The sequence below is a fragment of the Methylophaga frappieri genome (assembly GCF_000260965.1).
Lineage (GTDB): Bacteria > Pseudomonadota > Gammaproteobacteria > Nitrosococcales > Methylophagaceae > Methylophaga > Methylophaga frappieri.
This window is the reverse complement of sequence record NC_017856.1, coordinates 2244023-2301693: the sequence shown is the minus strand read 5'-3', so window position 1 is coordinate 2301693 and position 57671 is coordinate 2244023. Positions and strand designations below refer to the sequence as shown.

Below are 57671 nucleotides of genomic sequence, written 5' to 3'. Positions count from 1 at the left end.
CGATACTTTACCGAAAGTATCACTGATCACCAGCGTATTGGCACTCTCATCATTTGAGTCCAGAACCAGCAAGTCATTCGTACCGGTACCCATATCGATTTCACTGTAGTTCCGCGTACTTGGCCCACCAGCGATATCAGTAGAACCACCAGTAATTGGATTCTGATAATCGTAAACACCACGTTCATTAGTACCCAGCATAACAGCGCCTGAACCCGTACCATCGGCAACAATTGAACCCGCATCACCATTAAAGGCAGCACGGATATCGCCAGCAGAATCTAGATTAGTTGAATCTACTTGTTGTTCAGTATCAATCAGACCTTGAGCAATCGCATTCAACACGCTGTCGCTTGTTACAACAACTTCACCTGTCGCTGGGCCAGGACCCGCGACTAAGGCCGGTTGATACAGGCTGATTGCCAAGTGATTTTCACCTCTCACCAATGAATTCACATCGATACCTTGTGCACCTTCATCCATGTCAATACCCAGCAGACGCGCTAACTCTGGATTGTTGCTAATCGCATCAGCAATCGCATTGTTGATATCGATTTGCGTGGCAACATAGTTGTTGGCCGCAGTGGTTTCAACAGTAACGGTGCTTTCAAAGCCGGCAAACATGGCCGTCAGTTGCGCTTGATACAAGACACGACCGCCACCTTGCAGACCGAAGGCATCACCGAAGGTTTGTGGGCCAGTGATATCACCAAATTCCCACGTGCCTGTGCTGCCACCTGTTACACCGCTTACACCCGCAGTATCGATTTCAACGAAATCACTGCCGCTGCCCGCCATCACATCAACGTTGGCAATACCACCGACGAAGACATAATCATCACCACTGCCGGTGCTGATATCCAGATTATCCAGCAGATACATGGTGGATTGGGATACGCCGCTATCCAGTGTGACTTCGATTGAATCACCGTTCGCACCGGTAGAGACCATAAAGCCTTCACCAATGGTATCGACTGAGTCACCGTCAATGTCATAGATGATGGTATCGCTACCCGCACCAGTCACGGTTGAAGTGTATACGCCGTTATCATCTTTCTCTGCGTTGTAGAACACATCGCCGCCACCCGTTGCGCTGAACGTATCAATGTTCTGTGCCGCAAAAACGGTACCGATGTACAAATCACCAAAGAAGGTGTTGGCATTCAGGTTCGTCAGTGTACCGCCAAATGGTGCAGACGCACTTTGACCTTGCAGTTCATTTGACAATAAACCACGCACAGTCAGCGCCGCGTAAGAATCATCTGTACGGGTTTCTGAATCAATGTTAACGGTACGCAGCGCACCATTGGTTGATGTGATGTAACCCAGGTTCGATGGACGATCTTCGTTACCCAATACTTCGATATTGAATACTTCAATACCGTCGTTTTGGTCAACATCATCATCAATAGAGTCTTGATCTTTACCACCAATGATTAGGTTACCACCGTCACCGTCCTGACCGACTTTGTGCAGCTCAACATCAACCGAAATCGGTGTGATTTCAGTGGTTGGATCAAATGTCGAGAACGAGTTGTTCAAGTCAGTGTCGCTGGCATCTTCTGCTGTATCAATCGATACGCCAGTCAATGGCTCTGGACCGTCATTTGAAATGATGATCGGGAAGTAAGGGACCTGCAGGGTCGCCTGCTTGGAAGCCAGCAACCGGGATTGAGAATACCGCATTTTCAACCGGCGCCAAGGCAGCAGATACGTCAGAGAAACCGTCGGCATCCAGCTGGGCATTAATCGCATCAACGATCGCTTGGTAAACAGTGGTGTAATCCAGTGTGTCATCAGCAGCAATCGCTGAGATATCAACGGTTACCACTGTTTCACCAACGGCAAACTCGATGTTGTTGAATTTTTCAACTGAGTTACGGCCGGCTTCGTTTTCTACCGCGTTAACCAAACGTACCAATAACTGCGCACCTGAGGTTTGCTGACCTGTTACCAGATAATCTTCATCAAAGAAAACTGTCAGGTCTGATGCATCTTCATCAGAGTTAAAGTTGTCAGTGTGATCCATGGTGATGGTCATTTCTGACGTGTTGCGGATGGTCGAACCATCGTTAGCCAGTGTCGTCAGGTTTTCGATAACCAAGTCACCGTCTGAGTAGGCAGAACCGATTTTTTGAACGCCCAGCATTTTAGACGCATCAACAACAACGGTATTTTCACCTTCGCCAGACATATCCAACGCTTCAAATTCAGCGATTTCAATGCTGGTTGTACGTGGTTGAACATCGGTGATAGTGCTGGTGTCGGTACCAACAAATTCAGAAACCAACTCAGCATACAACGTGTCGGTACCCGCACCACCGTCTAAACGGTCAGCCGTTGACAGTGAGTTAGATACACCACCCGCAAATGGGTTTTGCATGATTGGCGCATCAAAGAAGTCGTTATTGGCTGTACCAGTAAAACGATCGGTACCTGACGTCAGCAGGAATTCATCACCCGGCACACCTGGATCAACAGGCTCTTCATCAGCCAGATCATCAATTGAATCTTGTGCCGCAGTTACGGTGGCATCGTCGTCTGATACCATCAGCTCGTCATCAAAACGCAGTGAGCCCAGATCAGCAGGTGCTTCATCCAGATTTTGTGCTGCGTAGTTAGACACAGCAACCCGGTTTAAAAACTGGTCTTGTGCAGGACCGGCATTTTCAGGTTGCTTAGCCGCGAAAATAATCGCTTCGACAACCGCACCACGGTCGCCGCCATTATCCGCTAATTCTTGAACCCAGAAAGCGATACCGTCTGGATCGTCAGCAATGGTTTTATTGAATGTGTTTTGGTAAATCCACTCAACAAAATCCTGGTCATTATCTAATGCACTGCCAAAGTAGTCTTGCGCAGCGGTGGTGCCCAGCATGATGTTGGCAACTTCTGACACATCATCTGTGGCAGAAAAGGTCTGCCAAAAGGCATTACCTTCGCCTTCCGATGCACGATTAAAAATCGCGACGTAAAGCTCAGATACTTGCGTTTGTGATAAAGCCATTCTGTACTCCTGTTAGATAGGGTGAGCTGACACTTAACTGCGCGTCATTTCTGTGCAGCAGTCAAGTCGACGGCCTTGTAAAACCGATTGTTTTAAACCCTATCATAGGATGTGCGTGATTGGCGAATATCACCAAAATACAAGCATAAAAAAACCCGCCCTGTTGCCAGAGCGGGTTTTTTGGTTCATTCAGCCATGACAAGTCACGACTGTCAGATGACCATTTACACCATCTTATGGAGCAACCGAAGTCAATCCAAAGACATCGTTAAAGTGGGCATCTGAATCCACCGAACCGGTCAGGTTGATGTTACTCAACGTGTCACCATTGGTCACGATAGTACCATCAGTTTCATCAACATCCGTTGGTGTTTCACCACGGCTGATGCTGTAACCGAAGTCCAGCGTACCCAGCAGTGTTGCACTGGTGAAGCCATCTGTACCAGCGTTATCCACATCGGATTGAACGCTGAATACTTTGTACTCACCTGCATTACGGTTGTTTTCAACCATGACGATAGTTTGGTTGATATCCTGAACTTGATCTGTTTTCGCACCTTCTGAAGCCGCACCACCAGCAGCATTCATCTCTGCCAGTAATTGTGATGCAGTCAGGGTCGCGAATGACAAGTTCGTTGTCGCACCATTCCAACCGTCAACCAAGTTGAAGTCAACAACGGCGACTTCGTTCGCGCCCAGATCGGTCACGTCGGTTTCCAGCGCCGTGGCAATACGCATTTCAGACAAGTCATTCGGTGTATTGTCAGACTCATCCATGGTATTGGTCAGGTATGCGGTGAAGTCCAGACGGTGAATACCGACATCCGCCAACTGAGTACCAACCGTATCGTCTTCTTCATAAGTGAATGTATCTTCACCACTATCGAAGAAGTTAACGACAGACACTTTACCGAAGATGTCGGTGATCTGAATGGTGTTGGCACTCAAATCAGCTGAGCTTAATACCAGCAGGTCATTGGCACCCGTACCCATGTCAATTTCAGAGTAGTTGATGTCGCCACCATTACCGCTGCCACCGCCATTTGGCGCTTCATACTCATACAGACCGCGACCAATCTCGCCACCATCATAAGCAATGGTACCCAGACCAGCGATACCACCGGTACCGACTGAACCGTCTTGCAGCAGTGAACCGGCATCTTCGTTAAATTGAGTACGGATACCATCGGCATCGCTCATCAACGAAGAGTTTGGTTCTTGCTGCGTTGCAATCAGACCTTCAGCCAGATCATTCAAGACAGTAGTGTTAGTCACCGTCAATTCACCTGGACCTGCTGTACCGTTAGCACCAGAACCTGCACCGGCATCGACCAATGTTGGCTGATACAAGCTGATGGCAAAGTCATTCAGACCTTCTACCAGCGAAGCAACATTGATAGTTTGCAGACCGGTGCCCAGCGTTTCTTCAAGCAAACGCGCCAGTTCCGGGTTACTGTCAATCGCATCAGCAATCGCATTGTTGATATCGATTTGCGTGGCAACATAGTTGTTGGCCGCAGTGGTTTCAACAGTAACGGTGCTTTCAAAGCCGGCAAACATGGCCGTCAGTTGCGCTTGATACAAGACACGACCGCCACCTTGCAGACCGAAGGCATCACCGAAGGTTTGTGGGCCAGTGATATCACCAAATTCCCACGTGCCTGTGCTGCCACCTGTTACACCGCTTACACCCGCAGTATCGATTTCAACGAAATCACTGCCGCTGCCCGCCATCACATCAACGTTGGCAATACCACCGACGAAGACATAATCATCACCACTGCCGGTGCTGATATCCAGATTATCCAGCAGATACATGGTGGATTGGGATACGCCGCTATCCAGTGTGACTTCGATTGAATCACCGTTCGCACCGGTAGAGACCATAAAGCCTTCACCAATGGTATCGACTGAGTCACCGTCAATGTCATAGATGATGGTATCGCTACCCGCACCAGTCACGGTTGAAGTGTATACGCCGTTATCATCTTTCTCTGCGTTGTAGAACACATCGCCGCCACCCGTTGCGCTGAACGTATCAATGTTCTGTGCCGCAAAAACGGTACCGATGTACAAATCACCAAAGAAGGTGTTGGCATTCAGGTTCGTCAGTGTACCGCCAAATGGTGCAGACGCACTTTGACCTTGCAGTTCATTTGACAATAAACCACGCACAGTCAGCGCCGCGTAAGAATCATCTGTACGGGTTTCTGAATCAATGTTAACGGTACGCAGCGCACCATTGGTTGATGTGATGTAACCCAGGTTCGATGGACGATCTTCGTTACCCAATACTTCGATATTGAATACTTCAATACCGTCGTTTTGGTCAACATCATCATCAATAGAGTCTTGATCTTTACCACCAATGATTAGGTTACCACCGTCACCGTCCTGACCGACTTTGTGCAGCTCAACATCAACCGAAATCGGTGTGATCTCAGTGGTTGGATCAAATGTCGAGAACGAGTTGTTCAAGTCAGTGTCGCTGGCATCTTCTGCTGTATCAATCGATACGCCAGTCAATGGCTCTGGACCGTCATTTGAAATGATGATCGGGAAGTAAGGACCTGCAGGGTCGCCTGCTTGGAAGCCAGCAACCGGGATTGAGAATACCGCATTTTCAACCGGCGCCAAGGCAGCAGATACGTCAGAGAAACCGTCGGCATCCAGCTGGGCATTAATCGCATCAACGATCGCTTGGTAAACAGTGGTGTAATCCAGTGTGTCATCAGCAGCAATCGCTGAGATATCAACGGTTACCACTGTTTCACCAACGGCAAACTCGATGTTGTTGAATTTTTCAACTGAGTTACGGCCGGCTTCGTTTTCTACCGCGTTAACCAAACGTACCAATAACTGCGCACCTGAGGTTTGCTGACCTGTTACCAGATAATCTTCATCAAAGAAAACTGTCAGGTCTGATGCATCTTCATCAGAGTTAAAGTTGTCAGTGTGATCCATGGTGATGGTCATTTCTGACGTGTTGCGGATGGTCGAACCATCGTTAGCCAGTGTCGTCAGGTTTTCGATAACCAAGTCACCGTCTGAGTAGGCAGAACCGATTTTTTGAACGCCCAGCATTTTAGACGCATCAACAACAACGGTATTTTCACCTTCGCCAGACATATCCAACGCTTCAAATTCAGCGATTTCAATGCTGGTTGTACGTGGTTGAACATCGGTGATAGTGCTGGTGTCGGTACCAACAAATTCAGAAACCAACTCAGCATACAACGTGTCGGTACCCGCACCACCGTCTAAACGGTCAGCCGTTGACAGTGAGTTAGATACACCACCCGCAAATGGGTTTTGCATGATTGGCGCATCAAAGAAGTCGTTATTGGCTGTACCAGTAAAACGATCGGTACCTGACGTCAGCAGGAATTCATCACCCGGCACACCTGGATCAACAGGCTCTTCATCAGCCAGATCATCAATTGAATCTTGTGCCGCAGTTACGGTGGCATCGTCGTCTGATACCATCAGCTCGTCATCAAAACGCAGTGAGCCCAGATCAGCAGGTGCTTCATCCAGATTTTGTGCTGCGTAGTTAGACACAGCAACCCGGTTTAAAAACTGGTCTTGTGCAGGACCGGCATTTTCAGGTTGCTTAGCCGCGAAAATAATCGCTTCGACAACCGCACCACGGTCGCCGCCATTATCCGCTAATTCTTGAACCCAGAAAGCGATACCGTCTGGATCGTCAGCAATGGTTTTATTGAATGTGTTTTGGTAAATCCACTCAACAAAATCCTGGTCATTATCTAATGCACTGCCAAAGTAGTCTTGCGCAGCGGTGGTGCCCAGCATGATGTTGGCAACTTCTGACACATCATCTGTGGCAGAAAAGGTCTGCCAAAAGGCATTACCTTCGCCTTCCGATGCACGATTAAAAATCGCGACGTAAAGCTCAGATACTTGAGTTTGAGTTAAGGCCATTTCAATCTCCTGATTAAAAAGTTTCTTGTTGACTCCACCATAGGAGTCGGGTGCGTGAATATATCAGCGAGTGATAACATGCACGAGGTATGTATCTGATGTCAACACCTTCGTGAAAGCGTCCAACAACTGCGTTACTACCATGGCGCATCGCATTTGGTGACCGCCTCGGCGAGTCACTGCTCCTGATCATAGCAAATAAATGTGTCGAATAACATGACAAGACACATTTTTTTCACTTTTTTTTCAATTTTGCTAATTAAGTCAAACTCTTGATACAGCGACCTTTGACCGTGATGCCCGGAAAAGGCTATGGCGATCCGGCCTAACCGGATGACAGCTGGTCAGACAGCAGTCCCGGATGCCATTATTGGATTGTTAATAACCGTGAATTCAGTCACAAATCGGTTTAAAAAAAAGCGCTAACACCCTGCTGTAAAAGCGTAATTTTGTCTTTTTTGCGGATTCACTTGCGCAAACACAGTGGGCCTGGGCAATCACGCATGCTATGAAACCTTCATATAATAGGTTGAATGGCGTTAGCGGTTTCGAATTTGTTGCCAGTATTGCCGGCATTGTCGCTTTAACCAGCGTAATGGCTTACACAATGTCCAACAGGGGCTGTCAAAGATCATCTGCAGATGCTTTCGGATGTCCTGACATTCATCATGCAGCGCCTGGTTAAGTTCTTGAAGTTGCGCGTTGCGTTGCATCAGTTGGTCATGCTGTGTTTGGATTGCGGTCACTATCGTCTGCTGGGCTTGAAGTTGTTGCTCAAGCACCTGATATCGCGTCTGCTGGTTGGTGTCGTAGTGGGTTAACACATCATTCAGGCTTCGCCCGGCTTCGGATTGATACGACTCCGTGTCGGCTTTGCCCGGATCGGGTTGATAGCCAATGACGGCGTAATCGGGACTGACACCACTAAAAACCCGACTTAAGCTATCAATTTCAGCGAGGGGATAGTGTTGTGGTTCTTGCAGCCCCAGCGTATGGGTTTGTTTCAAACCGTAAAACGCCACCATAAATTGCAGTCGTGCTGATGGGATCGGCGTCAGGTGAGTTGGGTCAAGATAAAAGTAATGGGTACCAACCTGGATATTATCCGGGTTCGGCGTTTCCAGTATCAGCATGCCACCCGGTTTTAAGACCCGTTGGCTCTGTTGTAACAAGTCGGTAAGCTGTGCCGTGGTCAAATGTTCCACAACATGAAAGGCACTGAGGATATCAATCGAGGCATCCGTTGTTTCTGCGAGGTGGGCAAACAGATCTCGACACGTCACGTCGTAGCCTTGCTCTGTCAGACCCGCAAGCATATCGGCATCCTGATCACAGCCCCGTGGCTCGATACCTAACTCACGCAGCAGCGATAACCACTCACCCCGACCACAGCCCAAATCCAACCCGACTGCCGCTGGCGAGCGATTGGCATACGTTTCCAGATACGGGAGATAGACTTGCAGGCGTTGCTTAATCAGCGAGGCACTGCCGCGAAAGGCATCTTCAAAAGCGCGATAAAAAGCGGTGGTCAACGTTGCTCCCTGCCCTGTTTTTCGTTATCAGGGCAGTGTAGCTGATTCTTGACGCGGTTCCTATTTTTCCTATTAAGCCCCTTCAGACAGCGAGCATCCAGGCAAGCGTTTCGGTGATGGGCAGCGGCTCCGGCAGCAGTGGCAATGCTGCGCGGAGTTGTATTTGGCTGCCGCATTGTCTGGGTAACTCATCGCGACGCATTAACGCCGGATCCTGTTCAATCTTAATTTGATGGCCGGTCAGTTGCTCAAGCATTGTCAGCATCTCGCGAATACTGATCGCTTCACCACGGCACAGGTTTAATGGCCCCTGTGGCGACGCTGTCAGTAAGCCAAGATAAGCCTGAACCACCCAACGCACATCGGAAATATCACGCCAGACATCAATATTACCAAGTTGGATGGTGGTAGCACGGCGGGCAAAGTGACTGACCAGTTTGGGTATTAAAAACTGCGCTGCCTGACCGCGGCCAGTGTAGTTAAACGGCCGCACGATTTGAATCGGTAGGCTGGGCTGGTAATTGGCGGCCAGATATTCCATCGCCAGTTTGCTGCAACCATAATGACTGACCGGTGCCGGTGCGACGGCTTCATCAATGACCGGCAACGACTGACGCCCATAGATATGCGAGGTACTGGGCAAAATGATTTTTTTAGGCGGCGCAATAGTGGCTGCTTTCAGCACATTTTCCGTGCCGAGTGTATTAACGGCATAAATTTCGGCATCCTGCCCGGCCGGGACAAATGAAATCGCCGCCAGATGAATAATATAGTCCGGTCGCTCGCGCTTAATAAAGGTGTCACAAGCCGCAGCATCGGTAATATCAATCGCTGTCTGATTAACCTGATAGCCCGCTTGTTTTAATGCAGGCGATAAATGGCCTGCGGTGAAGCTGTTGCCACCCGTAATCCAGACGGTTTCCGTCAAAACGACACCCCATTGGCAATTTTCTGCCGATCACTGTCAACCATCATTTTGCATAACTGCGCAACGTCGGTCTGCGGCGACCAGCCCAGCGCCTCTTTTGCCTTGCGATAGTCGCCTATCAGCAGTTCGACTTCCGCAGGACGGTAAAATGCCGGGTCTACTTCAACCAGTAATTGACCCGTTTGACTGTCTCGGCCTTGTTCGGTGTCACCACTGCCCTGCCAGTCAATGTGTTTGTCAACAGCGGCAAATGCCCAGCTGACAAAGTCACGCACGGAGTGGGTTTCATTAGTCGCCAGTACGAAGGTGTCAGCACGCTCGTGTTGCAGCATGCGCCACATGCCGTCAACGTATTCTTTGGCATAGCCCCAGTCTCGTTTGGCGTCCATGTTGCCCAGCCGTAACGGTGCCGGGTCGCCATCGGCCAGGCGGGCAACCCGGTCGGTGATTTTGCGGGTGACGAATTCTTTGCCGCGTAATGGGGATTCGTGGTTGAACAGGATGCCACTGCTGGCAAACAGGTCGTAGGATTCGCGGTAGTTGACAACGCTCCAGTGACCGAACAGTTTGGCAACAGCATAGGGGCTGCGCGGGTAAAAAGGGGTGTCTTCGGTTTGGGGGATTTGTTGGACTTTGCCGTACAGTTCGGAGGTGCTGGCTTGATAAAAGCGGATCCCTTTGTCAACGATGCGAATGGCTTCCAGCAGGTTTAAGACACCAATACCGCTGATGTCGGCAGTGGTCAACGGTTGTTCAAAGGAGACGCCAACAAAGCTTTGTGCTGCCAGGTTGTAGACTTCGTCTGGTTGGCTGTCTGATAACAGCCGAATGCAGTTGCTGAGGTCGGTCAGGTCAAATTCGCGAAGTTGCAGATCCGGGTGGTGGCGAACGCCAAGCATATCGAGACGCCAGAAGTTGACGGAGCTGCTGCGACGGTAGGTGCCTATCACGCGGTAACCTTTGCCAAGTAGCAGCTCTGCAAGGTAGGCGCCGTCCTGGCCCGTTATCCCGGTAATTATCGCCGTTTTCAATGTCGGTTCCTTTGTTGTTGTCTGGGCAGGCCGCTGTGACATCGGTCAGACAGCCGCCATGATGCTGCGGTAAAGGCCATCATAAGCCATACCCATGCGGCTTGCTGTGAGATGATGCGCAGAAACGTGGATTGATCTGTTTGCCTGCTATGTTGCGGCGTATTTTGTCATGTCCTGCTGATAATAAACAGGTTCAGTTATGCGCAAATCGCCACCGGTTGATGCGTTTTTCAAGGAGAAGTACACCGGGAAGCGCCAATAAAACGGTCAATGCCGTGACCACTAAAGCATATTGCCAGCTATTAAAGTGATGACCCTGCCAGTGCGCCAGCCCCCAAATCACTAGAAAATGCAGCACAAATACCCCATAGGACAGCTGTCCGGCAAAACCATTGCCGGGCAGTCTAGGCCGCCAGTGATTCAGTACCGCGATCAAAGGTAAGCCAATGATGACGCCTAATAAGGTCTCACGGGTATAGGCTTCTGGAAATTGCTGTGTCCAGGCAAAACCAACGTAGGTCAGCACCATCGCCAGCCAAAAAAACGCTAAAAAGCCATACCAGCGAGGTTGCTGCTGCGCCCGCTGCAAGATAGAACCTAATAGGAAAATAAATAACACCCCGGGTAATAACCGATAACCAAAATAGTCCGGCTGAATCAGGCTCAGATTCGCCAGCATATAGACTATCAGGCTGGCGACGAAGGCCAGCCCTGCCCACGCCGGGCGCAACAGTAAAAATGGCAATAACAGATACACCTGCACCTCAACAGCCAAAGACCATGCCGGTGGCACCAGATTCCAGGCCGGATTAGTCATAACGGTGCTATCGATCACCATGTAATAGTTCAGTGGAATCATAATCAGGTTATTGAACAAGGCCAGTGGCTGGTATTGTGGCTGACCGAACCCCGTATAAAGCAAAAACAGCAAAGTCAGTAACATGGCATAGGCATACATGGGATAAATGCGTAAAAACCGATCCTGATAAAAGCGGCGCAATTTACCGGGGCCGGGCGTCATCACATCATGCCAAAGGTGCGTCACCACAGAGCCGGCCAGCAGATAAAAAATGACCACAGCAAATACGCCGGGATTCAGACCATCCACCCGCCAGTTGATATGTGACAATAACACCAGCCAGGCCAGAAACAGGCGCAAATAGCCCATCAGTCTGTCACCGGTTCAAAGCGAAACTGTCGGCAGGTTAACGCCGGTCCATCATGGCCAATCAGTAATTGCACCATAGCGGTTGAGTCAACTTGAAAGCGACATGATTGTTCGCTGGTTTCCTTATCCCATGGCAAATTTTCTTCAAGCAACACCAAATCATCGCTAATTAAGCGCACACTCAAATTTTGTTGCGTAGTGGCATCGGCCCAAATCGTCAGTTGATACCCGCCGGGGGCAAGGCGATAAGCCCGACTGCGACAAAGCGGATTGGCAGGTTGTTCACTGATAATCGTTGAACCCGCCTGATAACCTGCCAAGCAAGTCATGTCGTAACCCGCGTAGCCAGTATGACTGATAGCAGGTTGCGCCAATATGGCTTGAATCGACGTTGCAATTTCGGTGATTGCCGCCGACCAGGGTTGTGGCCGATACGCGGCACGCAGTTGGTCGCGCCAGTCCTGCAAAGCAGCAGGATTACGCGACCAATGTAAAATCGCATTCGCCCAAGCCTGTGGCGTCATCGGGTCACAATATTGCACCCAATCACCGCCGACTTCGGGCAGTGAGCCACGATCGGAACTGATTACTGGTGTGCCATGCGCCAATGACTCTGCGACCGGCAATCCCCAGCCCTCGTAATAAGACGGGAATACCGTCAATGTCGCCTGCTGATAAAGTGCCGCCAAAGCGGCATCACTGACATGATGACATAACGTGATTTTGCCTTTCAGCAGCGGATCCAAACGCACATCTTCCAGTAACTCTGACGTGCCCCAGCCGGGCATCCCCACCCAGACCATTTGTGGTATGTCATTAATATGACCGGCTTTCGCCAGCAAATGATAAGCCAGATACAACACTTGATGATTTTTGCGTCGTTCGATGGTAGAGACAAACAGGATATAGGGCGCTGCCATGATGGTCGCTATCTCGTCATCAAGCGGCTTGTCGACGGTTTCGGCAACACTGTCATCACCGAGTCGAAACACCTCTGCCGGCGGCAACGGTGCGCCGGCATCCAGCAAGTGACTGCGCAAATCCTGCCGAGTCTGCTCGGAAATACACATGATTAAATCCGACAGCCGCGCCATATCCAGAAAATATTCGCTGAAGACAGAAGCGACATCACCGACACAGTATTGCGGATAATAGACTGGTATCAGGTCATAACAACAACTGACGATACGCAGGCCTTGTTGTGCTTTCAGTTTGCGCAGTTCCGGGCGATACGGGTAATTCCAGTCCAGTCCGACGGTAATCAGCACCTCTCCTGGCGCAAAGATCGTAGAGGTCGGCTTTGGGTCTGTCTTGGCTTTAGCCGGTCGCGTTGGGGCCGGTTTGGCTTTCATGGCACGCCACTGCTGCCAACGTTGTATTACCCGGTGTCGCAACTGATTCATCCGAATTAAGCTTCGACGAACAAAGGGTTGCCAACGTCCCGGTAGCAGCGCGAGAAAACCAGCGGCAATATGCTTTAGAGCATCGCGTTTACTAAGCGGACTTCGATACGCTTGTGGTGCCGCTGTTGGTGTGACCGGTTTTGCCTGTTTTTGCGGATGTTTGCGCTGGGTAACTTCGACAAAACGATCATTGTCCCAAATGCAATATTTCACTTTCGCATCCGAAAACACAGACGGTAAGTGACTAGCCAATTCTGATTCAACGCGCACAATACCAACCGCGGCACGTTGCCAGTGATAGCTGGTGGTAATGTTGACCCAGATAACGGGTTGACTCATGAAATCAGATCTCCCAAGGGTTGCAAACAGTGTGACCAGCGTAATGACTGACGTGATTGACGTGCTGTTGCATCAAGCTGCAAGGGTGGTTGTGCCATCATGTGGCGAAGTTGTCGCTTGAATTGACCGGCGGATTCCGCAATGACCACACCGGCATCGTTTTCAAAAGGCTCAAATCCGCGCATGGCTTTTGGCGATGCCAACACATGTTGTCCACTGTAAAGGGCTTCGGCTGTTTTTAAATTAGTGCCGCCACCGGCGCTAATTGGCAGAATCATGGCATGTGCGCCAGCAATTAATCCTGCTAACGTGCTGTCATCAACCAATCCGGCCTGAATAAAGACTGCTGGTAACCCCGGCGATTGATGAAAACGGTCATCATCCTGAATGGCTTGCCCGGCAGAGCCTGCGACGATAATACGCTGGTCGTGATCTAACGCACCGTTACTGCCACCTAACCAGTCAAAAAAACCGTGAATATTCGGTGGATGCGCACTGGCACAATACAACGCATATTGCCGACCCTGGCTCATCTTGGCCGCAGCGGCAAAGGCAGCTTTATCGGCATGGCATTCTGTGACCCCATTGGGTGCAACCACAACCGGTTTTGACGTGCGTTGCCGCGTGTACAGCGCATCTTCTTCCGAAACACAGCTCACCGAATCCGCCATTTCAATGGCCGCATTTTCCATCGCCCTGACTTGCTGTGCCTGATTTTCCGCGATCTGCTGACCATAGTAGGTTTTGACAATGGCCGCCTTCAATGGCGCTTCAATATTTTGCGAACCGTAAATCAACGGAGCACTAGCGTGCGTTTGTTGAATAAACCGCTGAGCAAAGCCCATTAGCCACGGTTGTTCGACATGAATAACATCAGGAACGGGTTGAATGACACGACTGAGGGCGGCAAAGGCATCATCATTTTTCAAAAAGTGTTCACCGATGGCGACATCTTCCATCAGAAACAGCGGATCCGCCCATTGATTCAATTGTTTTTCATCCGGGAAAGGCACAAAGCCGGGTGCCGATGCATAGGTTGCCGAACCAAGCACACCCGCGACTTGCACTGAATGCCCTTGCTGACGATAAAAGCGGGCAATTTCTGCTGCCCGAATCTGCCCGCCATGTCGAGGCACTGCGACCGGATAAGTAGTCAGTAACAAAATATGCATGGTGGTAAACCCAACCCTTTTACTGATCGTTCATCACGTTGCAAGACATGATTTACGCTGATTTATCGGTAGTGGTCGTCACCGTCGGTGGTAGCCAGTTATAACCAAAAAAAGTCAGTTTTTGCAGGCTAATGACAGAAAAAACCAGCGCCATATCACGCCACTCATAATTATCATTGAGATGATTTTCACTGCTATGCAAGGCGACAGTGACGGCATAACTACCAGCGCCCATATTGGCCTCAAACGTAAATCGAATAATCGGTGTGTCGCCCGGCTTCAAATCATGCAACGTCGCTTTGAGATAGTGGGTATTCGTACCAAAGACCTGCTGACCCAGTCGGTCTTTGATCATGTAGCCCACCACCAGCTCATCAACCGCTTGTTCGACATAAGTCGCGACTTCCAACGTGACCTGTTCGCCAATGGGCACATTGCTGATATCAGCGCCATCCTCTCCACAGAGTCGGACTTTTTCGATCCGGACTTCTCCCGTCCCGGAAATGATCTGCTGCCGGCCATCGGCAACTTGTGTCACCTGTAATTTGCTGCGTTCTTTTTTAGCGATAATGGCATTGTAATAATCCATAATCATTTCCGGCTCACCATCGCGCAGCAGCTTGCCGTTATCCAATAAAATTGCGCGATTACATAAGGATAAAACAGCGTTAATGTCATGCGAAACAATTAACAGAGAAGTGCCACGCCGGGTAAAGTCTTTGATGCGATCGAAGCTTTTATGCTGAAAATAGCTATCACCCACTGATAAAGCTTCATCAATTATCAGCAAATCTGGCCGCACTGCCGTGGCTACCGCAAACGCCACCCGCATTTGCATACCAGTAGAATACGTCCGCACCGGAGCATCAAATTTGTCACCAATTTCAGCGAAGTCTTCGATGTCGGGCAGCATGGTCTCAATTTCATTGGGATGAAACCCCATCAAACCTGCCGCATGACGTACGTTTTGCCTGCCAGTCAAATCCGGATTAAAGCCCATGCCCAATTCCAGAATCGCAGAGATACGCCCATACTGGTTGATATCACCCGATGTTTTTTGCAAAGTGCCAACAATCAGCTTGAGCAAAGTGGATTTACCGGCACCATTCTGACCAATAATGCCTACCGATTCCCCTTGGCTGATATCAAAACTGATGTCCTGCAATACCGGTATCGTGGTTACCGGCGCATTGCGCCAACCGAACCAACTGGCGATACGATGCAACTCAGATCGATATTGCACATAGGTTTTACTCAGATTTTTGACCGATAATAAGGTCATAACACGTCAACCATTTGCGGGCCGGATCGCCGCACCAAGGTCATTGCAAGCGCTAATAAGCCCAAGCTGATGAGCAGCATCACGCCCAGTGATTGCCAATCGGGATACGCCTGATACACCATGATTTGATGATAGCTGTCCATCAGATGAAATAACGGATTAAATTGCACCAAATACTGCACTGACTCGGGCAAGATATTAATCGGATAAATAATCGGTGTTAACCAGAAGCCTAATTGCAGCAGTATCGGGAAGATCTGACTGATATCGCGGATAAACACATTTAACACCCCTAAAATCAGCCCCACGCCCATGGCAAACAGCATCATCACCAGCGTGACCGGGATGAGCGCCCAATAATGTATATCTGGATAATGCCCCATGATCATGTAAATAACGACTACAGCCATGAATAAAAATAGACTATTCATCAGGCTGCCGCCGAGGATAATGATGGGCAGCGCACTCTTTGGAAAGCGGATTTTTTTAATCAGATTGGCATTATCGAGATAGACCGTCAGACACCGGCTCATGATTTCCGAGAAAAAACTCCAGGCAAAAATGCCGGTAATCAGATAAATAGCATAGGCATGCGTATTTTCGACGCCTTGCAATTTGGCAGACAACACGCTGGATAAGACGATGGCATAAATAGCGATCTGCGCCAAGGGACTGATAATAATCCATAGCCCGCCCAGTTTACTGCGCACAAAACGGAGTCTGAACTCGTGTCGAATCGAGGAAAAAATGAACCCGCGATAATGCCAGATTGAACGCAGCATAAGCCTGATTTCCTCGCCTTAAGGTGTCACCTGATCTACCAACAGGTCTGCTTGTCTCACCGATCTGATCGTCAAAACGACACCCCATTGGCAATCTTCTGCCGATCACTGTCAACCATCATCTTGCATAACTGCGCAACGTCGGTCTGCGGCGACCAGCCCAGTGCCTCTTTTGCCTTGCGATAGTCGCCTATCAGCAGTTCGACTTCCGCAGGACGGTAAAATGCCGGGTCTACTTCAACCAGTAATTGACCCGTTTGACTGTCTCGGCCTTGTTCGGTGTCACCACTGCCCTGCCAGTCAATGTGTTTGTCAACAGCGGCAAATGCCCAGCTGACAAAGTCACGCACGGAGTGGGTTTCATTAGTCGCCAGTACGAAGGTGTCAGCACGCTCGTGTTGCAGCATGCGCCACATGCCGTCAACGTATTCTTTGGCATAGCCCCAGTCTCGTTTGGCGTCCATGTTGCCAAGCCGTAACGGTGCCGGGTCGCCATCGGCCAGGCGGGCAACCCGGTCGGTGATTTTGCGGGTGACGAATTCTTTGCCGCGTAATGGGGATTCGTGGTTGAACAGGATGCCACTGCTGGCAAACAGGTCGTAGGATTCGCGGTAGTTGACAACGCTCCAGTGACCGAACAGTTTGGCAACAGCATAGGGGCTGCGCGGGTAAAAAGGGGTGTCTTCGGTTTGGGGGATTTGTTGGACTTTGCCGTACAGTTCGGAGGTGCTGGCTTGATAAAAGCGGATCCCTTTGTCAACGATGCGAATGGCTTCCAGCAGGTTTAAGACACCAATACCGCTGATGTCGGCAGTGGTCAACGGTTGTTCAAAGGAGACGCCAACAAAGCTTTGTGCTGCCAGGTTGTAGACTTCGTCTGGTTGGCTGTCTGATAACAGCCGAATGCAGTTGCTGAGGTCGGTCAGGTCAAATTCGCGAAGTTGCAGATCCGGGTGGTGGCGAACGCCCAGCATGTCCAGACGCCAGAAGTTGACGGAGCTGCTGCGACGGTAGGTGCCTATCACGCGGTAACCTTTGCCAAGTAGCAGGTCTGCAAGGTAAGCGCCGTCCTGGCCCGTTATCCCGGTAATTATCGCCGTTTTCAATGTCGGTTCCTTTGTTGTTGTCTGGGCAGGCCGCTGTGACATCGGTCAGACAGCCGCCATGATGCTGCGGTAAAGGCCATCATAAGCCACGCCCATGCGGCTTGCTGTGAGGTGATCAGCAAATCGTTGTCGACTGGCTTGGCCCATTTCTGTGGCCTGCTCGGGATGCTCACTCAACCAGGTCATGGCTGACGCCAATTTCTCAGCATCACCGGGTGGCAAGACTAGCCCTGTCTTATCGGCCTGATTAATAAAGGTTGTCCCCGTGCCTAGCTCAGTCGAAATTAACGGTTTCCCCATTCTGGCCGCTTCAACCAATACCATCCCATACGCTTCCGAAGCGTAACCTGAAGGCAAAACCAGCGCGGTACATAAACTGAGCAAGGCATTTTTTTCGCCTTCTTCAACAAAGCCCAATAATGTTACGTTATCCAGTTGTTGCGCTTCAATTTGCGATTCGAAAGTCTGACGCAACGGTCCATCACCACAAATCACAATATGTACTGCTGTTTTGGCGGCTGCCTCAATCAAGGTATCAATGCCCTTGTAATAGCGAAAAGCGCCAATAAACAGGATAAATTTATCCGGTAACTGAGCCGAAAAACGCGCTACCAAGGCCGTATCCAATGCGGGTATTTCGTCCCCAATGCCATTAGGAATGACAACGGGGGTTTTGGTTAACTGGCTTAATACCGGACTATTTTTAAGCAGGTTAGGCGAACTGGCCGTCACGGCTGCCGCGCGGGATAAAAAACGTTTCATCAATGGCCGGTACAGCTTCAACCAGCCACGCTGACGAACAATATCGGATTGATAGGTGACAACATAAGGCCGATTCGTCAGCATTGCCAATACATCGGCAAACGGCCAGGGAAACTGAAAATGCAAAATATCATGTTGTTGCGCCAGTTGGCGAAATGCCTTCAGCAACGAAAGGGAAAATCCACAGGAAGCAATTTCGACATTTTGTGGAAATACGATTAATTGTCCGTAGGGCAAATCCATCGTTTGTTTGTCGGCAACCTTATCGGACAGACAAACAATGGTATTGCGGTGACCGAATTTGATGGTCTGCTGACACAGCTCTTCGATCACATGCTCAATGCCACCGGTACTGAGTGGCAAGGCACATTTATAAACATGAAGTATGTTCAAGGATCAGTCTAACCAGCTGTTAATTTCAGCCATCACCTGCTCATCCATTCCACCAGAGAGAAAAGCCAGTCTGGCTCTAGTAATGACATAATCATATCGTGCTTGCTGGTGACTGCGTTTGGCGCTCAATAACTCTTTTTGCGCATCTAAAACATCAGAAATTGTGCTCATTCCGAGTTCAAAGCCGCGATTCATGGCTTCCAGGGATTTACTGGCCGAGGTAATCGCTTTATCAGTCGCTTCAATCTGTCTCAGGGTCGAGCGCATGCCGAAAAACATATCTTTGAGTTCTTTGATAATCTCTCTACGTGTCTGATCTAATGTGGCCTGACTGACAACTAGCTGTCTTGCAGACTCTTCAACACGCGCTGAAGTGACACCACCAGAATAAATCGGCACATTAATACTCAATGAAATAACTTCGCTGTCGCTTTTCGGTGTCTGCGTGTTATCAAAACCAATGTCGGTTTCCTGTTTGCTCAGTTCCAGATTGACCGTTGGCAAATGCTGCGCACGTTTACTTTGAATATTCTTTTTAGCGGCATCAATTTCCGACCCTAATGCATTGAGCGCCGGGTTGTGCAGCATGGCCCGATCCAGTAATTCATCAACGCTCATTTCCGGTCTGGCAAAGTTCGTCTCTTCCCGCAACTGGGCCACATAACTGACTGGCTGGCCAGTAATTTCAATTAAACTTTCGCGCGCCATTTCCAGCGTTTGTTCTGCGCTAATTTCCTGTGCTTCCAGTAAATCCAACGACGACTGGACTTCCAGTAACTCGGTTATGCGGACCAGATTTTTATCAAACAATGCCTGCGTTTGTTCGAGTCTCAGTTTGGTATCAGCCTTGTCTTCAGTGATCAGGTTTAATTCATCTTTGGCTTTTAGATATTGAAAATAACGTTCAATTGTATCCAGCCTTACCTTAGCTACCGTATCGTCACGTTTATAACCAAACTGTTCGGTAACGGATTTGGCCCGTTGCCATGAACGAAACCGCTCCATATTGAATAACGGTTGACGCACGGAGATGGCATAACGTTCACCACCAAATTGCTCGAACGAGTCGAGGTCATCCACCTCCCGCTCTGTACTGGTCAGACTGCTGCTAAAGTTGGCCTGTGGCAATAACTCACCTAAGGCTTGCCGCTGTCGGGCTTCGCCGATCTGGTAATTTTGATGGCCGATCAACAAACGAGGATCAGACAGTTCAACCTGTTGATAGATGGCGACCAGATCCTGCGCCAATATCTGCTTTGAAAAACTGACTGTAAGAAGTATGACTAGAAAAAAAGACGGTCTTCGCAACATAGTCTAGGCTCGCTATTCTTCTAAAAAAGCACGGGAGAAGGCATCGGTCACCGGTTTGGACAGATATTCAAAGAGAGTGCGCTCACCGGATGAAATCAACACCTCGGCCGGCATACCCGGTAAAACGACCAAATTATTCATCTCCAGCAAACTCTCGGTTGTCACTTCCAGACGGGCTTCGTAATAAACCTCCTTACTGTCTCTATCTTGAATCCGATCTGGCGATACTTTAACCACTTCTGCAAACATGCGTGGTGTCGTACCAAAGTGGAAAGCGCTGAACCGGACTTCGGCTGACTGACCAACCGACACACGGTCAATATCTATCGGATTCACTCTAGCAATAATGGCTAACTCTTCGTCTTCAGGCACAATTTCCATGATTCGTTCTCTCGGCCCGATAACCCCACCAATTGTATGGACAGCCAAGCCCAGCACTTTGCCTGTGACCGGTGCTAGAATCTGGGTTTTTCTCAATACATCTTCCTGAGCAGTCAGTTTTTCACGGACATCAAAGAGACTGTTTTGAACTTCTGCCAACCGGGTGGCAACTTCTTCACTGCGTTCTTTACGCAATTGCAGAATTTCCAGTCGGGTTTCACCAATCTGAACATCAAGGGCCGCAATCTCGGCAGTCAATTCGCCAATAGATCCTTCCGCCTCATTAAACTGACGCTCGCGCTCGCGCAGACGTTGTTTTTCAGCGAATCCTTCTTTGAGCAGATCACGCAACTCATCGATTTCCTCGGTCAGGGACTTGGTCAGCCTTTCATTACTGTCACGTTGCGCTTCCAGACCCACGCGCCGATTACGTAATTGTTGAATACGTTGTTCCAGCACTTTGACTTCACCAGTCATGGATTCTCGACGTGCCTTGAAAATTTCATTTTCAACCATCATGGCTTCGGCCGCCCGCGGATCATCAGCGACTTGCAACAACTCGGGATAATCAACTTTTTCCTGCCAGGTTTGCTCTGCAATGAGACGCGACTCCAAAGCACTCAAAGACAATAGTTGTCCCATCGTAATATCGCGCTGAGCTCGAATTTGTGTATCATCCAATACAATCAGCACGTCTCCCGCTTCGACCAGATCACCTTCACGGACGTTCAGCTCTGTCACGATGCCACCATCCAAATGCTGTACTGATTTACTATTGTATTTAACACTGACAAAGCCCGGCGCTAGTGACGCATTGTCTATTTTGGCGGTATAAGCCCAACCGCCAAAAATCCCAAATGTCAGCAACAACACCAAGACACCGAACCAACGGTAAGGCCGGTCTGAAACAGAAAGTGACGATTGGGACTGCTCCGCTTTAGCCCGCGTCGCGTCGCTGTTAAATTCAGTTATATCTTTCATGATTGGGCCGTTGTTGCAGTATTTTTGATTGCTTGCGTACTTTGCTGGATATGCTTCATCACATCTTCTTTCGAACCATAAGCCACTTGATAACCATCACGCATCATCAACAGGTTATCCAGCTGACCCAAAATGCCTTTTTTATGAGAAATAATGATTAAGGTCGTACCATGGGCTTTGACTTTTTCTATCGCTCCAGCCAAAGCCAATTCTCCTTTGTCATCCAGATTGGCATTGGGTTCATCCAGCAAGACTAAACGCGGGTTACCGTAAATCGCTCTGGCAAGGCCAATCCGTTGCCGTTGCCCGCCGGATAATACGCCGCCGGTACCTGATATTTTGGTGTCATAACCTTGTTCAAGGGCAAGAATCATATCGTGTACATCGGCTTTTTTGGCTGCATCAACAACAGCCGCCGGATCAACTTCGCCAAAACGGGCAATATTCTCGCTGATCGTGCCATCAAATAATTCAACATCCTGAGGTAAATAACCGATGTACGGACCCAATTCCTCACGCTTCCAGTCATAGACATCAGCGCCGTCTAACCTAACCTTGCCGTTGGCAACAGGCCAGATACCCAATAAGGCGCGGGCCAACGTCGATTTACCTGCCGCACTCGGCCCGATGATACCCAGCGACTGGCCGGCTTTGAGCTCAAAATTGACACCTTGTATGACCGGGACTCTCCCCCCTGGCGGTACAACAATAATACTTTCAGCCTGTAAATTTCCCTCTGGGGCTGGCAGGGGCATCCGCTCTTCTTCATTCGGAATTTTAGTCAACAACTCATTCAATCGACCATACTGACCACGGGCAGCGATGAATCCTTTCCAAGCATTAATCATGAGATCAATTGGTGCCAGCGCCCGGCCAAGCAAAATAGAACCGGCAATCATCAAACCAGGCGTAATTTGCTGCTCCAGCACTAGATAGGCACCCAAACCTAGAATCAAGGACTGGGACATGAGACGAATATTTTTGGACAGTGTTGAGATACTGCCCCCCTTTTTACTAGCACTTTCTTGTAATTCTAGAATTTTTTCCGAAGAGCTATTCCAACGTTGGCGCAGACCATTCAGCATCCCCATCGACTGGACTACTTCCGCATTGCGCAGATTTTTGTTCAGTTGTTCGCGCTGCTCGATAGAAATGACATTGGCTTCTTGAAGTGGCTTATTGGTCCGCTTTTCATTTATTAATGCCAAGGTCAATAAAATAATGACCGTAATAACCGCAACCGTGCCATACCAAGGATGGAATAAGTACATCACCGCTATGTAAATCGGTACCCACGGAGAATCAAAAAAGGCAAACATGCCGTTACCACTTAAAAATTGACGCAATCCCCGTAAATCATCTAATGGTTGCGAGCTGCCCTTTCCCGTCATTAATGAACTTTTAAACGTCGCATCGAAAAGCCGCGCATTTAATAATAGATCGAGTCGCGTCCCGACTTTAATTAAAATTCGCGACCGTACCCACTCTAACAAGCCCAACGTAATAAACAGCACGACAACAATAATTGTCAGCATCAATAAGGTGGATTCGCTACCGCTGGTAATGACTCTGTCGTAAAGCTGCAACATGTAAATCGCAGGCACCAGCATGAGTGCATTAATGAAAAGACTGAAAAATCCAGCGGTCAGAAACGATTGTCGACATAACCCCAAAGCTTTATGGAGGTCTGTTTTTTGTTTTTTTTGTGCCATACGGCCAGCTTATATCCAAGATCGCAAAAAAGTTAACGGGGTATTGTACCGCACCCGTTACACAACTGTTTGACTAGCTGGGGACTAAGTGATTTTTTTCAAGAGTTAAGCAGGTAAATTCCTGACTCTACCGTAAACATCCTCATAACGCTTAATGTCATCTTCCCCAACATAATCACCCGTCTGTACTTCAATAATGACTAGCTTTTCAGTGTATGGATTACTTAGGCGATGTTTATGTCCTGCATGGATGTAGGTCGATTCATTCTGGGCAATCGTCAATTGTTTATCGTCGTTAATCACCAGTGCCGTGCCTTCAATCACGACCCAATGTTCTGAGCGGTATTGATGCGATTGCAAACTGAGGCTGGCGCCCGGGTTCACTTCAATTCGTTTTATTTTGTAATGGTCGGCAACCTCTAATACCGTATAACTGCCCCATGGGCGATAAACCTTGTTGTGAAACCGATGTGTCGGATGATCCTGCTGTTTCAGCGCCTTGTAGATCTGCCTCACATCCTGACTGGCCGCTTTATCTGCTACCAAAATCGCATCAGGTGTATCAACAATAATCAAATTCTCTACCCCAACCGCGCCAATCAACCTGTCGTCACTGTAAAAGAACGAATTTTTTGCCTGATGCAGACACACCTCAGCACGAATTGCATTGCCATCGTTGTCATGCTCATAAATTTCACTCAATGCCTGCCAAGAGCCAACATCATGCCAGCCAATATCACAGGCGACCGCCGCCGCATGACGGGTTTTTTCCATGACCGCATAATCGATGGAAATGTCTTCAATATCCTGAAAGTGCTCGGCCGCCAACCGTAATACCAGCGCATCATTAAGCCGAATCTGACCAGACAAGGCGACGGCCTTTTGCGTAGCTTGCAAAATGGCGGGACAGTACTCGGCTAATTCCTGACGCATAACACTGGCTTTAAAACAGAACATACCAGCGTTCCAGTAATAATCACCTGATGCCACCAGTTTTTCAGCTTCTTCACGCTGGGGCTTTTCTATAAACTTGCTGACTTTGTCATCGGTGATCTGCAAATAGCCAAAGCCGGTTTCCGGACGATCCGGCTTGATCCCGAAAGACACCAGATAGTCTTGCGCCGATAAGGTCACGGCTTCATTCACGGCATTGGCAAAAGCCAGTTCGTCTTCGATTAGATGATCTGCAGATAACACCATTAATGTGGCATCTTCGCCATGCACGGCAATAATCCGATGAACGGCCGCAGCAATAGCCGCTGTGGTGTTTTTGGCAACCGGCTCCAAGAGATAAGTTAATTTCTGGTCCGGCGCAATCACCGGGGCAATTTCATCGTGAAGATTAAATAACAGTGCTTCATTGGAAACCACCAACAGCTCGACCGCGCCCGGCAATGCGGCAGCGCGCAAGGCTGCTTTTTTGATCAGACTTTGCCGATCCGGCATTTCAATAAACGGTTTCGGGTGTTCGGCACGAGACAAAGGCCACAGCCGAGAGCCGGCACCACCACACATAATGACTGAAATAAGCTTGGTTGGCTTATTCATAGCGGGTTGTCCTGATTGATTAATTGGATTGTTGACAAGGAACGTTATCGCTCACCTGTCAACAGGGTTATATCACGCGGCCAAACTACCTGCTGCAAACCGGTTCAACATTTCGGCAACAAGCCGTCTTGGTAGCCAGGCTTCACCACTATGGAGCGCACGGATGGCCTTGCCTAGCAAGGCATGTTGATCTGAGGTGAGATAGCCCCGTACTGAAAATCCGGTACGGGCCAACATGGCAAAATCCGGACGCGTATCGGTCAAAATCAAGCTCTGCGACGCCGGATACTGCCTGGCCAGCAATGAACAGATGACTTCCGCATGCAACTCATCATGATGCTGATCCAGCAGCACGATATTCGCCTGAGCTTGCGTTACTTGGGCAATAATGTGATTCAGTTCAGTCGCGGTGACGATGGTTACCTGAAAATCCGCATCCTGACTTAAGTCAATGCCCCGTAATGTCGCTTCGCCTACCACCACTACATTGATCATTGATAATCCTTTAATGTCATGGCAATCAGTGGCCATTGTTTTTCCCAGCCCTGCAATGGCGATTGCCGATAACCACTTCGTACATATTGTTGCATGTGACCTTCAACAATACATAACAACAAATTGGCCGTCTCATTAACAGGTCGTCCGCCGGCCTGCGTCAAGGTCAGCTCACGCTCTCGCAAAATCTGCCTGAACTGGGTTTCCAAACGGTCAAACAACTGACTGACCCGAATGCGTAAACGTTCCGTTTCTCCGGTTAAGGCCACCCCGACCAGCACACTGGTAATGCCCGGATTACGTGCACTGAACCCTAGCATCAAACCAATTACTTTTTCACAACGGCTCAGTGCGTTCTTTTCCTCTTCCAAGATCCGTGCGATCAGCGCAAAAATCGTCTCTTCTGCAAAGGCAATCAACCCCTCAAACATCCGTGCCTTGCTAGGAAAATGCCGATATAGAGCGGCTTCAGAGACACCTAAGCTCGCGGCGAGGCGCGCTGTAGTAATACGTTCACCCGGGTTTTGTTCCAGCTCATTGGCCAGCGCTTCAAGAATCGCCTGGCGACGGGACTGTTTTACCTCAGCGCGAGCGGACTTGACTTCCACGGTCATCAGCGTCCGCCTCCTCGAATCAAGGTGCCGACGCCTTCATCGGTAAACATTTCCAGTAACACCGCATGTTGAACACGACCATCAATAATGTGCGCGCTGGTAACGCCCGCTTGCACGGCATCCAGCGCACAACCGATTTTTGGCAACATACCGCCATAAATCACGCCTTGTTCAATCAAATCATTCACTTGTCTGGCATTTAATCCGGTCAATAATGTGCCATCAGCATCCAGCAGACCTGGCGTATTTGTCAATAAAATCAGCTTTTCCGCCTGCAACACTTCGGCGATTTTGCCAGCAACCAGATCGGCATTAATATTATAGGACTCGCCATCTTTGCCAACGCCGACCGGAGCAATAACCGGGATAAAGTCACTGTTTATCAACATATCGATAACGCCAGTATCGATACTGCTGACTTTGCCAACATGCCCTAAATCAATGACTTCTGAAGCATTCAATGTTGGATCGCCGGCAGAAAACTGCATTTTTTCTGCAAAAATCAGGCTGCCATCTTTGCCTGTCAGCCCCACCGCACGACCACCGTGGCTATTAATCAGGTTAACAATGCTTTTATTGACCTGTCCGCCTAACACCATTTCTACAATATCCATGGTCTCGCGGTCAGTCACACGCATGCCATTGATAAACTCGGATTGCTTGCCAATTTTTTCCAACAGGGCGCCAATTTGCGGGCCGCCGCCATGGACAATGACCGGATTAATGCCAACCGCTTTCAGTAAGACGACGTCGCGGGCAAAACTGTTTTTCAGGGCATCATCAGTCATCGCATTACCACCATATTTGATGACCAGTGTTTTTCCGGAAAACCGTTGAATATAAGGGAGGGCTTCCGTTAAAACCTGAGCAATCTGCGTTGCCCGCTGTTGATTTATACTCATGCACTAAACTCTGGTTAATGTTGCCGTTAAAAAGGCAAATCCAAATCGGGTTTAATCTGCCGCATCTGGGTGGCAAATAACTGTTGTATTCGCGTGAGTCCTGATTGCGTTGCCGCTTCAAAACGCACGGTCAGCCCCGGCACCGTATTGGACGCCCTGACCAGCCCCCAACCATCATGAAAATCTGCTCTGATGCCATCAATATCACTGATATTTGCCTCAGCGAAGACGGCCTTTTCGCTAAACCGACGCATGAATTGGCGCGTCGCCGGATCCGGCATGGGAATATGTATTTCCGGGGTGTTTCTGCGCCGAGGCTGTGCCGCGAAGATTTGATCTGGCGTACGCTGCCGTCCCGCCGGATCAGCCGCCAGTAATTCTAGCAGGCGACAGGCCGCGTATAAAGCATCATCAAAGCCATACCAGCGATCCGCAAAAAACAAATGGCCACTCATCTCCCCGGCCAGTCTGGCACCACTTTCTTGCAGCGCTTTGCGTATCAGGGAGTGGCCAGATGCCACCATCACTGGATTGCCGCCGGCGCGTGTGATGAGCTCTCTTAGCAGACTGGTACTTTTCACATCATATAGAATGGTTTCGCCGGGATATTCAGCCAATACATTCTGAGCAAACAGCAGTAACAGCCTATCCGGCCAGATAATGTCGCCGCTGGCAGTGACCACCCCCAGTCGATCGCCATCGCCATCAAAAGCCAGCCCAAGATCAGCGCCAACCTCACTGACTTTCGCAATTAATGCCTGAAGATTTTCTGGATCACCGGGATTGGGATGATGATTCGGAAAATCGCCATCGACATCACAGTAAAGTGGCGTGACCTTGCAGCCAATTCGCTCCAATAAAACTGGCGCGATGGGCCCAGCAATCCCGTTGCCACAGTCGACGACTATCTGCAATTTCCGGGATAAGCTAATCTGTTCAGCCACTTTGGCAATATAGGCATCATGGACCGCTTGTTGAAGATAATTACCAGAACCGCTACGGATTTCATCAAAGGCCAGCCGCTGCCGTAACATTTTTATCGACTCACCGGCCAATGTTTCACCAGCTAAAACAATTTTGATGCCATTGTAATCAGACGGATTATGACTGCCGGTGATCATCACGCCGGAATTGGTTTCTAAGTGATGTGTTGCAAAATACAAAACCGGGGTCGGCATGGCACCAATATCAATGACGTCACAGCCTGTTGCATTCAAGCCTTTCGCCACGGCAGTAGCATAGGCAGTACTGCTATGTCGCCCATCACGTGACAGAACAATCTGTTTTTGCCCTCGGCTCAACGCCTCACTGCCAATCACTTGACCCAAACGATACATAATGTCTTCGTTCAATTGGCTGCCAACAATGCCGCGTATGTCGTATGTTTTGAAAATAGCCGGGTCAATTTCCGTTTTCGCTGCCCGATCTGGCGTCATATCATCATCAACGCGTTTATCATTTTGCATGGCTACATCGAGAGCAGGCATTAAAGAAATATCGGTTGGCTGGGGCAATTCGGATTCTGGCTCAGCAGGCTTCTCGTGATTTGACGTCATGGCGTCAGAGGGTGGTGGTTCCTCGTCAAGCACGGGCGCCTCATCATTTGAGTCGCCATCCTGCCAATCAAAATCCAATACATCTGGTGTTGTCTGCGCCGGTCGACTGTCTTCTTCTGGCGGCGGACTATCAAAGGCATCATAATGCTGGTATTCGATTGTATCGCTATTCGCTTCTGACACCGCCTCTGTTGATATGTCAGTCTCTGCAGCATCATTATTCTCATTATCAACGGTGACCTGCATCGACTCTGGATCAGTATCTTCAGTGGCTGAATAACGTTCACGATCATAACCCGTCAAAATTCGCGGCTCATAAGAAGCAATCACTTCGGGAGCGGGTTTACTAATATCGCGCTTAGGTCGCTTCTTGGGCGGTGGAGGCAATAAAATCACGAGAAACCACCAGCTCACTATCGCTAGGATTAATCCAGCGATATACCACAACAAAGGCGACATTAATGGCGGTGATGGCATTTCTCCAGCCCAGAAACGTAACTGCCAATAACTGCCCGGAATATCTGCCGTTTGGTCGGGCGTCTGCGTCATCCATTGGCGATCACCACTGACTGCCAGTGGCTTCGCATTACTGCTTCCTTGATACAGTGCCCAATACCCGTTGTCTGCCCAGGTTTGTGACATCGCTTTTAGTAAATCTGGCTGCAGCGCCACGATAAGATATTGATCGCCTGCTTTGCGAACCAACTCTATATAAGTGCCTTTTGACTCGGACTGGATCATCACTACCGGTGCAGTACCAGCCTGATCAGCCTGCCTTAACGCTGCGAGGGTAATAAAACTGACCGGCAGACATAAATCATCATCAGGTTGAAGCGGAATCTCGTCTAACAAACAGTATTGTTTGACCGCTGTCCAAGACGATAACTCTGCGACTTTTCCCGCTTGTTGATGCCAGGACTGAATCGTATTTGCCGCCCGTTTTGTTTTTTCCGTAATCAGCTGATCAGACAGGTAACGTGATTGCTGATAGCGCGATTGCTGGGCATCTAAGTCAAATTGCCTAATCGCCCAGACAACCACCAACAGCAGCAAAACACCAAACAAAATACCGGTCGAATGAAATCGTCGGGAGAATGCTTTTTTTAGCTGCGGCGTGGCGCTCATTATTGTCTTCCGGTATGTCCGAAGCCTCCGGTTCCACGCTCACTCGCCGAAAATTCATCTACTTGTTCAAAAGCAACCTGGGCGACTGGGACAAACACCATTTGCGCAATACGTTCACCAATTTCAATATCAAACGGATGCTGCCCCCGATTCCAGCAGGACACAAAAATTTGCCCCTGATAATCACTGTCAATCAACCCAACCAGATTACCCAGCACAATGCCGTGTTTATGCCCCAGACCAGAGCGCGGCAACAACACTGCCGCCAGTGTCGGATCATCAATGTGAATTGCCAGCCCGGTGGGGATCAATGTGGTTTCTCCAGGCTGCAAACAGACTGATTGTTCAAGGCAGGCGCGTAAATCCAGGCCGGCAGAACCGGTTGTCGCATAATTTGGTAAGGCAATCGTATCGCCTAGACGCGGGTCCAATAACTTAAGTTGTATCTTTTGCATGGTAGTGCTCAGTGATTAAATCCATCAAATCTTGGGCCAAGCGAGTTTTAGGTGCCAAAGGCAGCTGTCTTTCACCATCCGGCCAGTATACCTGCAAGGCATTTTGATCGCTGCCAAAGACCTTGCCTTGTGCAACCAGATTAGCAGCAATCATATCCAGTTTTTTGGTTTTTAACTTGGTTTTAGCATACGTTGCCAGATTTTCTGTCTCAGCGGCAAAACCAATGACCATTGCCGGACGGTGTTCGGCTGATGCGACAGCCGCAATAATATCCGGGTTTTCGATTAGACTCAGGCTCAGCGGCTGACTGTTTTTTTTATGTTTCTGGCTAGCAGGTTGTGCCACCCGATAATCCGCTACCGCCGCACAACCAATAAAAATATGACACGCTTCGATACATTGCATTGCCTGCGAGTACATTTGCGTGGCGGTCGTTACGTCAATTCGCGTCACCCCTTTGGGGGTCGACAAATTCACCGGCCCGCTGATTAAAGTCACTGTCGCCCCGGCATCCACCGCCGCAGCGGCCAAGGCAAAGCCCATCTTGCCGCTGCTGTGATTACCTAGAAAACGTACGGGATCAATAGGCTCAAAGGTTGGGCCAGCCGTAATCACAATCTGCTTACCTGCCAGTCTGGGCGGACGCAAGTATGCGGCAAACTGCTGCAGAATATCGGCAGGCTCCAACAATCGGCCTTCTCCAGTTTCGCCACAGGCCTGCTCACCACTGGCTGGCCCCAGAATACAGACGTGTCTTTGTTGCAAGGTGGTCAAATTGGCTTTGGTTGCAGGGTGAGACCACATTTTATTATTCATCGCTGGCGCCACGGCCAAAGACGCTTCACTCGCCAATACGGTGGCTGTCAGCACATCATCTGCCCGGCCATGTACCAACCTGGCCAACGTGTCAGCAGTCGCTGGCGCAATCAGTATCCAGTCAGCCCATCGTGCCAGAGAAATGTGGCCCATGGTTGATTCTTCATCGGCATCAAGCAGATTCAAAGCAACAGGAAAACCGCTCAAGGTCTGCATCGTGAGCGGCGTGATAAATTGACAAGCAGCCTCAGTCATCATTACCCGGACCTCAGCGCCCGCATCCTGAAGTCGCCGCACCAGATCTGCTGATTTATAAGCCGCAATACTGCCCGTCACCCCGAGTAAAATCCGCCGGCCGACAAGCCCGGAAAAATCAGTCATCTGATTTGCCTATCGCCAATTCACGCAAGGTGACGTCAGCCGTCACTTGCTGCTGTGCCGACAATAACGCTGCCAATAATTTATCAACGGACGGTTCACTGCGATGCCGAAGTGGCACCAAATCGCGCTCTTCGGCACTGCGCAGACAATCCAGAACCTGTTTTGCGGTGATGCTCGCCACATCACAGGCTGGCGCATAACGAATACCCTCACCGGCAAGTTCGGTGAGCAAGCTGCCTTGCTCCAGAATGGAGAGCAATTCCAGCAAGCTGGCGCTGCTCAGCGCCGTTTTTTGCTCCAGTTCCTGCAGGGTAAATGGCGGTTCTCCCTGACAAAACCGTCTGGCAATGGCGGTCATCAACCACAAGCCTTCTTTCTCTCTCAGCCGGGGACTTAACTGCTGCGCTTTACCGCCCAACTGAACCAGCTTTGGATGTTGCAAATAAAACGCTACCTGTGAGCCTATCAATAAAATAAACCAAGCCAAATAAACCCATATCATGAAGAAAAACAAAATGGCGAAACTGGAATAAATTGCCGTGTAATTCGTCGACGATGCGACGAATTTGGCAAATAGCGTACCTAATGTGACCCACAGTATGCCGGCCACCGCAGCACCGGTAAAAGCAGCTCCCAGTTTGACCCGGGTATTGGGAATAAACGTGTATAAAAAGGTAAATGCCAGAATAATCATGAAATAAGGCAGTAATTTACTGAGCAGCAGTAGCAATGTGCCAAAGGGTTCGATAGATTGCATGCGGACCACAAAATCATTATCCAGTGCCGCGCCAGTGATCCCCAGCGCTGAAAAAACCAGCACCGGCCCAATCATCAACACACTGAGATAGTCGGTAAAACGACGAGCCAGCGTCCTGGGCCGTTCAACCCGCCAAACATAATTAAAGGCACTTTCCACTTTCTGAATCAGGCCGATAATGGTGTAAAACAACATAACCAAACCTAAAGAACCCAAGACACCAACTTTGATATTTTCAACAAAGCCGATGATGTTAGCGGTCAACTCTGCGCCTTTGGTACCAAGCGGCTCAAGCATACCCAGTAAAAATGGCTCGATCTGATTATGGACACCGAACGCTTTCAATACTGAAAAAGACACTGCAATGAGAGGTACCAACGATAATAAAGTGGTAAATACCAGACTCATGGCACGCAGACTTAATTGCCCAGTACCCAGCTCTCGTCCCATCACATAGGTAACCCGTAACAGGCGTACGCCCAACTGCTTAATTTGGCTGCCCTGTTCAATGGCCTCCTGCCAGAGCGTCACCCGAAAAAAGTGTTGTACCTTATCTATCCAATCCTGCATGTGTGTCAGCATTGTCAGTTCCCTATTAGACTGGATTATCAATATCAATGAATTGCACTGTGACCGGCAAGGCTTTGGCAATCGCTTCACCCAATGCCTTCACACCATAGCGCTCCGTAGCATGATGCCCGGCTGCCAGATAGTGAATACCGGCTTCACGGGCAAGGTGGACCGTTGGCTCCGATATTTCGCCACTCACAAACGCATCCAATCCCATCTCAATTGCTTGCGCCAAATAGCCTTGCGCCGCACCGGTACACCAGCCAATTGTTTTTACAGGACGATCATGTCCCTTGATAACAAGTGGTGTACGCTGCAAACGGGCTGAAAGCGTATCGGTCAATTCCGCCAATGAACAGGGCTTTGTTACACTGCCATGCCAGGCAATAGCGGGTTGGCCTGTCCCCTTAATCTGCCCTGCTCCCGACCAATCCATCAAGGTCGCGAGTTGCGCATTATTGCCAAGTTGCGGGTGCGCGTCCAAAGGCAGGTGATATGCCATCAGGTTGATATCATGGGCCAACAGTTTTTTCAGCCTTCGCTGCTTGATCCCGGTAATTTCTGCTGGCTCACCTCGCCAAAAATAACCATGATGCACCAAAATCGCCTGCGCCTTGGCAGCAATCGCCGCATCGATTAACGCTTCACTTGCCGTTACCCCGGTCACGATATGCGCAATGTCTTCCTGACCGGCAACTTGCAGTCCATTCGGGCAATAGTCTTGAAACTGCTGCGGCAGTAATAAGTTATCGCAATAGTCGACAAGATCGTTTCGGCGTATCATCAGACAAGGTTCATTGTGATTGAGTGTGATCACTATAACAAACGGGAGGCGCGATTGGACGTTGTCAGTCTGCTGATACTCAGTTTGGCGGTGGCCTGGGCCAGCGGCATTAACCTGTATGCAACGCTGCTGTTACTCGGTTTACTGCAAACCTACGACATCATTGTTTTACCAGCGGGTCTACAGATTTTAAGCGATCCGGTGGTCATTGGCGTTGTCATGACGCTGTATTTTGTGGAGTTTTTTGCCGATAAAATTCCCGGTGTTGATACGGCCTGGGATGTATTGCAAACCTTTGTCCGGATTCCGGCAGGTGCATTGCTGGCAGCGGGTATCGTTGGCGATTTGTCTGCGCCAACAGAGTTGGCGATGTTGCTGACTGGCGGTGCGCTTGCCACCAGTAGTCATCTCAGTAAGGCAGGAAGTCGATTGATGATTAACACGTCCCCAGAGCCTTTTAGTAACAGTCTGGCATCCATTACCGAAGATCTGCTGGTGATAGCCGGTTTGTGGCTGGCGCTGACCCAGCCCTGGATATTTATTGTTCTGTTGGTTGGTTTTGTGTTGCTGACTATCTGGCTTTTGCCACGTCTTTTTCGTGCCATTAAGACGTTTATTGCTACACTGCGAGGCGTCTTTCAACCGGCATCGACAACCGTGGCTTCTCCCAGATTATTAACCCGTGACGAGTCGATCAGCGACGCTGATAAATAACCCCTTCTGGAAACCGGCGTAACTCAAAGGCATCGCTGTAACCACTTATCGTTTCTGAAGCGCCAAGAAACAAAAGTCCCCCGGGATTCATGGCCTGTGCCATTCTATCCAGAATATCGGCTTTACGTTGCGCCGAAAAATAAATCAGTACATTACGGCAAAACACCACATCAAACCGGCCCAGCCCCGTAAAGCTTTCCAGCAGATTTTGCTCACGAAACTGAACCCGCCGCCGTACCGTATCTATCAATTGCCATTGTTCACCTGATGGCTTGAAAAACTGCTGCCGCCGGGTTGCTGAAATACCCCGCGCCAGCATCGCTTCTTCATAGCAGGCTTCGCGGGCCAATGTCAGCATATTTTGTGAAATATCCGTGCCAATAATTTGCACATTGTTTAGTGCGCTGTCCGGGTTTTTTCGTAAATACTCATTAATCAATATGCTTATCGTATATGGCTCTTGACCGGATGAGCAGGCCGCAGACCAGATACGCCCCTGCCCCGTGAGCCGCTTGTCTATTTCAGTTAACAAGTACTTTTCGAACACAGTAAACGGGCCACCATCTCTGAACCAAGAGGTTTCATTCGTGGTCATGGCATCAATAACTGCACCGCGCAAATGTCGAGGCGAGTTGCACTCAAGTGCCGTTAACAGCATGGCGACCGAAGCAATCTTTTCTTCTCGCAATAAACGGGCGAGACGATTAATGATGAGATATTGCTTGCCATCCCCTAACAGGATCCCGCAAGCCTGTTCCAAAAACCCTCTGAACGCATCATAATCTTGCTGACTGATTTCACTGACTTGCAGCATCTTACTCTCTGGCCTCACACCTCGATTGCCTGACCCGATTTATCGACCTGGTCAGTGATTTATTTACACTTTTCTACGCAAAGTTTTGTGCAGCATATGAAAAAAATGGCGAAACCGAAACATATTTTAATCACTGGATGCGCCACCGGAATCGGTCGGGATGCTTTGTTCTCGCTACATGCCCGAGGCCACCGTGTCGTCGGCACAGTGAGAAAATCGGCTGATCTGCGTTCACTACAGGATGCCGGGCTCACCGTCGTATTGCTCGATCTGGATGATGATAAAGTTATCGCAGCTGGACTCAAAACCGCATTAACCCATCTGGATGGTCGAATAGATGTGTTATTTAACAACGCGGCATACGGACAACCCGGTGCGGTTGAAGACTTAAGCCGCGCTGCGCTAATGGCCCAATTTAACACCAATGTCATCGGTACTCAGCAATTAACCAATCAGGTTATTCAAATTATGCGACGTCAAGCGGCTGGGCGTATTGTCTATAACAGCTCGGTATTAGGATTAGTGGCTCTCCCCTATCGGGGTGCTTATAACGCCAGTAAATTTGCATTAGAAGGCTTGGTCGATACCTTACGGCTAGAGCTGCATGGCACCAATATTGCCATCAGTTTGATTGAACCTGGCCCGATTACCAGCGCCTTTCGGGCAAATGCCATGTTGCAGTACAAAAAGCATATTTTCCCTGAGCAAAGTGCCCATCACTCTATTTATGCAGCAATGGAAAAAAGATTAACCCAATCAGGCCCAACCGCGCCATTTACTCTGCCTGCGGCGGCGGTCACAGCTAAAGTCATTCATGTTGTTGAGTCGCGTCGGCCAAAATTACGGTATTTTGTTACTTTTCCCACATATTTACTGGCAACGCTGAAATGGTTATTGCCGACGCGTTGCTTTGATTGGGTTTTGAGGCGAATCAGCCGAAGTGAACAACGAGTCTAGACCAACAAATTGGGCCACAATAGAGCAGACTGCGACGTTAGTTAAGAGGCGATAGGGGATCAGAGGATCATGACAGGCAGACGGCAATTTCAATTTCACTGGCAATCAGCACGCAACTGTTTTTTTGCCATTGCCCTGTCTGGCACGTTATCACTGGGTATCGTTTATTACTTAATCAGTCGGCAATTGACGCAAACCAGTCACGTCGACTTAGGACTCTATTTCAGTCTAGCGTTTGCTGTGCTTGTCCTGTTGGCACTGTTGCTCTCCGGCGTGCATTATTTTCGCCGTGTACAACGATACGAACAACTCATCACCATTGGCGACACCTTACCGCTACTGTCGGCACAAAAATATGAGCAGGCAAAACAACAGTTTGCTGAATTACCGGCTCAGATTCACGAACCAGAAATTGCCAAATTACGCCAGGCCAGCTTGCAGTTGACCAATAAACTGGAGCAGCTTGCTCAGGGTCGGTTTCAACGGGCACAGCTCATCCAACGCAAATCAGATGCGCTACGAAATGAACGCGACTTCATCAAGAGCCTACTGGATACCGCACAATTGGTGATCATGACCATTGATGATCAATTACAGGTCACCTTGATTAATGCGTTTGCTCAACAACTCACTGGCTATGCCGAAAAAGACATACTGGAAACCGACGTTGCACGACTATTTCCAGCGGGTAACTGGCTGGAAGCAAGAGCACGTTTTCAGGAGCTTTTAGAGGGTCGATTATCTCTGGCCAGCCAAGAAGCCGAACTCATCGACCGTCGAGGACAGGTCAAACATATATCCTGGCTGCATTCACGACTAGCAAATGATGATGAGCGGGCCGTTATTTTATCAGTGGGTATGGATATCACCCATCAAAAAGAAGCGGAAAAACGGATTGTCTGGTTGGCTGAACATGATCCCCTGACGGACTTGTGCAATCGTCGTAAATTTACTGAAGAGTTTGAAAAGTCACTCCGCACGGCGGTACGTTATCACCACAACAATACCTTGCTGTATCTGGACTTAGATCAATTCAAAGATATCAACGATACCAGCGGCCATAAGAGCGGCGATGAGCTGCTGAACATGGTTGCGAAAACCTTGAAACAAATTACCCGCTTTACCGATTTGGTCGCCCGTTTAGGCGGTGATGAATTTGCAGTGCTGATGCCAGAAAGTGATGATGCCGGGGCCAGAATTCTGGCGCAAAAAATTCTGTCTTCGTTGGCCTCAATTCATTTTGAAGCTGCCGGTATTCGCCACAAAGTCTCTGCCAGCATTGGCATCGTTCATTACCCGCTCAATGGGGCCAGTATCCATGAATTAATGAGCTTTGCTGATTTGGCTATGTATCAGGCCAAAAGTACGGGCAAAAATAATTTCCATGTTTTTTCACCCGACGACCAGACGCGTCAAACATTGGAAACGCGTGTTTTTTGGAAAAATCAAATTGAAAACGCACTGGAAAATCAGCTTTTCATCCTGCACTTTCAACCGATCCTAGAACTCAGCACCAACGCTATCGATCATTACGAAGTATTAATTCGAATGTATGATCCGGCGACTGGCGAAACCTGTCTGCCGGGAAAATTTATTGATATCGCTGAGCAAACTGGTCTGATTCGTCAGATAGATCGTTATGTTGTCGAAGCCAGTATTAAAAAACTGGCTGAGTTACAGCAGCAAAAACCGGCTATCCGGCTGGCCATCAATTTATCAGCGGCAATGATTGACTCTACTGAACTGTTGCCACTGTTAAAAGCACTGATTAGACAATACCGCGTTGAGCCGTCCGGACTGATTTTCGAAGTCACAGAAACCGTGGCGGTCGCTAATTTAGCGCGAGCCAAGACCATGATGCAAACCATTAAAACATTAGGGTGCCAATTTGCACTGGATGATTTTGGCGTTGGCTTTTCGTCATTTAATTACATTCGGGAATTACCTGTAGATATCATCAAAATTGATGGTATTTTTATCAAGGACTTGCATATCAATGCGGATGACCAATTATTCGTCAAGGCATTAATTGATGTCGCGACGGGGCTGGGTCGCAGAACCGTGGCAGAGTTTGTCGAAAACCACGAAGTGTTAACACTGCTTCGCAGCTACGGTGTCAATTACGCTCAAGGTTTTTATATCGGCAGGCCCGCTGATAAACTCCGTGCTGACCGGTATTGGTCTCCTCCCTGATCGCGTTGCTGCTATTTCATGGTGCAAGCTGCTCACAGCCCTAACCTGAATTGGTGCAAGAAAATATTATCCAGATAACACAGCCACCCCAACATATTGATTTGAAATGCATTTCATGACCGGCACAAAAGATGCATTTAGCTTACTGGTTTACTTTCTGTCTTGGAGCACTTATGGCTTATTTAACACCGAACGAGTTCGCCAAAAAAATGGTCGATACGGGTGAAAGCAAAATTAAAATGGCACCGCGAGATGTGCTGATTCGCGCTTACATGGCCGGTGCCATCTTAACGCTGGCCGTCGCTTTTGCCGTGACCGCAGCCGTACAGACCGGGCTGCCAATCGTTGGAGCACTGGTGTTTCCAGTTGGTTTTGTTTTACTAAATCTGCTCGGATTTGATTTGTTAACTGGCGTTTTTGCGCTAGTACCACTGACCCTGTTTGATAAACGTCAGGGCTGTACCCTCAAGGGCATGTTAAAAAACTGGGGATTAGTGCTGGTTGGTAATTTGTTCGGTGCGTTAACGACTGTATTGCTGATGAGTATTTTCTGGACGTTTGGTTTTTCACAAGAACCAGGCGCCGCCGGTCAGGCGATTGCTCGAGCTGCAGAAGCCAGAACACTGGGCTTTGCCGTACATGGTGGGGCAGGCTGGCTAACTGTCTTTGTGGCTGGCATTCTCTGTAACTGGATGGTCTCAGTGGGTGTCGTTGGTGCCATGATTTCCAGCACGGTAGGTGGCAAAGTCATCGCCATGTGGTTGCCCATCGCCTTATTCTTTGGTCTGGTATTTGAACATTGCGTTGTGAATATGTTTTTGTTCCCGATGGGAATGTTAATGGGTGCCGATATTACCATCGGTGATTGGCTTTTCTGGAACGAAATTCCAGTCGTCCTGGGCAATCTGGTGGGGGGCTTATTACTGACGGGTACCGCTTTGTATGTCACGCATTATAAAACGGCGCCACCAACCGCCGCCATGTCAGAACAAAATTAGGTCAATATGGCGCTGCCTTAGACCGCAGCGCCATATTGAGAGGCAAGACACTTTAGTGTTTCAATTCGTGATGAAATTGCAGGCCCTGTGCATCAGCATCGACTTGAATGATTTGCCCAGGACGAAACTTACCCGCCAGCAAATCCTGTGCTAATTGATTTTCCAGCTCATGCTGAATCACCCGCTTTAAAGGCCGGGCACCATAAACCGGATCAAACCCCGCTTCAGCGATATGATCCAAAGCGGCATCAGTCAACGACAGGGTCAGGTCTCGCTCTGCCAGCCGTTGCCGTAAGTGCGCTAGCTGAATATCGGTAATAGCTCGAATCTGTGCCTGCTGTAATGGATGAAAAACCACGACATCATCTACACGATTAATAAACTCTGGCCGGAAATGTTGGCCGACTTCATTTGCGCATAATTATCCTCGCCAGCCATCTCCTGAATCACGTTAGAGCCAAGATTAGAGGTCATCACAATTACCGTGTTACGGAAATCCACGGTGCGACCCTGACCATCGGTCAGACGGCCGTCATCCAATACCTGTAACAAAATATTAAACACATCCGGATGCGCTTTTTCGACTTCATCAAGCAAAATGACCGAATATGGTTTACGACGAACCGCCTCAGTCAAATAACCGCCTTCTTCGTAACCCACATAACCCGGCGGGGCACCAACCAACCGTGCCACCGAATGTTTTTCCATAAATTCGGACATGTCGATACGAACCATCGCGTCTTGTGTATCAAATAAGAAACTGGCCAGGGACTTGCACAGTTCCGTTTTGCCCACCCCGGTTGGGCCGAGGAATAAAAACGATCCATTCGGTCGGTTTGGATCGGACAAACCGGCGCGACTCCGTCGAATCGCATTTGAAACAGCACTGACGGCTTCCGTTTGTCCGACAACACGCTGCTGTAAAACCGCATCCATTTGCAGCAGTTTTTCACGCTCACCCTCCAGCATTTTTGAGACTGGAATACCCGTCCATTTTGAAACGACCTCGGCAATCTCTTCTTCGCCAACTTTATTGCGCAGCAATGTGAATTGTTGCTTTTCGTCGGCTTCCGTTGCAGATGCGAGCTGTTTTTCCAATGCCGGGATGCGTCCGTATTGCAGTTCAGACATTTTTTCCAAATCACCGGTTCGGTTCGCAGACTCCAGTTCCATCCGTGCCTTTTCTAGGGCTTCCTTGATATGCTGACTACCGTGTAATGCCGCTTTTTCAGACTTCCATACCTCTTCAAGATCCGCTATCTCCCGATCCAGATTGTTTAGTTCAGATTCAAGCGTTTCCAACCGTTTTTTTGAGGCGTCATCACGCTCTTTTTTGAGCGCCACCTGCTCAATTCTAAGTTGGATCCGCCGACGCTCCAGCTTATCCAGGGCTTCAGGCTTGGAATCAATCTCCATACGAATACGGCTGGCGGCCTCATCAATCAGATCAATTGCCTTGTCCGGCAATTTCCGATCAGTGATATAGCGATGTGACAAGGTTGCTGCAGCGACAATGGCCGGATCGGTAATCTCGACACCATGATGCACTTCGTAGCGTTCGCTCAAGCCACGCAGAATCGCAATGGTTGATTCAACCGTGGGTTCACCTACGATGACTTTTTGAAAACGTCGTTCAAGGGCCGCATCTTTTTCAACATATTGACGATATTCGTCCAGGGTCGTCGCGCCAATGCAGTGCAGTTCACCTCGTGCTAACGCCGGTTTCAGCATATTGCCGGCATCCATCGATCCTTCGGCTTTACCAGCACCAACCATGGTATGAATTTCATCAATAAACAGGATCACCGACCCTTCTTGCTTGGCCAAATCATTCAGAACGGCTTTTAATCGTTCTTCAAATTCACCCCGGAATTTGGCACCGGCAATCAATGCGCCCATATCAAGGGAGAGCACCCGTTTATGTTTCATCCCTTCTGGCACTTCACCATTAACGATGCGTTGCGCCAAACCTTCAACAATAGCCGTTTTACCGACCCCCGGCTCACCGATAAGCACTGGATTATTCTTGGTGCGTCGCTGCAAAACCTGAACGGTGCGACGAATTTCATCATCACGCCCAATTACTGGATCCAATTTGCCCGCTTCAGCACGAGCTGTCAGATCGATAGTGTATTTTTCTAATGCTTGACGCTGTTCTTCGGCATTCGGGTTAGTCACCTTATCACCGCCACGCAGTTGTTCAATTGCCGCGTTAATACTGGCTTCTGAAGCGTGATGCTGGCGCAACAACGCTCCCATATGATTTTTGTCGGCAACCGCTGCCAGCACGAACAATTCGCTGGAGATAAACTGATCACCCCGTTTCTGCGCCAATTTATCCGTCACGTTCAACAATCGATTCAAATCAGCGGAAATATGGACCTCTCCACTATTTCCTTCCACACTCGCTAAACGATTTAATTGTTGTTCCAGATCTTGTTGGTAGGCCGTGACATTGACACCACTTTGCGCTAACAACGGGCGCACCGTGCCTCCTTGCTGCTTTAATAGCGCCAACATCAAATGTGCCGGTTCAATAAACTGGTGATCTTTGCCAACAGCAAGACTTTGCGCTTCACCAAGCGCCGCTTGAAACTTGCTGGTTAATTTATCGAATTGCATAACCGAAAGTCCCTATAAAAACTAAGTTAATTAGCAAAATGGGGCAGGTGGGCAAAATATCAAGTGTGCTCAGATTGATGTCGAGGTACTTCAATGGCCATCTTGGCTGCAGTGAGTAAGGTTGCTTCATCAGCCGTCGATAGTACGGTATGCGTTAACTGAACATTATCAGGCACCCAGGGTGCCAGCAAGACTGAGCCCTGTGCTTTAACCCCATCTATTCGTACTGCTGTCACCGGCACCTGTGCCCAAGCCGCAAGTCGAGCAAAACCGGCTTTGATAGGCCGTGGCGGATCGTGGTCAAGATGAATTTTGCCATGTGGAAACAAGGCGATAATTTCGCCATGCCGTAATGCTGCCAGCGCTTCACGCAAAGACTGCTCTGGCCTGCCAGAACGATCTACTGGAATACAACCTGCAGCCCGAAACAACCACTGAAGACCGAAACGCTGATACTGTTCACGGGCTATCAGAAATCGTAGTGGCCGTTGGCTAGCAGCAATTAATAACAGGGGGTCCACGCCTGACACATGATTGGCAATCACGATCGCCCCCCCTGTTTCGGGTAAGGGCAAGGACTGCTGTTTCAAGCCGTGAAGGCAGCGGCATAAAATTCGGGTCCAACCATCCAGCCAGTTGACATGCGCTCCCCCCCAGTCAGCCCGGGCAGCCAGCAGTCCTATTACCCAGATGATGATAAAGGGCACCGCCCACCAAACCACTGTCGTCATGCACTTTCAAACGATTGCGGATTGCCTTGTCCGACTCGAATCACCTCCGGCATATCCTCAGTAAAGGCAACGACGGTCGTTGGCTCAGCACTACAGGCCCCACCGTCAATAATCAACTCAACCTGTTTTCCTATCGCATCGACAATGTCATCTGCCTCAGTCATCACTTGACTTTCGCCGGGCAGAATAAGCGTCGAACTCATTAGCGGCTCATCTAATTCTGCCAATAGGGCTAAGGCGATATTATGCGTTGGAATACGTAAGCCAATGGTCTTTCGCTTGGCATGTTGTAAACGACGCGGTACTTCTTTGGTGGCCGGTAAAATAAACGTATATGGCCCCGGTGTATGCGCTTTGATTAAACGAAATACCGCATTGTTTACCCGGGCATAAACAGAGAGCTCAGATAAATCCCGGCAAACCAGTGTGAAATTATGATCTGCGTCGAGTTGTCGCAGGCGACGAATACGTTCCATGGCAGTTTTATCACCGATATGGCAACCAACGGCATAGCCAGAATCGGTTGGATAAACGACCAGCCCACCACGACGGATCATTTCACAGGCCTGCTTTATAAGACGGGGCTGCGGGTTGTCAGGATGGATCTGAAAAAACTGACTCATAAAAATTCCAATTTAATGTCTAACTGGCCAGTTGGACCAGATCGGGGTCACTGATGCAGGTAAAGGCGTTATTTTGCCCAATTCCGTCCAGCTCTGTGCCGGGCTATGAAAATCACTGCCACAGGACGCTAATAGTTCATGTCGGTTAGCCAAGGTTGCCAGATGTCGCACCTCATCCGCATGTTGTCTACCTGAGCAGACTTCAAAGCCTTCGCCACCACAGGCTTTAAAGTCAGCGATTAATCGACGTAATTTGGTTGCAGTGATTTTGTATCGCGCCGGATGTGCAATGACTGCCTGGCCGCCTGCACCATGAATCCAGTCAAGTGCCTGATCCAGATCAGCCCAATTTCCAGGCACATAGCCCGGTTTATTTCGCACTAAAAAACGTTTAAACACGTCGCGGGTATCTTTGGCATGACCTTGATCGACCAAAAACTGCGCAAAATGCATTCGCCCTAACATGGTTTCAGACGCATACTGACTGGCCCCGGCATACGCATCAGGAATACCGGCTTTATCCAGTCTGTGCGCTATCGCCAACGCTCGATCACGTCGATAATCCCGCAGTCGAGCTAGTCCCTGCTGCAGCATCGTATTGTTAATATCGACGTGTAAACCCACGATATGAATGGTTGTTTGTGACCAGGTAACCGATATTTCCAAGCCAGCCACAAGTTGAATTGGCAAACTGGCAGCAGCCTGTCTTGCTGCCATTATTCCTTCCGTTCCATCATGATCCGTCAACGCCAACACATCAACCCCTTTTTCAACGGCAAGATGGACCAAATCTGCCGGTGGCAAGGCACCATCGGAAGCATTTGAATGGCAATGCAGGTCATAGATAAGCTGGCTGGCAGTCATAAAGTCAATTTTACGTTAGAATGCAGATTCTCGCAGGCTCAGAATACAATTATGAAATTACTCAACGATTTTCTACCGATTATTTTATTTTTTGTCGCTTATAAATTCGGCGGCGGAACCTATGAATTTAATGGTCAAAGTTACGAGGTTGCCGGTATTTATGCCGCAACGGCTGTAATGATGGTCGTGACACTGATGCAAGTCAGCTACAGCTGGTTGCGTTATCGTAAAGTTGAAAAAGTCCACCTGGTTACCCTTGTCCTTGTGACGGTGCTTGGGGCAGCGACTTTATGGCTGCAAAATCCGGATTTCATCATGTGGAAACCTACTGCTGTCAACTGGTTGTTTGCCGCCGGATTCATTGGCGCTCAATTGTTTACCGATAAAACGTTATTAGAACGACTCATGGGGCAACACGTGCAGATGCCAGCGGCCATCTGGAACCGACTGAATATTGCCTGGATTTTATTTTTTATTGGCTCAGGCATCTTAAACCTATATGTTGCGTATGGTTTTTCAGAAGAAACGTGGGTTAACTTCAAACTATTTGGCATGCTGGGGTTAACTTTGGTTTTCATTGTTGCCCAGTCACTCTATCTAGCCAAACATGCCACAGAATTACCTAAATCTGGAGGCTCAAACTGATGTGGTATGCGATCATCAGTGAAGATAAGCCTAACCGTCTCAATCAACGACTGGCGGCGCGGCCCGATCATTTAGCAAGGCTACAACAATTACAACAACAAGGAAGACTATTGCTTGCCGGCCCGCATCCGGCGGTGGATTCTGAAGATCCCGGTGAAGCAGGTTTTACCGGGAGTTTGGTTGTTGCAGAATTTGATGATTTAGATGAGGCCCGGCGCTGGGCTAATGATGATCCCTATGTGAAAGCAGATGTCTACGCACAAGTGACAGTAAAGCCTTTTCGGCCGGTTTTACCATGAGTACCGAAGAGAAATTAAAACAGCGATTGATGGCTTTATCTCCAGATAAACTGGAAATCATCGATGAAAGTCATTTGCACGCGGGCCATGCTGGCAATACAGGCGGTGGCCATTTCAAAATCCTGATTGTCAGCGAAGCATTTACAGGATTATTACCCTTAAAACGTCACCGTCTGGTCTTTGACGCGGTTGGCGATATGATGCAATCCTCCATCCACGCCCTCAGTATTCAGGCCAAAACGCCAGCTGAGTGGCTTAACTGATGTATGGCGCAATCCTCTAGCCGCGAACAAAACAAACTTTTTCTGGAGCAGCTGGAACGTCAGCGCCTGCAAAAACCTTGCTTACGCCACATCGATCTCCGTGGACGTGTCCCCGGAGAGTGTCAGGCTTATCAAATGGGTGACCGAGTTCATTATCTGGATGATCGTAGCTATGTCTTGCTTAAAAGCCTGTTAGAGCAAAATCACAATCAATTTACAATTGGTGTTTACGAACGATGGCAAAAGGCGTTAAAGCGCTTGTTGGAACAGGATAATGGAGCTCAGCAGACAGCGCGCTCCGTTGCAATCGCGCAGCCCGCAAACAACATTAACCTGGTTTCTTTTGATCATTTAATCAGTCGGCAGGAACCGAGACTGAACTTGACTACCAGCGTCTTAATAGATACCGGTGAAGTGCAATACCATGCCGGCACGTTGAATATCAGCGCAACGGCTATTCGGATATCAATGCGACGCGCCCATCAGATTTCAGCGGGCCAATCTTTATGGTTAAGTTTACCTGCTCTCCAGGAAAGTGCGCCCGAAGGCTTATTGACCGATATTGCTTGTCGTCTTCTTAAGGTCTCACACGATGCGCGCTACACCCAAGCGGTTATTCTTCTCAATCCGGATAAGAACAAAGTACTAGAGAATTGGCTGACTGACTGGATAAGCCAACAACATGCTGAAAACCTATTAGATCTGGACAATGATTTAAGTAATCTTGCCAGCGAATACTTACTTCGTCTTTATTGCCAGTCTTTGCCGCAGCTCTTGTTATGGTGTCCCGATGCTGCAAGTCGGCCAATTTTTATTCATGCTCAGCCAGAAATGAAGACGCTGGCTAATGATCTCTTTACCTTGCTTTCCGAGCAAAAATCCACATTTGAGACGTGGAATGCCAGTCAATCTTTCATCATGGTGCTTACCCCCTCTGGGGAACTGCAGATCCGCGATCTGCAACATCATGATGACCTGTCATCATGGTTATCCAGCTTGACGGTTGAGGATAAACTGTTTTGGGTTCAACAACAGCCAACAACCTTCGACACCGATACTGTTCAGCAGGCGTTTCTTCCATTACAGGAGCTTCAACCTGAGACCACTTCGCAATTGGTGGCGCAGCTATCACAATGCCAACATCTTTTTCAAATCACACAACTTGATGGGTTGATTGCTCTAATCAAGCGTCGTAGCTCATCCCATGCCGCCCAGAAATTGCTTGAAAAAAGCCAAACCATGCCTGAGCCGCAACCCTTGGTTCTGCACCTTGAACGTCATGAGGAACGTTACCAAATTCGGACGCCAGTGCGGCTGCACTTACCCGATCATGTTGGTGAATATGTTTCTGAAGAAGTTTCGATTGCAGGGGTTTCTTTACAAATTCCAAGTCACATCAACCTGACCATTGGCAGCCGGGTTAATCTCGATTTTGTTCGTTGGCAGGGGCAAACCAAACTCAAACTGACCAACTTACCCTATGAAGTTCGAAATCAGTCACAATGGCAGGGGCAAACACGCCTTGGGCTCAAACGTATTACGTCAAGTTGCACGACTGCCGTTAATACGTTTTTTATCGATGTCATGCGCAAAAATCGACCTACTTTACGGCTTTGTCATGCAGATAAATTCCTGCACACTACGAGCCGTCTTTTTGCTGACACCCTTCGTCAACATCTACATGACACCTTGTTATATTTTGGTTTGGACAGTCAAAATAATCGTCTCCTTCAATCTGTCGCCAGTTCAGAAATCAACCAGGCAGCAGAAAAAATGCCGCTTTGGTCCGCCATCAATGATCACGCTGGCCGACTCACAGCAGAAATTAAATTACCACTGACCGAACAACAACAAAGCTGGAACGCTTTGATTGTTGTATTTCGAAATGCGGGTCAAGGATGGCAAATTCAGACTGATCCACCGTTAGCAAGTCCAGCCGGAAAAGTCCTGCTTCGGCGGGCGATCGCCGCCGAGGAACAATATGTTTTTCACTGCCACCTTGCTCCGGTCAAGTCAGGGACATGGTCAAAATCAACCGATTTACAGCAACAACTGACTGCATTACGCCAACACAATAGCCATAAGGTCAAACAACTACGCGAAACACTGAGCCGCTTATTTGCTGTTGCGCATTTAACTGATATCACATGCTTAATTGACGACTTGGCGCAATAAATCAGCAACCCTAAGCAGCTACCATCATCTGTTGAATAAGAACGGAACCACTGCGCGTATTGCCACGTAAATCCACATCATTGCCAACCGCAACAATATCTTTAAACATGGATTGCAAGGAGCCCGCAATCGTAAATTCATCAATCGCATGCTGGATTGTTCCGTTTTCTACCCAGAAACCGGCAGCACCCTGAGAGTAATCACCAGTCACAATATTGGTCCCCATGCCCATGGTTTCTGTGACGATAACACCAGTGTCCATTTGTTTTAGCAAGCCCTCAAAGTCCATTGGCCCCGGCGCAACCGTCAGATTGTGCACACCGCCTGCGTTTGCCGTCGTTTGCATGCCCAATTTTCTGGCGGAATAGGTATCGAGCACATAGCCTTGCAAAATGCCATCTCGAATAATATCGCGCGCCTGCGTTGCCACCCCTTCGGCATCAAAGCTGGCACTACCCATGGCGGTCGGTAAATGTGGCTGCTCATGAATGTGCATAAATTCAGGAAAAATCTGTTTGCCCAGTTTATCGAGCAGGAAACTCGATTGACGATACAACGCACCACCGCGAATTGCTGCTATCAACTGACCAAACAAACTGCCGGCAATCTCTGCTGAAAATAACACCGGGTAATGCCCGGTAGTCACCGTTTGTGGTGATAAGCGTGCCAAGGTGCGCTGTGCCGCCCGTTTACCGATCGTAACGACATCCTGAAGATCCGCTGCGCGGCGGGCCTGATCGTACCAATAATCCCGCTGCATGCCGGTAGCATCCTTGGCAATCAACGAACAACCAATGCTGTGTTGACTGGACGCTCTGCTGCCAATAAAGCCATGGCTGTTTCCATACACACGAAGTCCTTCATGAGTAGAAACACTGGCGCCTTCAGAATTGGAAATACGGCTATCTACATCGCGACCTGCCTGCTCACATTGCATCGCCAATTCAATCGCCGCGTCAGGACTAATATCCCACGGATGATAAAGCGATAGATCCGGAAAGGTGGTCGCCATCAAACTGGCTTCAGGCAAGCCAGCATAGGCATCTTCCTGAGTAAAGCGTGCAATATTACAAGCCATTGCAACCGCTTCCTGAATGGCTTCAGGGCGTAAATCGGACGTGCTGGCTGAGGCTTTACTTTTCCCCAAAAACACCGTTACCGCTAAGCCAGTGTCATTATTATGCTCAAGTGTCTCGATTTCGGCCTGCCTAACCGAGATTGATAGGCCTCGGCCAAAGGAAACGCCGACTTCCGCTTCGCTGGCGCCCAATTTACGGGCATGTTGCAGGGCAATGTCAGCAGCTTCTATCAACGCTGCTTCGTTGTAATCACTCATATCATTAAATCCACTTCTTCCAGTTGGTTTGCTTGCCGTTGAAACCCACGCATTTCCAACACACCTTTCGTATTCAGCGAGATAACCAGATATAACGTTTCTGGCAGGCCAGCTACGTCAGCATCGGTTACCGCCGGCAAAGCCGGTGCTTTCGGATAAGATTGATAGACGGCAAACAATTGGCCACCTTGTTGTTCCGCGGCTTGAATCGCCACACGCCGCTCTGCCGCACTAATGGCGAAAAATACCCCTGCACCATCCGATTGCGCCTGAATTGGCTGGCAACGAAACGTGCTTTCTCTTTGCGTCACCAGACCCGCAATCGTTTTGTCTGATGAAATCTGCGCCTCGTGAAGTAAGGCATTTACCAATGGCCGAGAAAGCCGCACACTCTGTTTTATTGTCATAGTTTTTTTCCTGACGACTGACAAACCGGACAAGCAGGATCGGGCGACAAGCGAATTTCCCGCAGCTGCATTGTTAACGCATCCACGACCAGCATTCGTCCCGTTAAGGTCTGACCACTGGCCGTCAGTAATTTAATCGTTTCCACGGCCTGCAAACTCCCCATGACGCCCAGTAAAGGTGATAACACACCACTCTCGGCACAACGCTGTTCGGTATCGGCTTGTTCATCATTGTACAAGCATCGATAACAGCCTGCCGTTGCCTCGCGGGGGTCAAACACCGTGATATGCGCCTCCCAGCGGATTGCGGCGGCAGAGACCAAAGGCGTTTTTGTTTCTTGAGAGAGCTGATTCAGCAAAAAGCGGCTGGCAAAGCTGTCTGTACAATCCACCATGACATCAGTCTTTGCCAATTGCGCTCGCAAGCGCGCGGCATTGAGCCGCTCGGGAATTAACTGCAATTTAATTTCGGGGTTCAAATCGGACAGACGGGCTGCCGCTGAAACGGTCTTTAACTCACCGACTGAGTTTGTTTGGTGCAGAATTTGTCGCTGCAGGTTCGACAACGCGACCGTGTCATCATCAACCAAAACCAGCTCGCCGACACCACTTGCAGCCAGATATAAAGCCACCGGCGACCCAAGACCACCAAGACCAATAACCATGACACGACTGGCCAGCAAGCGTTGCTGACCCTCATATTCCAGGTGCGGCAACAAAATATGCCTGCCATAACGTAACAACTGCTGGTCATTCATGAGTCTGATTTTACCGTATCGACGCGTCTTTTGCGGCCAATCACAAGCCGATCCTGTCCACCAAAGTCCTGACAAGCCGTGATTTCAGTAAATCCGGCCTGTCTGAATAACGCCTGAACGGCCGCGGCTTGCTGCCAGCCATGTTCAATCATCAGCCAGCCTTGTGGTTTGAGGACACGGTAAGCCTGCTGAACAAGTAACCGAATGGCGTCCAAGCCATCCTGCCCTGATGCCAGCGCATGGCGAGGCTCAAAGCGTAAATCACCTTGCATTAGATGCGGATCAGCGTCAGCAATATAAGGTGGGTTACTGACACACAGGTCCAGACTTTCGCAGGCCAGCATGTTGGCTAAATCGCCTTGCACAAAATGTACATTATCACGTTGATTGCGACGTGCATTTGCCACTGCAATCTGCAAGGTCGCTGCATACAAGTCACACGCCAGCCAATAGCTGTCAGGGCGTTCACCCGCCATTGCCAGGGCAATCGCACCGGTGCCGGTACCAATATCAGCGCAAAACGCATTTTTCGGGATTTTTTCTAAGGCTTGCGCCACCAGTAACTCTGTATCAGGACGCGGAATCAATGTCGCCGGCGACACCTGTAAATTCATATCCCAAAAGCCGCGCTCCTGAGTTAAGTATGCGATCGGATGACCAAGCTGACGCTGGCCAAGCAACGCCTGAAACTGCTGCCATTGTGATTCGGTCAGCCAGGATTCGCTGTGACTGATAAGACTGGTGGGCGTACAGCCGAGTACATGACACAGTAAAGTTTCGGCATCTTGGCGAGCAATCGGTTGTGTTCCCAGTATTTCAATGGCCTTTTGTAAAGCAGACTGGCGCGTCATCACTTGCGGCGGTGTCGACATCAGTACCATTAACCTGCCATGCGGTGAGGGTCAAGACTCACAGATTTAACCCGTTTGCCTAACATCACGACCTCTCCCCGATAGCGCAAACTGCCATCACTGGTGAACTCAAAGAAATAACTCCGCTCAAGTGTCACCCGACCTTTCGGATTACGCTTGAGACGGACTTTCTTCCAAGCCACCGTATCATTGAGAAAGCTGACATGCATTGATTGGCAATATTGTTTAGCGACGCGCGTTGCATGCTCGGCAACGCCGCGGCTATCCCACCAGAACCAACCTATTACCGCCAAACAAATTAAAATGATGCTGCTGTCAGTCATGCCAAATCTCCCCACAAAGCCTGAACAACCGCTAACGCCGCTGCTGAGGCCGTTTCCGTCCGTAAGACGCGCGGCCCAAATTGAATTGGCGTAAAACCCGCCTCAACTGCCTGCGCAACTTCCCGGTCACTCAGCCCTCCCTCTGGTCCTATTAGAAGCGTCACAGCTTCAGGCTTTGCTAATGCTTGCATTGACTGCCCTGATTGCGGGTCTAAAACAAGTCGACAAGTGCCTTTTGTTGTGTGAATAGCCTCTTCTAATGGCTGCACCGACTGCAAGACCGGCAACACCGCCCGACCACTTTGTTCACAGGCGGCGACCATAACGCCTTGCCAGTGAAGGTGTCGTTTTTCGGCACGTTCTGCAGAAAGCGATACATTACAGCGTTCAGTCACCACCGGCACAATGTCACTGACGCCAAGTTCTACCGCTTTTTGAATCGCGTAATCCATCCTTTCCCCACGCGAGATGCCTTGCAACAAGGTGACCGCCAATGGTGATTCGTTTTGAACCGCTAACTGGCGCTCCAGACGAGCCCAACTGGATCGTTTATCTACCGAGGTGAGTACGGCAAGATATTCATTACCCACACCGTCAAACAAGTGAATTTCACTGCCCGCTTTGAGTCGTAATACTTGCACCGCATGCCGACAAATCGCTGCAGGTAATTCAAACTCGGCATCCCACAAATAGGGACCAGGATAGTAAAAACGCAATGTTCTCATAGCAGACTGGGGCAGTTTTAATTAAGCGCAGTTTACAGGCTGCAGGCTGACAAATCACTGCTATACTTGGTTTATGAAAATTGATTTGCTGCAATTACAACGTTTGGTCACGCTGACTGTACAGCAAGAACTCATGCCACTTTTAAACACGGTCGAACGCCGCTACAAAGCAGATGGCAGTGTCGTCACGTTGGCTGATCAAGTGATTCAGCAAAAGCTGGGGGAGGCTGTTATTCAGCTCTACCCAGGCTCACGATTGCTGGGCGAAGAAATGCCGCTGCGCGAGCAGCAGGCCATGCTTGCCGAAGAGGGTCCATTGTGGATTTTAGACCCCATTGATGGCACCAGTAACTTTGCCGCCGGCATGCCTTTTTTTTCGATTTCATTGGCATTGGTTGAAGCGGGCCAAGTGACTCATGGTATCGTTTATGACCCCTCACTAGATGAATGCTTTGCTGCAGCAAAGGGCCAAGGTGCCTTTTGTAATCAAACACCATTACGCTCGGAGCCTAGCGGACTGACCTTGAATCAATGTCTGGCGATTGTCGATTTTAAACGATTGCCCGCGCCGCTAGCGCAAAGACTGGTTCAAGAAAAGCCGTATGGCTCACAGCGCAGCTTAGGCTCCATTGCCTTGGAATTGTGTTGGCTTGCGGCTGGCAGAGCCCATATTTATCTGCATGGTAAACAGCACTTATGGGATTACGCCGCGGCTCAACTGATTCTAAAAGAAGCTGGTGGTTTTGCCTGCACCTTACAGGATGACGACGTTTTTATCCGCGACCTGCAAACACGCTCAACTTGTGCTGCATGTGACGAAACATTGTATGCCGCTTGGCGTGACTATTTGCATATTCCACGCAGTGAAAGCTAACACCTGGCTTACGCCTGACTGGCCCATTCCCACTACTGTTCGGGCATTGACGACCACGCGACAGGGCGGGATAAGTCAAGCACCATTTGATAGTCTGAATCTTGGCGATCATGTCGGTGATCTGCCGCAACACGTTCAGCATAATCGTCACTCATTACAAATTAATGCTGACCTCCCCAACACGCCTATGTGGTTACAACAAACGCATTCCTGCACTGTCATCGAGAGTCGTGACTGGCGAAGCGGCATTGAGGCGGATGCCATTATCACCAGCCAAACAAACCAGGTGTGCGCCATTCTGACGGCAGATTGTCTTCCCATCTTGTTAAGTCATCGTCATGGCAAACAGGTGGCCGCAATACATGCGGGTTGGCGGGGACTTGCTAATGGTATCGTTGAGCAAACACTCACTCAACTGAATCACCCAGCCAGCGATTTTTATGCCTGGCTCGGCCCCGCCATCGGCCCTGCTGCCTTTGAAGTCGGTGATGAAGTCCGCAACATTTTTATCGCACACAATGCGACAGCAAAAGCGGCATTCAAAGCTAACCGGCCCGGTCATCATTTGGCAGACATTTACCAGCTTGCCCGGTATCGTCTTCGTGCTGCAGGCGTTTCGCATATTTATGGCGGACAAGCCTGCACCCTAGGATCACCCGAACAGTTTTTTTCGTATCGGCGCGATGGCGTGACAGGCAGAATGGCATCTCTTATCTGGATCACCCCTGAATAAGGTATGATCTGACTATTTATAAACTGACGTGACCCTATGGATTTACTTGTCTGGATAGTCTTTTTTAGTCTGATTGGTGGCTTGCTGAGCGTTGGATTTGCCGCTGGCTTTTTACTGTTATCTCAGCAAGCGCGCAGCCATGCTGTGCCTTATCTAGTCAGTTTTGCCATTGGTGCCTTGCTTGGCGCCTCTTTTTTAGGGTTAATTCCCCATGCTATTGAGCACGAATTTGCAGTGGAAGCACATAGCTTGGGGCTCACCTTGCTGCTGGGCTTACTGAGTTTCTTTTTACTGGAAAAATTGGTGTTATGGCGGCACTGCCATAGCCATCATGGGCATGAGCATATTCCTGAACTCGGTCACGATCATCACGACGACAATGCCCATCAGCATCATGGCAAGGCCGCAGGACCACTGATTCTGATTGGTGATACGATTCATAATTTTGTCGATGGCATCTTAATCGCTGCTGCGTTTATGACCGACGTGCACCTCGGTATTGTCACCGCATTAGCTATTGCTGCGCATGAAATCCCACAAGAATTAGGCGATTTTGTCATTTTATTGCACAGTGGCTACAGTCGCAAAAAGGCATTGTATTTCAATATCTTGTCAAGCATGGGAACCGTTATCGGTGCGGTATTCGCCTACTTTTTACTGGCTGAAATGGAACAGCTTTTACCTTATGTCTTGGTGGTGGCAGCATCGAGCTTTATTTACATTGCCGTTGCCGATTTGATCCCTGGCCTGCATTCACGTGTTCGGCCCAGCGAAACCTTACAACAAACCTTGTTGATTTCTGCTGGCGTCATTTTTATTTATCTGTCGCATAGCATGATGCATTGAGGCTCATGGGCGCGCCACACTCATCTGCGATCCTGATTGTCGGCCCATCCTGGGTAGGCGATATGGTAATGGCACAATCGTTATTTAAAGCGCTAAAACGGATTCAACCGCAAGCCTCAATTGATGTCCTGGCACCCGCATGGACCCGACCACTTTTGGAGCGGATGCCAGAAGTGCGTCAGGCAATCGATATGCCTGTTGGCCATGGCATGATGGCGATTGGTCAACGTTGGCACATCGGAAAAACCCTGCGTGGCCAGTACCAACAGGCAATTGTGCTACCCAACTCCTGGAAGTCGGCCTTGATTCCATGGTTTGCGAAAGTACCCAAACGCACTGGTTGGCGCGGTGAAATGCGTTATGGCTTATTGAATGATTTGCGTCGACTGAATAAATCGGCTTTACCCTTAATGGTCGAACGATTTGTATCTCTGGCCGGCCCCGCGCGCACCGCTGACCAAAAACCTGACTGGCAGGCACCGTCCATGATTGCGGGTGATCAGCCTGACCACTTTATCCCGACCAAATCTCCAGCAAGGCGCCGGTTGGCTTTATGTCCCGGGGCCGAGTTTGGCCCGGCAAAGCAGTGGCCTGCCACGTACTATGCAAAACTGGCTGACAAGGCCATTGCCGCCGGCTGGCAGGTCATGATTTTTGGTTCCAAGGCGGATAGAACGGTTGCCGATCAAATTGTTGCCGCGACCAGTGAACAGGCTGGTCATTCAATTTTTAATTTGGCGGGAAAAACAGCCTTGGCAGAAGCTATCGATTTACTGGCGACAGCGGATCAGGTCGTTTCAAATGATTCCGGATTAATGCATGTTGCAGCGGCATTAGGTAAACCTTTGACTGCTATTTACGGGCCGACCTCCCCGGCATTTACACCACCATTATCAACGCTGGCAAAAATTAAACAGATAGAGGTGGATTGTGGTCCTTGCTTTCAGCGGGTTTGCCCACAAGGTCATCATAAATGCATGCAGCAACTGACGCCTGATAAAGTAGCGCCAGAATTTTTCGTTTAATAGTGATTTATCTGTATGTCGCAAAAACTGGTCACCATTTTAGTCCCGAATTACAAAACCCTGCTGATTACGCAAATTTGTCTTCGCCTGATTCGACACCATACCGATCCGGCGCTGGCCGATGTCATTGTCATCGATAACGATTCTAACGACGAGTCAACAGAGTATTTACGCAGCCTGCCATGGATAACCCTGATAGAACGACCAGCTGTGCCCGGCGAAACTGGGGTTCAAGCCCATTCACGTGCATTGGATTTGGCTTTAAAGCAGGTCACCACCCCATACGTCTTATCCATCCATACGGATACCTTTATCAAGCGTCGCGACTGGCTGGAATTTTTACTGGCGCAGTTTGATTCGCCTAATGTCGCAGGTGTTGGTTCATGGAAGCTGGAATCAAAGTCCCGCCTCAGGCAACTGGGCATTCGTTTTGAACAAAGCTGGAAGTATGCCCTGCATAAATGGTTTGGCTATGAAGGTTATCGACCAGAACGGCTGGATTCCAGCCTACATTATCTTCGCAGCCATTGCGCCATCTATAAAACCGATATTATTCAACAATTAGCAACGGGGTTTGCTGATGGTGATGCCACTGCCGGTAAAGTCATGCATCAGAAGATGCGCGATCATGGCTATGAGATGAAATTCCTGCCCTCGTCTGAGCTGGGCCAATATATTGATCATTTGAACCACGCTACCTCGATTTTAAATCCTGAGTTGCGACGCAATCCAAAACATAATCGTCGTAACCACCGTAGAATTAAAAACAAATTACGCGGCATTGATGCCGTGTCACTTCTGGCCAACCCGGATCTGGACAAATAAGTGCCCGCCATGCCTCGTATTCAATTTGAGCAACTCTCACTCAGCCAATTACGCTGGTTCGTTGCGCTATGTAGTGCCTTATTGTCTGTAGAAGCTTTTTTGACAGATGACATCATCAACAAAGATGGCATTCTTTACGTACAGATGGCTGAGGCACTGTTACAAGGCGGGTTTCAAGCCATGGCCGATCTGTACGATTGGCCCTTCTATGCCATTTTGACCGCAGTTCTCAGCGCTATTTCAGGGCTATCAGCACAATTCAGTGCCAGCATCATCAATATTGTTTTATTTGTTTTATTTACTGATAGTTTACTGCGCATAAGTGCCAAGCTGATTATTCCCAGCCGTCAGCTGGCCATTGCAGCGATACTGATTTTGCTGTTTTTAAGCCTGAATAATTACCGTGATTTTATTGTGCGCGATGTAGGCTATTGGGCTTTTGTCAGTCTGGCTCTTTTGCACTTTCTCAATTTTCTGCGAACAGGGGCTTTGCACCATGGACTGTATTGGCAAGCCTATACGTTCATTGCCTTTTTATTTCGAATCGAGGCGCTATTTCTGTTATTGGCAATGCCACTTTTGGCTTGTTTTCAATCACGCCAAGTCAGCTGGCCGAAACAGATATTTTCACTCTATGGTTTGACGCTAATAACGCTGTTTGGGGCGATGATACTGCTTGTCTTGAGTGATGGCTGGAGTGAGGTATTTGGCCGACTTTCCTTAATTGCTGACTACACCGATAGTAGTCGGTTTATGTTTTTGTTTGAACAAAACCGTCAGTTCATTGCCGATAAAATTCTGCATCCGGTCAGTGAGGATGCTGCCAGCTTGTTTTTGGCTAGCGCTCTGTTTGGCATCATTGTTGGTGAGATCTTACTCGGCTTATCAGTGAGCTATCTTATTCTGTGGGTAATGGCGAGTCGTTATCCGAGTCCGCCGCTACCCCAAACAGAGCGAATTGCGCTTGTTTACTTCCTGTTTTTAAATGGCTTAATTTTATATGTGTTGTTATTGAATACGTATTTGATGACAACGCGTTACGGTGTGATGGCATTTACCAGTCTGTTTTTGATGATATTGCCAAAGATCAGCGGTTTTATTGATGAGTGCTACCAAAATAAGCGCCGTGTGCCTTTATTCATCATCGGCATGCTGTTGCTTTACAGCCTTGGCGATGCAGTTTATCAAAGTCATTCCAAGTCTTATCTCCCCGCAACGGCGAAATGGGCAGCAACAACATTACCTGACAATAGTCGGGTCGCAACACTGGATGTGTTTAGTGCCTATTATCTGGAGCAGTATGCCGGCGATCGACTTCGTATCACACAACACAGCTTGCAAACCCTCAACAAGCAAACGGACTATCTGTTAATTGTCAGCAAAAATCGTCATGGCCCTGGCCCTGCAATGATTCCAACCGACTTATCGTTAACAGTCTTGCACCATCAGGAAAGTGACCGGGGTGACAGCGCGACGCTGTATCAGGTTCAGAATCAATAATCGGCCAGCGTTTAACCGCTGCAAAGGCGGTCTTGCTATACTCACCGCATTATTTTGGAATATTGACTCACTATGATTGTTTTAGGACTTTCCGGCGCCGTCGGGCATGATGCCTCCGCTGCAATTTATATCGATGGCAAATTGATCGCTGCCGCTGAAGAAGAGCGTTTTCTGCGTGACAAACATGCCAAAGGCAAAATGGCCTACGAAGCAACCCGATTTTGCTTGCAGCAAGCTGGAATCCGTCCAGATGAAATTGATATGGTCGCTTTCCCGTTTGCTGAAATTCCGTTGACGACACCCGCTCGCTGGC

At 49.1% G+C, this 57671-nt stretch carries 50 protein-coding genes and 1 pseudogene (2 of these 51 running past the window's edge); 15 read left to right on the top strand and 36 right to left on the bottom strand.

All coding sequences use genetic code 11. The annotated features are described in order from the left end of the window. The 25 genes from Q7C_RS11040 to Q7C_RS10920 form a co-directional block, all read right to left on the bottom strand. On the bottom strand, nucleotides 1-1686 hold the 5' portion of the coding sequence (locus Q7C_RS11040) for a hypothetical protein (protein ID WP_151194764.1). The gene continues 594 nt to the left of window position 1, outside the view; the window shows 1686 of its 2280 coding nt (coding positions 1-1686); it begins with the start codon at nucleotides 1684-1686; its stop codon lies beyond the left edge, outside the window. Continuing rightward, nucleotides 1604-3007, bottom strand: coding sequence for a hypothetical protein (locus tag Q7C_RS11035; RefSeq protein ID WP_014704858.1), 1404 nt, complete (start codon nucleotides 3005-3007; stop codon nucleotides 1604-1606). The genes Q7C_RS11040 and Q7C_RS11035 overlap by 83 nt, the downstream gene beginning before the upstream one ends. Before the next feature lie 234 nt (nucleotides 3008-3241). Then, complete coding sequence (locus Q7C_RS11030) at nucleotides 3242-6949, bottom strand: hypothetical protein (RefSeq protein ID WP_014704857.1); 3708 nt, start codon at nucleotides 6947-6949, stop codon at nucleotides 3242-3244. Between the two features lie 539 nt (nucleotides 6950-7488). Next, the gene (locus tag Q7C_RS13375) at nucleotides 7489-8481 is read right to left on the bottom strand and encodes a class I SAM-dependent methyltransferase (RefSeq protein WP_014704855.1); all 993 of its coding nucleotides are present in this window, start codon (nucleotides 8479-8481) and stop codon (nucleotides 7489-7491) included. 82 nt (nucleotides 8482-8563) lie between these two features. Further along, nucleotides 8564-9409, bottom strand: a complete 846-nt coding sequence (locus Q7C_RS11020) for an NAD-dependent epimerase/dehydratase family protein (protein ID WP_014704854.1) — start codon at nucleotides 9407-9409, stop codon at nucleotides 8564-8566. Beyond that, on the bottom strand, nucleotides 9406-10482 hold the full coding sequence (gene gmd, locus Q7C_RS11015) for a GDP-mannose 4,6-dehydratase (RefSeq protein ID WP_014704853.1): 1077 nt from the start codon (nucleotides 10480-10482) through the stop codon (nucleotides 9406-9408). Before gmd (Q7C_RS11015) ends, Q7C_RS11020 begins: the two co-directional genes overlap by 4 nt. Before the next feature lie 151 nt (nucleotides 10483-10633). Continuing rightward, nucleotides 10634-11608, bottom strand: coding sequence for an acyltransferase family protein (locus Q7C_RS11010; RefSeq protein WP_014704852.1), 975 nt, complete (start codon nucleotides 11606-11608; stop codon nucleotides 10634-10636). Next, nucleotides 11608-13350, bottom strand: a complete 1743-nt coding sequence (locus Q7C_RS13370) for a glycosyltransferase family 4 protein (RefSeq protein WP_014704851.1) — start codon at nucleotides 13348-13350, stop codon at nucleotides 11608-11610. Before Q7C_RS13370 ends, Q7C_RS11010 begins: the two co-directional genes overlap by 1 nt. After that, nucleotides 13347-14522 carry a glycosyltransferase gene (locus Q7C_RS11000; protein ID WP_014704850.1) on the bottom strand — a complete coding sequence of 392 codons (1176 nt, stop codon included), beginning with the start codon at nucleotides 14520-14522 and terminating at the stop codon, nucleotides 13347-13349. The genes Q7C_RS13370 and Q7C_RS11000 overlap by 4 nt, the downstream gene beginning before the upstream one ends. A 52-nt stretch (nucleotides 14523-14574) precedes the next feature. Then, nucleotides 14575-15804, bottom strand: coding sequence for an ABC transporter ATP-binding protein (locus Q7C_RS10995; RefSeq protein ID WP_014704849.1), 1230 nt, complete (start codon nucleotides 15802-15804; stop codon nucleotides 14575-14577). Further along, nucleotides 15801-16586, bottom strand: a complete 786-nt coding sequence (locus tag Q7C_RS10990) for an ABC transporter permease (protein ID WP_014704848.1) — start codon at nucleotides 16584-16586, stop codon at nucleotides 15801-15803. The genes Q7C_RS10995 and Q7C_RS10990 overlap by 4 nt, the downstream gene beginning before the upstream one ends. Nucleotides 16587-16657: 71 nt before the next feature. Next, nucleotides 16658-17692, bottom strand: coding sequence for a GDP-mannose 4,6-dehydratase (gene gmd, locus Q7C_RS10985; protein WP_041367142.1), 1035 nt, complete (start codon nucleotides 17690-17692; stop codon nucleotides 16658-16660). A 45-nt stretch (nucleotides 17693-17737) separates the two neighbouring features. After that, a complete protein-coding gene (locus Q7C_RS10980; protein ID WP_014704846.1) occupies nucleotides 17738-18847 on the bottom strand; it encodes a glycosyltransferase in 1110 nt (369 codons plus the stop codon). 3 nt (nucleotides 18848-18850) lie between these two features. Continuing rightward, complete coding sequence (locus tag Q7C_RS10975; protein ID WP_083839466.1) at nucleotides 18851-20158, bottom strand: TolC family outer membrane protein; 1308 nt, start codon at nucleotides 20156-20158, stop codon at nucleotides 18851-18853. A gap of 12 nt (nucleotides 20159-20170) precedes the next feature. Then, nucleotides 20171-21520 carry an HlyD family type I secretion periplasmic adaptor subunit gene (locus Q7C_RS10970; RefSeq protein ID WP_014704843.1) on the bottom strand — a complete coding sequence of 450 codons (1350 nt, stop codon included), beginning with the start codon at nucleotides 21518-21520 and terminating at the stop codon, nucleotides 20171-20173. Next, on the bottom strand, nucleotides 21517-23232 hold the full coding sequence (locus Q7C_RS10965) for a type I secretion system permease/ATPase (protein ID WP_014704842.1): 1716 nt from the start codon (nucleotides 23230-23232) through the stop codon (nucleotides 21517-21519). The genes Q7C_RS10970 and Q7C_RS10965 overlap by 4 nt, the downstream gene beginning before the upstream one ends. Nucleotides 23233-23337: 105 nt before the next feature. Then, nucleotides 23338-24780 carry a mannose-1-phosphate guanylyltransferase/mannose-6-phosphate isomerase gene (locus Q7C_RS10960; protein WP_014704841.1) on the bottom strand — a complete coding sequence of 481 codons (1443 nt, stop codon included), beginning with the start codon at nucleotides 24778-24780 and terminating at the stop codon, nucleotides 23338-23340. Between the two features lie 72 nt (nucleotides 24781-24852). Continuing rightward, nucleotides 24853-25275 (bottom strand): response regulator transcription factor, encoded by a 423-nt coding sequence (locus Q7C_RS10955; protein ID WP_014704840.1) that lies wholly within the window; start codon nucleotides 25273-25275, stop codon nucleotides 24853-24855. Further along, on the bottom strand, nucleotides 25272-25889 hold the full coding sequence (gene slmA, locus Q7C_RS10950; protein WP_014704839.1) for a nucleoid occlusion factor SlmA: 618 nt from the start codon (nucleotides 25887-25889) through the stop codon (nucleotides 25272-25274). Before slmA ends, Q7C_RS10955 begins: the two co-directional genes overlap by 4 nt. After that, nucleotides 25889-26791, bottom strand: coding sequence for an acetylglutamate kinase (gene argB / locus Q7C_RS10945; protein ID WP_014704838.1), 903 nt, complete (start codon nucleotides 26789-26791; stop codon nucleotides 25889-25891). Before argB ends, slmA begins: the two co-directional genes overlap by 1 nt. 26 nt (nucleotides 26792-26817) lie before the next feature. After that, the gene (locus Q7C_RS13910; protein WP_014704837.1) at nucleotides 26818-29472 is read right to left on the bottom strand and encodes a phosphomannomutase/phosphoglucomutase; all 2655 of its coding nucleotides are present in this window, start codon (nucleotides 29470-29472) and stop codon (nucleotides 26818-26820) included. Further along, entirely contained in the window at nucleotides 29472-29927 is a 456-nt protein-coding gene (dut, locus tag Q7C_RS10935; RefSeq protein ID WP_014704836.1) for a dUTP diphosphatase, read from the bottom strand. The genes Q7C_RS13910 and dut overlap by 1 nt, the downstream gene beginning before the upstream one ends. Further along, a complete protein-coding gene (gene coaBC, locus Q7C_RS10930; protein WP_014704835.1) occupies nucleotides 29908-31125 on the bottom strand; it encodes a bifunctional phosphopantothenoylcysteine decarboxylase/phosphopantothenate--cysteine ligase CoaBC in 1218 nt (405 codons plus the stop codon). Before coaBC ends, dut begins: the two co-directional genes overlap by 20 nt. Then, entirely contained in the window at nucleotides 31118-32464 is a 1347-nt protein-coding gene (locus Q7C_RS10925) for a YihY/virulence factor BrkB family protein (protein ID WP_014704834.1), read from the bottom strand. The genes coaBC and Q7C_RS10925 overlap by 8 nt, the downstream gene beginning before the upstream one ends. 13 nt (nucleotides 32465-32477) lie before the next feature. Continuing rightward, nucleotides 32478-33236, bottom strand: coding sequence for a Nif3-like dinuclear metal center hexameric protein (locus Q7C_RS10920; protein WP_014704833.1), 759 nt, complete (start codon nucleotides 33234-33236; stop codon nucleotides 32478-32480). 54 nt (nucleotides 33237-33290) lie between these two features. Here Q7C_RS10920 and Q7C_RS10915 point away from each other — a divergent pair, with 54 nt between their 5' ends. After that, nucleotides 33291-33950 (top strand): DUF4126 domain-containing protein, encoded by a 660-nt coding sequence (locus Q7C_RS10915; RefSeq protein ID WP_014704832.1) that lies wholly within the window; start codon nucleotides 33291-33293, stop codon nucleotides 33948-33950. On the opposite strand, the gene Q7C_RS10910 is transcribed toward Q7C_RS10915, so the two are convergent. Beyond that, on the bottom strand, nucleotides 33931-34764 hold the full coding sequence (locus Q7C_RS10910; protein ID WP_014704831.1) for a CheR family methyltransferase: 834 nt from the start codon (nucleotides 34762-34764) through the stop codon (nucleotides 33931-33933). The two genes, Q7C_RS10915 and Q7C_RS10910, sit on opposite strands and share 20 nt — an antisense overlap. Before the next feature lie 105 nt (nucleotides 34765-34869). On the opposite strand from Q7C_RS10910, the gene Q7C_RS10905 reads away from it, so the two are divergent. The 3 genes from Q7C_RS10905 (at nucleotide 34870) to Q7C_RS10895 (ending at nucleotide 38912) form a co-directional block, all read left to right on the top strand. Further along, the gene (locus Q7C_RS10905) at nucleotides 34870-35721 is read left to right on the top strand and encodes an SDR family NAD(P)-dependent oxidoreductase (protein ID WP_041367137.1); all 852 of its coding nucleotides are present in this window, start codon (nucleotides 34870-34872) and stop codon (nucleotides 35719-35721) included. Between the two features lie 69 nt (nucleotides 35722-35790). Further along, nucleotides 35791-37914, top strand: coding sequence for a putative bifunctional diguanylate cyclase/phosphodiesterase (locus Q7C_RS10900; protein ID WP_014704829.1), 2124 nt, complete (start codon nucleotides 35791-35793; stop codon nucleotides 37912-37914). Nucleotides 37915-38087: 173 nt separating this feature from the next. Further along, entirely contained in the window at nucleotides 38088-38912 is an 825-nt protein-coding gene (locus tag Q7C_RS10895; RefSeq protein ID WP_014704828.1) for a formate/nitrite transporter family protein, read from the top strand. Nucleotides 38913-38964: 52 nt separating this feature from the next. Here Q7C_RS10895 and clpB read toward each other — a convergent pair. From clpB to Q7C_RS10875, 4 genes and pseudogenes are all read right to left on the bottom strand, one after another. Next, nucleotides 38965-41534 (bottom strand): annotated as a pseudogene (gene clpB / locus Q7C_RS10890) (ATP-dependent chaperone ClpB). A 59-nt stretch (nucleotides 41535-41593) separates the two neighbouring features. Then, nucleotides 41594-42265, bottom strand: a complete 672-nt coding sequence (locus Q7C_RS10885) for a lysophospholipid acyltransferase family protein (RefSeq protein ID WP_014704827.1) — start codon at nucleotides 42263-42265, stop codon at nucleotides 41594-41596. Then, nucleotides 42262-42888 carry an L-threonylcarbamoyladenylate synthase gene (locus tag Q7C_RS10880; RefSeq protein WP_014704826.1) on the bottom strand — a complete coding sequence of 209 codons (627 nt, stop codon included), beginning with the start codon at nucleotides 42886-42888 and terminating at the stop codon, nucleotides 42262-42264. The genes Q7C_RS10885 and Q7C_RS10880 overlap by 4 nt, the downstream gene beginning before the upstream one ends. 12 nt (nucleotides 42889-42900) lie before the next feature. After that, complete coding sequence (locus Q7C_RS10875; RefSeq protein WP_014704825.1) at nucleotides 42901-43752, bottom strand: PHP domain-containing protein; 852 nt, start codon at nucleotides 43750-43752, stop codon at nucleotides 42901-42903. A 51-nt stretch (nucleotides 43753-43803) separates the two neighbouring features. Here Q7C_RS10875 and Q7C_RS10870 point away from each other — a divergent pair, with 51 nt between their 5' ends. Genes Q7C_RS10870 through Q7C_RS10855 form a run of 4 tightly spaced genes read left to right on the top strand, consistent with a single transcriptional unit; the run spans nucleotide 43804 to nucleotide 47134 of the window. Next, entirely contained in the window at nucleotides 43804-44397 is a 594-nt protein-coding gene (locus Q7C_RS10870) for a septation protein A (protein ID WP_014704824.1), read from the top strand. After that, nucleotides 44397-44696, top strand: a complete 300-nt coding sequence (locus Q7C_RS10865; RefSeq protein WP_014704823.1) for a YciI family protein — start codon at nucleotides 44397-44399, stop codon at nucleotides 44694-44696. Before Q7C_RS10870 ends, Q7C_RS10865 begins: the two co-directional genes overlap by 1 nt. Next, entirely contained in the window at nucleotides 44693-44959 is a 267-nt protein-coding gene (locus Q7C_RS10860) for a BolA family protein (protein WP_014704822.1), read from the top strand. Before Q7C_RS10865 ends, Q7C_RS10860 begins: the two co-directional genes overlap by 4 nt. Nucleotides 44960-44962: 3 nt before the next feature. Then, a complete protein-coding gene (locus Q7C_RS10855; RefSeq protein WP_014704821.1) occupies nucleotides 44963-47134 on the top strand; it encodes a PilZ domain-containing protein in 2172 nt (723 codons plus the stop codon). Between the two features lie 10 nt (nucleotides 47135-47144). Here the strand turns inward: Q7C_RS10855 and pmbA are convergent, their stop codons facing one another. From pmbA to Q7C_RS10825, 6 genes are read right to left on the bottom strand one after another with little or no spacing between them, the layout of a single operon-like run. Next, nucleotides 47145-48470, bottom strand: a complete 1326-nt coding sequence (gene pmbA, locus Q7C_RS10850) for a metalloprotease PmbA (RefSeq protein WP_014704820.1) — start codon at nucleotides 48468-48470, stop codon at nucleotides 47145-47147. After that, nucleotides 48467-48877: a Mov34/MPN/PAD-1 family protein gene (locus Q7C_RS10845; protein WP_014704819.1), complete on the bottom strand. Its 411-nt coding sequence runs from the start codon at nucleotides 48875-48877 to the stop codon at nucleotides 48467-48469. The genes pmbA and Q7C_RS10845 overlap by 4 nt, the downstream gene beginning before the upstream one ends. Further along, the gene (locus tag Q7C_RS10840; protein ID WP_014704818.1) at nucleotides 48874-49635 is read right to left on the bottom strand and encodes a HesA/MoeB/ThiF family protein; all 762 of its coding nucleotides are present in this window, start codon (nucleotides 49633-49635) and stop codon (nucleotides 48874-48876) included. The genes Q7C_RS10845 and Q7C_RS10840 overlap by 4 nt, the downstream gene beginning before the upstream one ends. Beyond that, the gene (gene prmC / locus Q7C_RS10835) at nucleotides 49632-50507 is read right to left on the bottom strand and encodes a peptide chain release factor N(5)-glutamine methyltransferase (RefSeq protein WP_014704817.1); all 876 of its coding nucleotides are present in this window, start codon (nucleotides 50505-50507) and stop codon (nucleotides 49632-49634) included. Before prmC ends, Q7C_RS10840 begins: the two co-directional genes overlap by 4 nt. A gap of 8 nt (nucleotides 50508-50515) precedes the next feature. Then, on the bottom strand, nucleotides 50516-50830 hold the full coding sequence (locus tag Q7C_RS10830; RefSeq protein ID WP_014704816.1) for a DUF3301 domain-containing protein: 315 nt from the start codon (nucleotides 50828-50830) through the stop codon (nucleotides 50516-50518). Then, complete coding sequence (locus Q7C_RS10825) at nucleotides 50827-51555, bottom strand: 16S rRNA (uracil(1498)-N(3))-methyltransferase (protein ID WP_041366711.1); 729 nt, start codon at nucleotides 51553-51555, stop codon at nucleotides 50827-50829. Before Q7C_RS10825 ends, Q7C_RS10830 begins: the two co-directional genes overlap by 4 nt. 73 nt (nucleotides 51556-51628) lie before the next feature. Here Q7C_RS10825 and Q7C_RS10820 point away from each other — a divergent pair, with 73 nt between their 5' ends. The 7 genes from Q7C_RS10820 to Q7C_RS10790 all read left to right on the top strand — a co-directional run. Continuing rightward, complete coding sequence (locus Q7C_RS10820; protein ID WP_014704814.1) at nucleotides 51629-52429, top strand: inositol monophosphatase family protein; 801 nt, start codon at nucleotides 51629-51631, stop codon at nucleotides 52427-52429. Further along, entirely contained in the window at nucleotides 52419-53162 is a 744-nt protein-coding gene (gene pgeF / locus Q7C_RS10815) for a peptidoglycan editing factor PgeF (RefSeq protein ID WP_041366710.1), read from the top strand. The genes Q7C_RS10820 and pgeF overlap by 11 nt, the downstream gene beginning before the upstream one ends. A 36-nt stretch (nucleotides 53163-53198) precedes the next feature. Next, complete coding sequence (locus Q7C_RS10810; protein WP_014704811.1) at nucleotides 53199-54008, top strand: ZIP family metal transporter; 810 nt, start codon at nucleotides 53199-53201, stop codon at nucleotides 54006-54008. Nucleotides 54009-54013: 5 nt separating this feature from the next. Then, nucleotides 54014-55033 carry a lipopolysaccharide heptosyltransferase II gene (gene waaF / locus Q7C_RS10805; RefSeq protein WP_041366709.1) on the top strand — a complete coding sequence of 340 codons (1020 nt, stop codon included), beginning with the start codon at nucleotides 54014-54016 and terminating at the stop codon, nucleotides 55031-55033. Between the two features lie 15 nt (nucleotides 55034-55048). Then, the gene (locus Q7C_RS10800) at nucleotides 55049-55858 is read left to right on the top strand and encodes a glycosyltransferase family 2 protein (protein WP_014704809.1); all 810 of its coding nucleotides are present in this window, start codon (nucleotides 55049-55051) and stop codon (nucleotides 55856-55858) included. Nucleotides 55859-55867: 9 nt separating this feature from the next. Continuing rightward, a complete protein-coding gene (locus tag Q7C_RS10795; RefSeq protein ID WP_151194761.1) occupies nucleotides 55868-57358 on the top strand; it encodes a hypothetical protein in 1491 nt (496 codons plus the stop codon). Nucleotides 57359-57430: 72 nt separating this feature from the next. Further along, on the top strand, nucleotides 57431-57671 hold the beginning of the coding sequence (locus tag Q7C_RS10790) for a carbamoyltransferase family protein (RefSeq protein ID WP_014704807.1). Its footprint extends 1487 nt past the window's final position; the window shows 241 of its 1728 coding nt (coding positions 1-241); the start codon lies at nucleotides 57431-57433; its stop codon lies beyond the right edge, outside the window.

Coding starts and splice junctions, on each gene's coding strand:
- Q7C_RS11035 (WP_014704858.1), bottom strand. CDS start 3,007: ATGGCTTTATCACAAACGCAAGTATCTGAGCTTTACGTCGCGATTTTT.
- Q7C_RS11030 (WP_014704857.1), bottom strand. CDS start 6,949: ATGGCCTTAACTCAAACTCAAGTATCTGAGCTTTACGTCGCGATTTTT.
- gmd (WP_014704853.1), bottom strand. CDS start 10,482: ATGTCACAGCGGCCTGCCCAGACAACAACAAAGGAACCGACATTGAAA.
- Q7C_RS11010 (WP_014704852.1), bottom strand. CDS start 11,608: ATGGGCTATTTGCGCCTGTTTCTGGCCTGGCTGGTGTTATTGTCACAT.
- Q7C_RS13370 (WP_014704851.1), bottom strand. CDS start 13,350: ATGAGTCAACCCGTTATCTGGGTCAACATTACCACCAGCTATCACTGG.
- Q7C_RS11000 (WP_014704850.1), bottom strand. CDS start 14,522: ATGCATATTTTGTTACTGACTACTTATCCGGTCGCAGTGCCTCGACAT.
- Q7C_RS10995 (WP_014704849.1), bottom strand. CDS start 15,804: ATGACCTTATTATCGGTCAAAAATCTGAGTAAAACCTATGTGCAATAT.
- Q7C_RS10990 (WP_014704848.1), bottom strand. CDS start 16,586: ATGCTGCGTTCAATCTGGCATTATCGCGGGTTCATTTTTTCCTCGATT.
- Q7C_RS10975 (WP_083839466.1), bottom strand. CDS start 20,158: ATGTTGCGAAGACCGTCTTTTTTTCTAGTCATACTTCTTACAGTCAGT.
- Q7C_RS10970 (WP_014704843.1), bottom strand. CDS start 21,520: ATGAAAGATATAACTGAATTTAACAGCGACGCGACGCGGGCTAAAGCG.
- Q7C_RS10965 (WP_014704842.1), bottom strand. CDS start 23,232: ATGGCACAAAAAAAACAAAAAACAGACCTCCATAAAGCTTTGGGGTTA.
- Q7C_RS10960 (WP_014704841.1), bottom strand. CDS start 24,780: ATGAATAAGCCAACCAAGCTTATTTCAGTCATTATGTGTGGTGGTGCC.
- Q7C_RS10955 (WP_014704840.1), bottom strand. CDS start 25,275: ATGATCAATGTAGTGGTGGTAGGCGAAGCGACATTACGGGGCATTGAC.
- slmA (WP_014704839.1), bottom strand. CDS start 25,889: ATGACCGTGGAAGTCAAGTCCGCTCGCGCTGAGGTAAAACAGTCCCGT.
- argB (WP_014704838.1), bottom strand. CDS start 26,791: ATGAGTATAAATCAACAGCGGGCAACGCAGATTGCTCAGGTTTTAACG.
- Q7C_RS13910 (WP_014704837.1), bottom strand. CDS start 29,472: ATGAGCGCCACGCCGCAGCTAAAAAAAGCATTCTCCCGACGATTTCAT.
- dut (WP_014704836.1), bottom strand. CDS start 29,927: ATGCAAAAGATACAACTTAAGTTATTGGACCCGCGTCTAGGCGATACG.
- coaBC (WP_014704835.1), bottom strand. CDS start 31,125: ATGACTGATTTTTCCGGGCTTGTCGGCCGGCGGATTTTACTCGGGGTG.
- Q7C_RS10925 (WP_014704834.1), bottom strand. CDS start 32,464: ATGCTGACACACATGCAGGATTGGATAGATAAGGTACAACACTTTTTT.
- Q7C_RS10920 (WP_014704833.1), bottom strand. CDS start 33,236: ATGATACGCCGAAACGATCTTGTCGACTATTGCGATAACTTATTACTG.
- Q7C_RS10910 (WP_014704831.1), bottom strand. CDS start 34,764: ATGCTGCAAGTCAGTGAAATCAGTCAGCAAGATTATGATGCGTTCAGA.
- Q7C_RS10905 (WP_041367137.1), top strand. CDS start 34,870: ATGGCGAAACCGAAACATATTTTAATCACTGGATGCGCCACCGGAATC.
- Q7C_RS10900 (WP_014704829.1), top strand. CDS start 35,791: ATGACAGGCAGACGGCAATTTCAATTTCACTGGCAATCAGCACGCAAC.
- Q7C_RS10895 (WP_014704828.1), top strand. CDS start 38,088: ATGGCTTATTTAACACCGAACGAGTTCGCCAAAAAAATGGTCGATACG.
- Q7C_RS10885 (WP_014704827.1), bottom strand. CDS start 42,265: ATGACGACAGTGGTTTGGTGGGCGGTGCCCTTTATCATCATCTGGGTA.
- Q7C_RS10880 (WP_014704826.1), bottom strand. CDS start 42,888: ATGAGTCAGTTTTTTCAGATCCATCCTGACAACCCGCAGCCCCGTCTT.
- Q7C_RS10875 (WP_014704825.1), bottom strand. CDS start 43,752: ATGACTGCCAGCCAGCTTATCTATGACCTGCATTGCCATTCAAATGCT.
- Q7C_RS10870 (WP_014704824.1), top strand. CDS start 43,804: ATGAAATTACTCAACGATTTTCTACCGATTATTTTATTTTTTGTCGCT.
- Q7C_RS10865 (WP_014704823.1), top strand. CDS start 44,397: ATGTGGTATGCGATCATCAGTGAAGATAAGCCTAACCGTCTCAATCAA.
- Q7C_RS10860 (WP_014704822.1), top strand. CDS start 44,693: ATGAGTACCGAAGAGAAATTAAAACAGCGATTGATGGCTTTATCTCCA.
- Q7C_RS10855 (WP_014704821.1), top strand. CDS start 44,963: ATGGCGCAATCCTCTAGCCGCGAACAAAACAAACTTTTTCTGGAGCAG.
- pmbA (WP_014704820.1), bottom strand. CDS start 48,470: ATGAGTGATTACAACGAAGCAGCGTTGATAGAAGCTGCTGACATTGCC.
- Q7C_RS10845 (WP_014704819.1), bottom strand. CDS start 48,877: ATGACAATAAAACAGAGTGTGCGGCTTTCTCGGCCATTGGTAAATGCC.
- Q7C_RS10840 (WP_014704818.1), bottom strand. CDS start 49,635: ATGAATGACCAGCAGTTGTTACGTTATGGCAGGCATATTTTGTTGCCG.
- prmC (WP_014704817.1), bottom strand. CDS start 50,507: ATGTCGACACCGCCGCAAGTGATGACGCGCCAGTCTGCTTTACAAAAG.
- Q7C_RS10830 (WP_014704816.1), bottom strand. CDS start 50,830: ATGACTGACAGCAGCATCATTTTAATTTGTTTGGCGGTAATAGGTTGG.
- Q7C_RS10825 (WP_041366711.1), bottom strand. CDS start 51,555: ATGAGAACATTGCGTTTTTACTATCCTGGTCCCTATTTGTGGGATGCC.
- Q7C_RS10820 (WP_014704814.1), top strand. CDS start 51,629: ATGAAAATTGATTTGCTGCAATTACAACGTTTGGTCACGCTGACTGTA.
- Q7C_RS10810 (WP_014704811.1), top strand. CDS start 53,199: ATGGATTTACTTGTCTGGATAGTCTTTTTTAGTCTGATTGGTGGCTTG.
- waaF (WP_041366709.1), top strand. CDS start 54,014: ATGGGCGCGCCACACTCATCTGCGATCCTGATTGTCGGCCCATCCTGG.
- Q7C_RS10800 (WP_014704809.1), top strand. CDS start 55,049: ATGTCGCAAAAACTGGTCACCATTTTAGTCCCGAATTACAAAACCCTG.
- Q7C_RS10795 (WP_151194761.1), top strand. CDS start 55,868: ATGCCTCGTATTCAATTTGAGCAACTCTCACTCAGCCAATTACGCTGG.